This is a genomic window from Halorussus salinus (assembly GCF_004765815.2).
GTDB classification, from domain to species: domain Archaea; phylum Halobacteriota; class Halobacteria; order Halobacteriales; family Haladaptataceae; genus Halorussus; species Halorussus salinus.
Genome location: NZ_SBIS02000008.1, coordinates 1 through 54,135 on the forward strand (window position 1 = coordinate 1; position 54,135 = coordinate 54,135).

The 54,135-nt window shown below is 67.7% G+C and carries 58 protein-coding genes and 1 pseudogene (1 of these 59 only partly in view); 21 read left to right on the plus strand and 38 right to left on the minus strand.

Translation table 11 applies throughout. The features are described 5' to 3' along the window. The 4 genes and pseudogenes from EPL00_RS17035 to EPL00_RS17050 all read right to left on the minus strand — a co-directional run. Nucleotides 1-4,174, minus strand: a pseudogene (locus EPL00_RS17035) (FG-GAP repeat protein); the annotation flags it as partial. A gap of 159 nt (nt 4,175-4,333) precedes the next feature. Next, nucleotides 4,334-5,839 carry a hypothetical protein gene (locus EPL00_RS17040; RefSeq protein WP_135854342.1) on the minus strand — a complete coding sequence of 502 codons (1,506 nt, stop codon included), beginning with the start codon at nt 5,837-5,839 and terminating at the stop codon, nt 4,334-4,336. Between the two features lie 95 nt (nt 5,840-5,934). After that, nucleotides 5,935-6,165: a hypothetical protein gene (locus tag EPL00_RS17045; RefSeq protein WP_135854341.1), complete on the minus strand. Its 231-nt coding sequence runs from the start codon at nt 6,163-6,165 to the stop codon at nt 5,935-5,937. A 69-nt stretch (nt 6,166-6,234) separates the two neighbouring features. Beyond that, entirely contained in the window at nt 6,235-6,435 is a 201-nt protein-coding gene (locus EPL00_RS17050; protein WP_135854340.1) for a hypothetical protein, read from the minus strand. A 115-nt stretch (nt 6,436-6,550) separates the two neighbouring features. Between EPL00_RS17050 and EPL00_RS17055 the strand changes: the two genes are divergently transcribed. From EPL00_RS17055 to EPL00_RS17065, 3 genes are read left to right on the plus strand one after another with little or no spacing between them, the layout of a single operon-like run. Continuing rightward, a complete protein-coding gene (locus EPL00_RS17055; RefSeq protein ID WP_135854339.1) occupies nt 6,551-7,306 on the plus strand; it encodes a hypothetical protein in 756 nt (251 codons plus the stop codon). Next, nucleotides 7,303-8,715 carry a hypothetical protein gene (locus EPL00_RS17060; RefSeq protein ID WP_135854338.1) on the plus strand — a complete coding sequence of 471 codons (1,413 nt, stop codon included), beginning with the start codon at nt 7,303-7,305 and terminating at the stop codon, nt 8,713-8,715. The genes EPL00_RS17055 and EPL00_RS17060 overlap by 4 nt, the downstream gene beginning before the upstream one ends. After that, a complete protein-coding gene (locus tag EPL00_RS17065; protein ID WP_135854337.1) occupies nt 8,712-8,942 on the plus strand; it encodes a hypothetical protein in 231 nt (76 codons plus the stop codon). Before EPL00_RS17060 ends, EPL00_RS17065 begins: the two co-directional genes overlap by 4 nt. A gap of 60 nt (nt 8,943-9,002) precedes the next feature. Here the strand turns inward: EPL00_RS17065 and EPL00_RS17070 are convergent, their stop codons facing one another. From EPL00_RS17070 to EPL00_RS17095, 6 genes are all read right to left on the minus strand, one after another. Continuing rightward, nucleotides 9,003-9,254 (minus strand): hypothetical protein, encoded by a 252-nt coding sequence (locus EPL00_RS17070; protein ID WP_135854336.1) that lies wholly within the window; start codon nt 9,252-9,254, stop codon nt 9,003-9,005. A 424-nt stretch (nt 9,255-9,678) separates the two neighbouring features. Beyond that, the gene (locus EPL00_RS17075) at nt 9,679-10,386 is read right to left on the minus strand and encodes an ABC transporter ATP-binding protein (protein ID WP_135854380.1); all 708 of its coding nucleotides are present in this window, start codon (nt 10,384-10,386) and stop codon (nt 9,679-9,681) included. Between the two features lie 98 nt (nt 10,387-10,484). Further along, nucleotides 10,485-11,363, minus strand: coding sequence for an ABC transporter ATP-binding protein (locus EPL00_RS17080; protein ID WP_135854335.1), 879 nt, complete (start codon nt 11,361-11,363; stop codon nt 10,485-10,487). Next, complete coding sequence (locus EPL00_RS17085; protein ID WP_135854334.1) at nt 11,360-13,366, minus strand: ABC transporter permease; 2,007 nt, start codon at nt 13,364-13,366, stop codon at nt 11,360-11,362. Before EPL00_RS17085 ends, EPL00_RS17080 begins: the two co-directional genes overlap by 4 nt. A gap of 1 nt (nt 13,367) precedes the next feature. Continuing rightward, nucleotides 13,368-14,672, minus strand: a complete 1,305-nt coding sequence (locus EPL00_RS17090; protein ID WP_135854333.1) for an ABC transporter substrate-binding protein — start codon at nt 14,670-14,672, stop codon at nt 13,368-13,370. A gap of 119 nt (nt 14,673-14,791) precedes the next feature. Beyond that, nucleotides 14,792-15,796, minus strand: a complete 1,005-nt coding sequence (locus EPL00_RS17095) for an LLM class flavin-dependent oxidoreductase (protein ID WP_135854332.1) — start codon at nt 15,794-15,796, stop codon at nt 14,792-14,794. 107 nt (nt 15,797-15,903) lie between these two features. Here EPL00_RS17095 and EPL00_RS17100 point away from each other — a divergent pair, with 107 nt between their 5' ends. The 3 genes from EPL00_RS17100 to EPL00_RS24110 all read left to right on the plus strand — a co-directional run bounded on the left by EPL00_RS17100 (nt 15,904) and on the right by EPL00_RS24110 (nt 16,879). Beyond that, nucleotides 15,904-16,068, plus strand: coding sequence for a hypothetical protein (locus EPL00_RS17100; protein ID WP_162224250.1), 165 nt, complete (start codon nt 15,904-15,906; stop codon nt 16,066-16,068). Nucleotides 16,069-16,144: 76 nt separating this feature from the next. Then, nucleotides 16,145-16,690: a hypothetical protein gene (locus tag EPL00_RS17105; protein ID WP_135854331.1), complete on the plus strand. Its 546-nt coding sequence runs from the start codon at nt 16,145-16,147 to the stop codon at nt 16,688-16,690. 63 nt (nt 16,691-16,753) lie between these two features. Further along, on the plus strand, nt 16,754-16,879 hold the full coding sequence (locus EPL00_RS24110) for a hypothetical protein (RefSeq protein WP_274381008.1): 126 nt from the start codon (nt 16,754-16,756) through the stop codon (nt 16,877-16,879). A 31-nt stretch (nt 16,880-16,910) separates the two neighbouring features. Here EPL00_RS24110 and EPL00_RS17110 read toward each other — a convergent pair whose 3' ends face one another. Together EPL00_RS17110 and sugE are read right to left on the minus strand one after the other, a co-directional pair. Then, the gene (locus EPL00_RS17110) at nt 16,911-17,627 is read right to left on the minus strand and encodes an EthD domain-containing protein (protein ID WP_135854330.1); all 717 of its coding nucleotides are present in this window, start codon (nt 17,625-17,627) and stop codon (nt 16,911-16,913) included. Nucleotides 17,628-17,772: 145 nt separating this feature from the next. Beyond that, the gene (gene sugE / locus EPL00_RS17115) at nt 17,773-18,096 is read right to left on the minus strand and encodes a quaternary ammonium compound efflux SMR transporter SugE (protein WP_135854329.1); all 324 of its coding nucleotides are present in this window, start codon (nt 18,094-18,096) and stop codon (nt 17,773-17,775) included. A gap of 105 nt (nt 18,097-18,201) precedes the next feature. Here sugE and EPL00_RS17120 point away from each other — a divergent pair, with 105 nt between their 5' ends. Continuing rightward, nucleotides 18,202-18,546 (plus strand): hypothetical protein, encoded by a 345-nt coding sequence (locus tag EPL00_RS17120; protein WP_135854328.1) that lies wholly within the window; start codon nt 18,202-18,204, stop codon nt 18,544-18,546. A 72-nt stretch (nt 18,547-18,618) separates the two neighbouring features. After that, nucleotides 18,619-19,893, plus strand: a complete 1,275-nt coding sequence (locus EPL00_RS17125) for a M24 family metallopeptidase (protein ID WP_135854327.1) — start codon at nt 18,619-18,621, stop codon at nt 19,891-19,893. A 42-nt stretch (nt 19,894-19,935) separates the two neighbouring features. Here EPL00_RS17125 and EPL00_RS24115 read toward each other — a convergent pair whose 3' ends face one another. From EPL00_RS24115 to EPL00_RS17135, 3 genes are all read right to left on the minus strand, one after another. Next, the gene (locus EPL00_RS24115; protein WP_274381009.1) at nt 19,936-20,064 is read right to left on the minus strand and encodes a hypothetical protein; all 129 of its coding nucleotides are present in this window, start codon (nt 20,062-20,064) and stop codon (nt 19,936-19,938) included. Nucleotides 20,065-20,086: 22 nt separating this feature from the next. Beyond that, on the minus strand, nt 20,087-20,308 hold the full coding sequence (locus tag EPL00_RS17130; protein WP_135854326.1) for a hypothetical protein: 222 nt from the start codon (nt 20,306-20,308) through the stop codon (nt 20,087-20,089). Between the two features lie 411 nt (nt 20,309-20,719). Then, nucleotides 20,720-21,118 carry a DUF5518 domain-containing protein gene (locus EPL00_RS17135; RefSeq protein ID WP_135854325.1) on the minus strand — a complete coding sequence of 133 codons (399 nt, stop codon included), beginning with the start codon at nt 21,116-21,118 and terminating at the stop codon, nt 20,720-20,722. A gap of 230 nt (nt 21,119-21,348) precedes the next feature. On the opposite strand from EPL00_RS17135, the gene EPL00_RS17140 reads away from it, so the two are divergent. Further along, nucleotides 21,349-21,771 carry a hypothetical protein gene (locus EPL00_RS17140; protein ID WP_135854324.1) on the plus strand — a complete coding sequence of 141 codons (423 nt, stop codon included), beginning with the start codon at nt 21,349-21,351 and terminating at the stop codon, nt 21,769-21,771. An 18-nt stretch (nt 21,772-21,789) separates the two neighbouring features. On the opposite strand, the gene EPL00_RS17145 is transcribed toward EPL00_RS17140, so the two are convergent. From EPL00_RS17145 to EPL00_RS17155, 3 genes are all read right to left on the minus strand, one after another. Then, on the minus strand, nt 21,790-22,167 hold the full coding sequence (locus EPL00_RS17145; protein WP_135854323.1) for a cupin domain-containing protein: 378 nt from the start codon (nt 22,165-22,167) through the stop codon (nt 21,790-21,792). A 65-nt stretch (nt 22,168-22,232) separates the two neighbouring features. Further along, entirely contained in the window at nt 22,233-22,670 is a 438-nt protein-coding gene (locus EPL00_RS17150) for a dCTP deaminase/dUTPase family protein (RefSeq protein WP_135854322.1), read from the minus strand. Between the two features lie 40 nt (nt 22,671-22,710). Continuing rightward, nucleotides 22,711-23,310 carry an HD domain-containing protein gene (locus EPL00_RS17155; protein ID WP_135854321.1) on the minus strand — a complete coding sequence of 200 codons (600 nt, stop codon included), beginning with the start codon at nt 23,308-23,310 and terminating at the stop codon, nt 22,711-22,713. A gap of 453 nt (nt 23,311-23,763) precedes the next feature. Between EPL00_RS17155 and EPL00_RS17160 the strand changes: the two genes are divergently transcribed. Continuing rightward, entirely contained in the window at nt 23,764-24,102 is a 339-nt protein-coding gene (locus EPL00_RS17160; protein ID WP_135854320.1) for a DsrE family protein, read from the plus strand. Nucleotides 24,103-24,187: 85 nt separating this feature from the next. Here the strand turns inward: EPL00_RS17160 and EPL00_RS17165 are convergent, their stop codons facing one another. Beyond that, nucleotides 24,188-24,664, minus strand: coding sequence for a cupin domain-containing protein (locus tag EPL00_RS17165; RefSeq protein ID WP_135854319.1), 477 nt, complete (start codon nt 24,662-24,664; stop codon nt 24,188-24,190). 323 nt (nt 24,665-24,987) lie between these two features. On the opposite strand from EPL00_RS17165, the gene EPL00_RS17170 reads away from it, so the two are divergent. Then, entirely contained in the window at nt 24,988-25,659 is a 672-nt protein-coding gene (locus tag EPL00_RS17170) for a CPBP family intramembrane glutamic endopeptidase (protein ID WP_135854318.1), read from the plus strand. A gap of 56 nt (nt 25,660-25,715) precedes the next feature. Here the strand turns inward: EPL00_RS17170 and EPL00_RS17175 are convergent, their stop codons facing one another. The 3 genes from EPL00_RS17175 to EPL00_RS17185 form a co-directional block, all read right to left on the minus strand. Further along, nucleotides 25,716-26,684: an NAD-dependent epimerase/dehydratase family protein gene (locus tag EPL00_RS17175; RefSeq protein WP_135854317.1), complete on the minus strand. Its 969-nt coding sequence runs from the start codon at nt 26,682-26,684 to the stop codon at nt 25,716-25,718. 45 nt (nt 26,685-26,729) lie between these two features. Further along, nucleotides 26,730-26,927, minus strand: a complete 198-nt coding sequence (locus EPL00_RS17180) for a hypothetical protein (protein ID WP_135854316.1) — start codon at nt 26,925-26,927, stop codon at nt 26,730-26,732. 599 nt (nt 26,928-27,526) lie between these two features. Further along, on the minus strand, nt 27,527-29,233 hold the full coding sequence (locus EPL00_RS17185; protein WP_135854315.1) for a thiamine pyrophosphate-binding protein: 1,707 nt from the start codon (nt 29,231-29,233) through the stop codon (nt 27,527-27,529). Nucleotides 29,234-29,624: 391 nt separating this feature from the next. On the opposite strand from EPL00_RS17185, the gene EPL00_RS17190 reads away from it, so the two are divergent. Further along, a complete protein-coding gene (locus EPL00_RS17190; protein ID WP_135854314.1) occupies nt 29,625-30,020 on the plus strand; it encodes a CopG family ribbon-helix-helix protein in 396 nt (131 codons plus the stop codon). Nucleotides 30,021-30,057: 37 nt separating this feature from the next. On the opposite strand, the gene EPL00_RS17195 is transcribed toward EPL00_RS17190, so the two are convergent. From EPL00_RS17195 to EPL00_RS17210, 4 genes are read right to left on the minus strand one after another with little or no spacing between them, the layout of a single operon-like run. Continuing rightward, the gene (locus EPL00_RS17195) at nt 30,058-31,665 is read right to left on the minus strand and encodes a DUF7519 family protein (RefSeq protein ID WP_135854313.1); all 1,608 of its coding nucleotides are present in this window, start codon (nt 31,663-31,665) and stop codon (nt 30,058-30,060) included. Then, nucleotides 31,662-33,287, minus strand: a complete 1,626-nt coding sequence (locus EPL00_RS17200) for a DUF58 domain-containing protein (RefSeq protein WP_238398234.1) — start codon at nt 33,285-33,287, stop codon at nt 31,662-31,664. The genes EPL00_RS17195 and EPL00_RS17200 overlap by 4 nt, the downstream gene beginning before the upstream one ends. Then, nucleotides 33,284-34,144: a DUF7269 family protein gene (locus EPL00_RS17205; RefSeq protein WP_135854312.1), complete on the minus strand. Its 861-nt coding sequence runs from the start codon at nt 34,142-34,144 to the stop codon at nt 33,284-33,286. Before EPL00_RS17205 ends, EPL00_RS17200 begins: the two co-directional genes overlap by 4 nt. Further along, nucleotides 34,141-35,205 carry a DUF4129 domain-containing protein gene (locus tag EPL00_RS17210; RefSeq protein ID WP_135854311.1) on the minus strand — a complete coding sequence of 355 codons (1,065 nt, stop codon included), beginning with the start codon at nt 35,203-35,205 and terminating at the stop codon, nt 34,141-34,143. The genes EPL00_RS17205 and EPL00_RS17210 overlap by 4 nt, the downstream gene beginning before the upstream one ends. 69 nt (nt 35,206-35,274) lie before the next feature. On the opposite strand from EPL00_RS17210, the gene EPL00_RS17215 reads away from it, so the two are divergent. Further along, on the plus strand, nt 35,275-36,519 hold the full coding sequence (locus tag EPL00_RS17215; protein WP_135854310.1) for a M48 family metallopeptidase: 1,245 nt from the start codon (nt 35,275-35,277) through the stop codon (nt 36,517-36,519). An 80-nt stretch (nt 36,520-36,599) separates the two neighbouring features. Continuing rightward, the gene (locus EPL00_RS17220) at nt 36,600-36,836 is read left to right on the plus strand and encodes a hypothetical protein (protein ID WP_135854309.1); all 237 of its coding nucleotides are present in this window, start codon (nt 36,600-36,602) and stop codon (nt 36,834-36,836) included. Nucleotides 36,837-36,994: 158 nt separating this feature from the next. Here EPL00_RS17220 and EPL00_RS17225 read toward each other — a convergent pair whose 3' ends face one another. From EPL00_RS17225 to EPL00_RS17240, 4 genes are all read right to left on the minus strand, one after another. Beyond that, nucleotides 36,995-37,180, minus strand: coding sequence for a hypothetical protein (locus tag EPL00_RS17225; protein WP_135854308.1), 186 nt, complete (start codon nt 37,178-37,180; stop codon nt 36,995-36,997). Nucleotides 37,181-37,242: 62 nt separating this feature from the next. Next, complete coding sequence (locus EPL00_RS17230) at nt 37,243-37,608, minus strand: DUF7344 domain-containing protein (protein ID WP_135854307.1); 366 nt, start codon at nt 37,606-37,608, stop codon at nt 37,243-37,245. 103 nt (nt 37,609-37,711) lie between these two features. After that, the gene (gene sufB / locus EPL00_RS17235; protein ID WP_135854306.1) at nt 37,712-39,136 is read right to left on the minus strand and encodes a Fe-S cluster assembly protein SufB; all 1,425 of its coding nucleotides are present in this window, start codon (nt 39,134-39,136) and stop codon (nt 37,712-37,714) included. A gap of 101 nt (nt 39,137-39,237) precedes the next feature. After that, nucleotides 39,238-39,501 carry a Sec-independent protein translocase subunit TatA/TatB gene (locus EPL00_RS17240; RefSeq protein WP_238398235.1) on the minus strand — a complete coding sequence of 88 codons (264 nt, stop codon included), beginning with the start codon at nt 39,499-39,501 and terminating at the stop codon, nt 39,238-39,240. Between the two features lie 90 nt (nt 39,502-39,591). On the opposite strand from EPL00_RS17240, the gene EPL00_RS17245 reads away from it, so the two are divergent. Both EPL00_RS17245 and EPL00_RS17250 read left to right on the plus strand, forming a co-directional pair. Beyond that, on the plus strand, nt 39,592-40,068 hold the full coding sequence (locus tag EPL00_RS17245) for a hypothetical protein (protein ID WP_238398236.1): 477 nt from the start codon (nt 39,592-39,594) through the stop codon (nt 40,066-40,068). 73 nt (nt 40,069-40,141) lie between these two features. Beyond that, complete coding sequence (locus tag EPL00_RS17250; protein ID WP_135854305.1) at nt 40,142-40,900, plus strand: CPBP family intramembrane glutamic endopeptidase; 759 nt, start codon at nt 40,142-40,144, stop codon at nt 40,898-40,900. On the opposite strand, the gene EPL00_RS17255 is transcribed toward EPL00_RS17250, so the two are convergent. Together EPL00_RS17255 and EPL00_RS17260 are read right to left on the minus strand one after the other, a co-directional pair. Further along, nucleotides 40,897-41,199 carry a hypothetical protein gene (locus tag EPL00_RS17255; protein ID WP_394352082.1) on the minus strand — a complete coding sequence of 101 codons (303 nt, stop codon included), beginning with the start codon at nt 41,197-41,199 and terminating at the stop codon, nt 40,897-40,899. The genes EPL00_RS17250 and EPL00_RS17255 overlap by 4 nt on opposite strands. A 69-nt stretch (nt 41,200-41,268) precedes the next feature. Further along, on the minus strand, nt 41,269-42,234 hold the full coding sequence (locus EPL00_RS17260) for a transcription initiation factor IIB (protein ID WP_135854304.1): 966 nt from the start codon (nt 42,232-42,234) through the stop codon (nt 41,269-41,271). 124 nt (nt 42,235-42,358) lie between these two features. On the opposite strand from EPL00_RS17260, the gene EPL00_RS17265 reads away from it, so the two are divergent. Further along, nucleotides 42,359-42,646, plus strand: coding sequence for a hypothetical protein (locus EPL00_RS17265; RefSeq protein ID WP_135854303.1), 288 nt, complete (start codon nt 42,359-42,361; stop codon nt 42,644-42,646). A 205-nt stretch (nt 42,647-42,851) separates the two neighbouring features. On the opposite strand, the gene EPL00_RS17270 is transcribed toward EPL00_RS17265, so the two are convergent. The 4 genes from EPL00_RS17270 to EPL00_RS17280 all read right to left on the minus strand — a co-directional run bounded on the left by EPL00_RS17270 (nt 42,852) and on the right by EPL00_RS17280 (nt 47,475). Next, nucleotides 42,852-43,901, minus strand: coding sequence for an NAD(P)-dependent alcohol dehydrogenase (locus EPL00_RS17270; RefSeq protein WP_135854302.1), 1,050 nt, complete (start codon nt 43,899-43,901; stop codon nt 42,852-42,854). Nucleotides 43,902-43,964: 63 nt separating this feature from the next. Beyond that, complete coding sequence (locus EPL00_RS23630) at nt 43,965-44,933, minus strand: alpha-ketoacid dehydrogenase subunit beta (RefSeq protein ID WP_202932683.1); 969 nt, start codon at nt 44,931-44,933, stop codon at nt 43,965-43,967. Then, the gene (gene pdhA, locus EPL00_RS23635; protein ID WP_202932684.1) at nt 44,923-46,065 is read right to left on the minus strand and encodes a pyruvate dehydrogenase (acetyl-transferring) E1 component subunit alpha; all 1,143 of its coding nucleotides are present in this window, start codon (nt 46,063-46,065) and stop codon (nt 44,923-44,925) included. Before pdhA ends, EPL00_RS23630 begins: the two co-directional genes overlap by 11 nt. 126 nt (nt 46,066-46,191) lie before the next feature. Continuing rightward, a complete protein-coding gene (locus tag EPL00_RS17280) occupies nt 46,192-47,475 on the minus strand; it encodes an MFS transporter (RefSeq protein ID WP_135854301.1) in 1,284 nt (427 codons plus the stop codon). Nucleotides 47,476-47,600: 125 nt separating this feature from the next. Here EPL00_RS17280 and EPL00_RS17285 point away from each other — a divergent pair, with 125 nt between their 5' ends. Beyond that, the gene (locus EPL00_RS17285) at nt 47,601-48,710 is read left to right on the plus strand and encodes a M24 family metallopeptidase (RefSeq protein WP_135854300.1); all 1,110 of its coding nucleotides are present in this window, start codon (nt 47,601-47,603) and stop codon (nt 48,708-48,710) included. Nucleotides 48,711-48,801: 91 nt separating this feature from the next. Here the strand turns inward: EPL00_RS17285 and EPL00_RS17290 are convergent, their stop codons facing one another. Continuing rightward, a complete protein-coding gene (locus EPL00_RS17290; RefSeq protein WP_135854299.1) occupies nt 48,802-49,635 on the minus strand; it encodes an aldo/keto reductase in 834 nt (277 codons plus the stop codon). 90 nt (nt 49,636-49,725) lie between these two features. On the opposite strand from EPL00_RS17290, the gene EPL00_RS17295 reads away from it, so the two are divergent. From EPL00_RS17295 to EPL00_RS17305, 3 genes are all read left to right on the plus strand, one after another. After that, a complete protein-coding gene (locus EPL00_RS17295) occupies nt 49,726-49,998 on the plus strand; it encodes a hypothetical protein (RefSeq protein WP_135854298.1) in 273 nt (90 codons plus the stop codon). 141 nt (nt 49,999-50,139) lie between these two features. Continuing rightward, a complete protein-coding gene (locus EPL00_RS17300; protein ID WP_135854297.1) occupies nt 50,140-51,330 on the plus strand; it encodes a hypothetical protein in 1,191 nt (396 codons plus the stop codon). 150 nt (nt 51,331-51,480) lie between these two features. Next, nucleotides 51,481-52,134, plus strand: coding sequence for a bactofilin family protein (locus tag EPL00_RS17305; RefSeq protein WP_135854296.1), 654 nt, complete (start codon nt 51,481-51,483; stop codon nt 52,132-52,134). An 18-nt stretch (nt 52,135-52,152) separates the two neighbouring features. On the opposite strand, the gene EPL00_RS17310 is transcribed toward EPL00_RS17305, so the two are convergent. Further along, a protein-coding gene (locus EPL00_RS17310; RefSeq protein WP_135854295.1) for a GAF domain-containing protein crosses the window boundary here: on the minus strand, nt 52,153-54,135 show its end. Its footprint extends 2,550 nt past the window's final position; the window shows 1,983 of its 4,533 coding nt (coding positions 2,551-4,533); its start codon lies off the right edge, out of view; the stop codon is at nt 52,153-52,155.

Sequence of the window (54,135 nt, forward strand, 5' to 3'; positions counted from 1 at the left end):
TCGTCGTAGTCGCCGTCGTGGTCGTTTCAGTTGTCGTAGTCTCCGTCGTGGTCGTTTCTGTCGTCGTAGTCGCCGTCGTGGTCGTTTCAGTTGTCGTAGTCTCCGTCGTGGTCGTTTCTGTCGTCGTGGTTTCGGCCGTAGTCGTTTCAGTTGTTGTGGTAGCTGTCGTCGTGGTTTCTGTCGTAGTCGTCTCGGTCGTCGTCGGCTCCGCCGTGGTCGTCTCGGTTGTGGTGGTCTCGGTCGTCGTCGGCTCCGCCGTGGTCGTCTCGGTTGTGGTGGTCTCGGTCGTCGTGGTTTCGGTCGTCGTGGTTTCGGTCGTCGGCTCCGTCGTGGTCGGTTCGATAGTCGTCTCTGTCGTGGCGGTCGGCGTCTCGGTCGTGGTGGTCGTGGTTTCGGTCGCGGTCGGCTCAGTAGTCGTCTCGGTGGTCGTCGTCGGCTCCTCCGCGACCGCCGGACACGCCGCGACTTCGACCGTGGCGCTCTCGCCGTCGTTTATCGTCACGCCATCGCCGGTCGGCCGAACCTCGTACTCGCCGGGCGCGAGGGTCGTGGACCGTCGCGCCTCGCCCGGCGGCACCGTCACCTCGACCTCCTCGGGACCGACGACAGCGACCGTGACCGCGCGCTCGCCCTCGTTGACGAGCGTCAGCGACTCGCACTCCTCGCTGGCCGCCGCGACGTTCACCGCGGGCGGTTCCGCCTCCTCCGCGGTCGTCGTTTCGGTAGTAGCGGTCTCGGTGGTGGTAGTCTCGGTAGTAGTGATTCTGGTAGTAGTGGTCTCGATAGTAGTCGTCGCTGTCGTCGTGATTTCCGTCGGCGTCTCGGTCGTTGGTACCGTCGTGGCGGTCGTCGGCCTCTCGGTATCGGTGGTCGTTTCGGTCGGCGTTCCGGTGGTCGCTGTTCCGGTAGTCGTCTCGGCCGTCGCGGTCGTCGTGGTTTCGGTCGCGGTCGTGGTAGTCGTCGGCGTTTCCGCGGTCGTCTCAGTCGTGGTGGTTTCGGTGGTCGTAGTCGTCGTCGGCGTCTCGGCTGTGGTGGTCGTCTCTGTAGTCGTTGGCGTCTCGGCTGTGGTGGTCGTCTCTGTAGTCGTCGGCGTCGGACACGCCTCGACGCGGACGTTCGCTATCTCGACGCCGTTGACCGTCGCTGGCCGGGTCGGCTCGACCAGTCCGCCCGCCTTCGCCTCCACCCGGTAGGTGCCGGGCGTGATGGCGAACGTCTCGGTCTGGCCCGGATTCAGTATCACGACGCGGGTCAGGCCCGACTCGGCCGTCACCGAGAACGTCAGGCGCTCGTCGGTCGGGTTCGCCAGTCGCAGGCGCTCGCAGGCCGGACTCGCGGCGCGGCCGTTCGGCGGCGGTCCCGGTTCCGCTGTCGTGGTGGACGTGGTGGTCGTCTCGGTCGTCGTCGTGGTCGGCAGTTGGAGCGTGGTCGTGGTGGTCGTGGTCGGCGTCTCGCGCTCGACGCACTCCTCGAAGTCGGGGTTGCGCCGAGAGTCGGTCCGGTCGCCGCGGCGTACCACGACGCGCTCTACGACTTCGCCGCGGTCCTCGCCGGTCCCGAAGAAGACGTTCCGACCGCCGAACCGCCCGCGGAAGGTCTGGCGGTCGCCGTCCTCGAAGACGAGCGCCACCGAGTCGTAGCGGTGGGCGTCCACCGCGACCTTCCGACAGGCGAAGTCGTAGGTCGGTTCGAGCGGTATCGGCGTCTCAGTCATCGTAGTGGTCGTGGTCGGCGTTTCGGTGGTCGTCGTGGTCGTGTCCGGTTCGGCGCAGGCCTCGAAACTCGGGTTCCGGCGCGTCACCGACTCGCCGTCCGGCCCTCTCACGACGACGAACTTCAGGACCTCCCCCTGATCGTCTCCGGTTCCGACGAACGTCGCGCGCTCCCGGAAGTTCCCGCGGAAGGTCTGGCGGTCGCCGTCCGCGAAGACGAGCGTCACCGACCGGAACTGGTCGGCCTGCACGACCGCCCGCTCGCAACTCGTGAAGAATATCTTCGGGACGAACGGCTCGTCGGGCTCCTCGGTCGCGGGTTCACAGCCGCCGGTGTCGTTGCGCCGGACCTCGAAGCGGTCCGGTCCGTTGAATACCCGGACCTGCTCGACGACCTTTCCGGCGTTCGACCCGGTGCCCGCGAAAGTGTTGGTCCCGCTGTAGATGCTGGTGAACGTCTGTTTACTCCCATCGGCGAACGTCAGCACGACGCGGGTGTACTGCTCGGCCGCGACCGCGACCTGCCGACAGTCGAACGAGACCCTGACGCGGAACGGTTCGGGCGTCTCGGTCGTCGTGGTGGTCGTGGTCGTCGTTTCCGTCGTCGTGGTCTCGGTCTCCGTCGCCGTCTCGGTCTCGGTTTCCGTTTCGGTCTCCGGTTTCTGCGGGCAGTCGCCCGCGAGGAGGTACGCGGACCCGACGTTCGGGCTTCCGTCCGCGAAGGGTGCGCCGACCAGCAGGTCGGCCGCGGCGTCGCCGTTCACGTCGCCGCCCGAGAGCGCGTAGCCCGCGTGGTCGCCCGCCGACTCGCCCGCGAACTCGGCGTGAGCGCCAGCCAGCGAGTGGCGCTCGGCGATTCGAGAGCCGTAGAGGAGGTACGCGGCCCCCGCGTTCTCTCGCGTCGCGTTCTCGGCGCTGGCGTTCTCGCTCTCGGCGGAATCGCTCTCGGCGGTGGCGTTCGCCCGAGTCACGTCGCGGAAGGGCGCGCCGACCAGCAGGTCGCCGAAGCCGTCCTCGTTTACGTCGCCCGCACCCGCGACCGACCACCCGGCGTAGTCGTTTTGCGACTCGCCGAGGAGGGCGGCGTCGGCCGCCGTCGAGAGGTTCACCGTTCGCTCGAAGTCGCCGCCGTAGGCGACGTACGCCGCCCCGGCGTCCGTCGCCACGCCGTCCGCCGCTGGCGCGTCGTGGAAGGGCGCGCCGACCGCGACCTCCTCGCGTCCGTCGCCGTTCAGGTCGCCCGCGTCGGCGACCGAGAACCCGGCTTGGTCGCCCTCGCCCGACCCGCGGAACGTGACCGGCGCGTTGACCAGCAGGGAGGTGCCCTCGAACTGCGGGCCGTACTGGAGGTAGGCCGCGCCAGCGTCTACGGCTTGCGAGTCGTTGCCGCGCGCGCCGATCAGCACGTCGCTCACGTTGTCGGCGTCCGCGTCGAGCGCCGCGACCGACGAGCCAGCGAGGTCGTTTCTCGCCACGCCGAGATACGTCGCGTTCGCGTTCGAGAGGTCGAACGTGCCGACCCGCGGCATGGACGAGAGGAACGCCGCGCCCGAGTCTTTCGCCGTGCCGTCGTGTTGGGGCGCGCCGACCAGCAGGCCCGCGCTCCCGTTGCTCGCGTTCGCCACCGTCGCCAGCGACCACCCGGCCCGGTCGCCCTCCTCGGCACCGACGAACGTCGCCGAGGCGTACTTCAGATTCACCGTCTCGGGTAGCTCCTCGTCGCCGTAGACGACGTACGCCGCGCCCGAGTCCCGGCCGTTCTCGTCGGCGAGGGGTGCCCCGATTACGATGTCCGAGAAGTTGTCGTCGTTGAGGTCGCCCACCTCGACGGCGAACCCGGCGCGCTCGCCGCCCGCCGCGCCGCGGAAGGTGACGTTCGCCTCCGAGACCTCGACTTCGCTCCGATTGACCGGACCGTAGAAGAGGTACGCCGCCCCGGAGTCGGTGCCCGCCGAGTCGTTGGTCGGCGCGCCCACGAGGAGGTCGGCGTGGCCGTCGCCGTTCACGTCGCCCACGTCGGCGGCCCACCCCGCCCGGTCGTTGCTCGCCGCGCCGGTCAACTCGCCGTCGGCGTCCGAGAGGTTCGCGGCACCGACCGGGCCGCGGGGGATGGCTCCCCGACCGCATCTGGTCGCGCTCGATTCGGTCGCGGTCCCGCTCTCACTCGCGCTCACGCCCGGTGCGCCCTCGCCTGCCCTCGCGCCAGCGTCTCCCCTCGCTCCCGCGTCTGCACTCGCGCCTGCGCTCGCAGAACTACCCGCCCGTGCGTCGGGCACCGCCTGTGCGTCGGGTACAGACGCGCTCGCGTCCGCGCTCGACGGCAGTTCGTTCGCGCTCCGAGTCGCCCCGCCCGCCGCGAGCGAGAGGCCGCTCGCGCCGACGACGCTACTGGCCACGAGCAACCATGCGAGAACCAACGCGTCGATTTTCCGTCTCTCCTCCCCGGCCTCCGCCCGTGTCATTTTCACTCACCCGGCCACTACCGTATCTCCGCTCTTTGTTATCCGGAGCGCAAGGTGAGCGTAACGTCGCGTTGCCCGCGATTGAGCGAGCGATAGGGTCCGCTTACTCACGCCGAGCGAGAAGAGACGGCGCGTCGGTCGTACTCGACGCGGAGGTCGTCACCGACGGGCGGCGAGCAGGAGCGCCGCGAGCGCGACCAGCGCCGCGCCGACGCCGAAACCGGGGACGCCGCCCTCGGGTTCCGCGGTGGCCGTCGCAGTCTCTCCTCGCATCGCCTCGTCAGTCGTCCCGGCAGTGTCGGCCGTCTCGTCGCCGTCGGCCGTCTCGCCGCCGTCGGTCGCCTCGCTGGTCGCCGTGGTACCACTGCTACTCGACGCGCCGACTTTCACGAGCCAGCCGTCCTTGCCTTCCGAATCGCCGCCGGAGGTCTGGCCCGCGAGGAGGTAGCCGCCGTCGTGGGCGCGGATGGCGGGCCACGGCTTGTCCCAGCCGTCGGTGCCGTAGTAGGTCTCCCAGCGCGTCTCGCCCGCGGCGTCGGTCGCCAGCACGTAGCCGTCCACCCCGCCCACGGGTCCGGCGTCAGAGCCGCCCGTGAAGAGGTAGCCGTCGTCGGTTCGCATCGCCGAGTCGAGCCACTGGAGACCCTCGCCGCCGGGCTTTTGCTCCCACTGGACTTCGCCCTCGGAGCCGAACTTCACGAGCCAGCCGTCCCGCGGGCCGGTGCTGTCGCTCTCGGTCTCCCCGGCGAGGACGAACCCGGCCGCGGCGTCGGCCGAGGAGTCGCCCGAATCGGGTCCGGCGGCCGACGCGGCGGCCCACACGTCGTCCCTGCTCGGGCCGCCCGCGGTGGCCTGCCACGCGACTTCACCGCCGTCATCGATTCGGAGCGCCCACGCGTCGTCGCTGTCGCCCTCGACTTTCCCGGCGAGGTAGTAGCCCGCGTCGGTCGGCACGACCGCCCGGAGGTAGCCGTCTCCGTAGCCCTCCGGCGTCTGGTAGCTCTCCTGCCATGCGGTCGCGCGGTCGGCGTCGAGACCGACCGCCCAGCCGTCGCGGCCGCTCTCGCCGCGCGTCCAGCCGGACGCGAGGAACTGCGTCGCGTCGCCACCGTCGTCCGCCTCGCCAGCGTCGCGGCGTTCGAGCGCGTAGAAGGCCCCCTCGCCGACGGTCCGGTTCTCGCGGACCGCGCCGTCGGGGCCGACCTCGACCAGCCAGCCCTGCGGGCCGTTCTGGGTCGTAGTCCGCCCGCCGAGGAGATACCCATCGCTCGTCTCGGTGAGCGCCCAGAACCGGTCGGTGTCCGGGCCGCCGAGGGTCTTCTCCCACTGGGTTTCGCCCTCGCCGTCTACCTTGACGAGCCAGCCGTCCCGGTCCTCCTCGCCGCTCCATCCGACCAGCAGGTAGCCGCCGTCGTCCGTTTTGGTCACGTCGGCGAAGATGTCGTCGCCGCCGGAGCCGTAGGTCTCCTGCCACTGCTCGGGGAGGTCCGGCGGCGCGCGCGCGTCGGTCTGGTTCGGTGCGTCTCGGTTCGCGGGGTCTCGGTCCCTGAGGTCTCGGTCCGTCACCTCTCCGTCGGCGAAGCCGCCGGTCGCGGTGGCGGGCAACGCCGCCGCCACGCTCGCGCCGACGAGGAGGACTGTGAGTACCGCTGTGTACTTCCGCATGCGCGTCTGTCAGTCTCCGAACTGTTTTGTTATGCGTCGGCTGTGGGTCGCGTAGGCGGTGCCTGTTGGGAGCGTTCGACGGGACGAGGGGCGTGTCACTCGACTTTCCGGTCGGCGTGCGCTGGCGCGGTTGACGTGAGCGGACGCGAACGCAGGCACGGAAGTCGCGGCCCGCGTAGCGAAGCGAGCAGGAACGTCTTCCGGTGTGAGGACCGCAGGCGGTTGGGGAGGTGTGAGGCCGTCGCGGTGCGGGGCGGTGACTCCTCGTCGTCGGCAGTAGCTAGCTTGACCTCGCGGAAACCAGTCATCTCGCGGAAATCGGCCATCTCACGCATCGACCGCCTGACGCACGACTCCGGCTACTACTAACTGCCTCTCGGAGACGACTGGCCGACTCAGGACTGGCGCTCCCACGAGGGCGGCGCGCGACCCATCCGCCGGAGGAGTGCGGGGTAGCCGAACGCGACGACGAGCGCGACCACGATTCGCGGGACGAACCCGTCGATGCCCACCGCGGCCAGCACCGCGACGAAGACGAAGTACAGCAACAGCATCGCCAAAAACTGCGGGAGCAACTGTCGCCACGTCGAAGCCATACCGAACGTGACGGCCTCCGACGAGTTAAGTGTGTGGTGACAACTACCAAATTCGGCCGCCCGAGCGCCGAAAGCCGCAACGTTGATGCTCCGCCGCTGTCCGATTCGACACGTCATGCCCTCCCTCCACCGCAGACGCGTCCTCCACGGCGCGGTGGCACTCCTCGGCGCGCTCGCGGGGTGTAGCGACGCGACGACCGACCGCGGTTCGTCCTCCGGTGCCAGCCGCCCCGAGAACGTGCTGTACGACCCCGAGGCGGTCTGGCTCCGGAGTTCGGACCGGCCGCGCCCGCTGGTGTGGCTCCCCCGCGAGGAGGCCCGAGTCGGGGACTCGTCGGGCGACGATTCGGGGTCCTCCTCGCCGCCCGAGGACGCTCGCCAGAGCGCCTTCGTCGCCAGTCGGGCGGACGCCGACCGGCTCGGGGTCGCGGACGAGGAGGGTGCCGACGCGGTGCGACGGTTCGTCGCCGAGACCGACTTCGAGCGCCAGACCCTCTACGTCGAGAACAGGGAGGTCGGCGCGTGTAGAGCGCCGGAACTCTGCTCGGTCGCGTGGTCCGCGAGCGACATCCACACGGAGTACGCCCGAACCTTCCGGGACGCCGACGTGGCCTGTCGGGCCGACGAGCGCGACGCGACGGCGGTGGTGATTCGCATCCCCGACGCGATAGACCCCGAGGAGGTGAACAGTCACGGCTCCGGGTGGGGCCGTGGCTGTCGCTCCGTGCCGCCGCTCCGCCGGACGGCGAACGGGACCGCCGACGCTCGGACGACGGCAAAAAATTCTAAAGAAATGACGAAGAAGTCTCAAACAGTTACTGACACGTCTCAAACAACGTCGAAGATATCTTGGCTCGGAGTGGAACGATGACCGAGGAGCGCCCGCTCGACCCGCGGTCGGCCGGGTCACGCCGGACCGGCGCGTCCGCCACCCGCCGAGGGGTCCTCGCGCTCGCGGCCACCACCGCGCTCGCGGGGTGCAACGCGGTCGATAGCGACCTGCTGGACGGCGACATCCGGAGTAGCGACCCGCCGACGCTCGACTCCGCGGCGCTCCGGGACCTCGCGGCGGCCGACCCGCCGTCGGTCCCCCGAACCGCGCCCGTCGAGATTCCCGACTCGTACGTCGAGAAGGGCGTCGCTCGCGCGCGGGACCTCCTCGGGTCGGTCCCCGCGCCGTTCGACGCCGACGAGATTCCCAACGGGGCGATTCGCCGCCGACTCGGCGACCGGTACGACCGCGCCGACGAGTCGGTCGCGGCGGTCGGCGACGCGGAGTCGCTCCTCGAAACCACCGCCGACCTGCGCCACGCCCGCGAGGAGGCCCGCGCCGTCGCCGCGGCGTGGCGGGCCATCGACGGCGACCTCACGCTCGATGCGGTCCGGGCGTCCGGCGAGGAGCTATGGGCCGCGCTGAATCGCTTCCGCTACCGGTGGGACTACCTCGGCACCGACCCGGTGGCCGCGCTGGTGGTCCACGCGGTCGTCGAGAAGCGCCTCCGGACGGCCACGCTGTACGTCGAGCGCGCGGTCGGCCGCAGGCAGACGACCCGCGACGACGCGCTCGCGGTCGGCGAACGCGCGGGCCACCTCGAATCCGCCCGCGCCGCGCTGGCGGACGCCGCGCTCGTCTACGAACCGTTTCAGAAGTCCCGCGACTCCCGGAGCGTTCGCTCGGGGTTCGTCCGCGCGGTGGAGGCGCTCGCATCGTTCGTCGGCGACCGCCGACGCCGCCTCCCCGACGGCGACCCGCAGACGCCCTCGTCGTACGTGACCGGCGACGTGAACGAGACGCCCGTCGGCTACGCCATCGGCGAACTCGCCAGAGAACTGTCGTTCTCGTCCGAACTCCGCGAACGCGACCCCGACCGATACGCCACGTCCCTCCTCGCGGGGTACGGCAGACTGACGCGACTCCGAGCCTTCGAATCGCTCCGCGAGCGCGTCGCCGCCGACGAACACGTCACCGTCGAGTCGGCCGCCGACGCGCGGGCGCTCCGACAGCGCGCGGTCGAAGCTATCTCCTCGGGCCGCGAGCGCGCGACTCACCCGCACCTGAACCGGTGGGAACTCTCTACCGCGGCGAGCGTCGTCCGCTACGCCGACGACCGACTCGGCCGACTCCGCGACGACGAGTCCGTCGACGCCGACTCGGTAGCCCGCGAGTTGGGCGAGTACGTCCGGGCGGCCGCCGTCGCTCGGGCCGTTCCCGAGACGAGCGAGGACGTGGCGTCGCTCGTCCGTCGGTCGGTCGGAGCGGGTTCCGGGACGGACCCGTGACCGGGGACCGCTGGCGGCGGGTAGCGAGCGGCCTCCTCGCGCTCGGCGTCACGGCGCTCTACTTTCGACTCGACCCCTTCGCACTCCTCCCGGACGCTCTCGCCACGTTCGCCGTCTTCGTTCCGCTCTCGTTCGGGCTGTACGCCGTCAAAGGACCGCCGTGGCGGTCTCGGCTCGGCAGTAGCGTCGCCATCGCGGTCGGATTGACCGTCGCCGAGTTTGTCTGAGCGTCGAAGTCTGGCCGAGTCGGTCTGAGGGTCGAACCGCGGCCGAAAACAGGTCTGGCGCTACTCGAAAATCTTCTCTCGCTCGCGCGACTTCGATTGGGACCGGGACCGCGAGTTGCCGCCGCTCCCGCCCACGAACCGCGAGACGAGGGCGTACGCGAGGTACAGCAGGACCGCCGCCACCAGAACCGTGACGAGGATACTGACGAGCCACGAGACGAGGCCGAGGAGGAAGGTCACGACTTCGGCGACGACCCACAGCGCGACCAGTCCGAGGAGCGTCCACAGGCCGTACTTGAGGAGCTTGCTCATATCAGTGTCCTTTGGTGTCCGCCGTAATGAGTCTATGCCCTCTCGGTACGAATCGGACTTCCTGTTCGAGAACTCGGCGGATTCGATTGTGACAACATCGGCAGAGTCGTCGCAGAGAACGTCTCGAAAGCCCCCGCCCGCTCGCGGTCGCTGAGCAGGATATTCTCGCGCCTCACTTGCTCGCGGTTTTACCGCTCGCAGTTCGCGGCGCAGAGCGCCGCGCAACCGTTCGGCGCGTCGAATAGTAGCCTGCTCAGACGACCACGGGCCTTCGGCCGCGAGCGGGCGGCCCCTTTCAGTCCACCCAAACGGTCAGATGTGTCGCCGAGCGTTCGCTGGTGGTCGGCGTCACCGAGCGCACCCCGCGAGGAGAACGCGCCCGTCTCGACCGACTCGCGGCGACTCGGTTCGGACTCGTCGCGGCTCAGTTCGTCACGCCGAGGTGGCGGTCCATCACTTCGCGGTTCTCGCGCAACTGGTCGCTCGTGCCGTGATAGACGATTTCCCCGCGGTCCAGCACGTAGTGGCGGTCGGCCAGTTCCAGCGCGACGCCGACGTTCTGTTCGACCAGCAGGACCGCGATGCCGTCGTCGTTCAGGCTCGTCACGAGGTCTTCGACCTGCCGGACGACGAAGGGTGCCAGCCCCTCGGTCGGTTCGTCGAGCAGGAGGAGGTCGGCCCCCGCGACCAGCGCGCGGGCGATGGCGAGCATCTGCTGTTCGCCGCCAGAGAGCGCCGCGCCCTCGCGGTCGGGATGCTCGCGCAGGTTCTCGAACTCCTGCAAGACCGCCTCGGGGTCGCGCGACTCGGCGGTGTCGCCCCCGCCGAGGTGGCCGACCTGTAGGTTCTCCGCGACCGTCAGGCCGGGGAAGATGCGGCGCTCCTCCGGGACGAACGCGACGTTCCGCCGGACGGTCTCCTCGGGCGAGCGGTCGGTCACGTCCTCGCCGCGGAAGGTGACGGTGCCCGCGGTCGGGACCACGTTCCCGACGATGGAGCGCAGGGTGGTCGTCTTGCCCGCGCCGTTGCGCCCGACCAGCGAGACGACCTCGCCCTCCTCGACGCAGAGCGAGACGCCGTGCAGTACCTCGGTCGCGCCGTACCCGGCGACGACCTCCGACACGTCCAGCAGGGGGTCCTCGCAGGCTCCGGCGTCGAGTCGGTCTCCGGCGTCGCGTCGCTCCTCCGCGTCGCTTCGCCGCCCGCCGTCCGCGACGAGTTCGTCGGCGGTCACTCCCGGACACCTCCGAGGTACGCCTGCTGGACCGCCTCATCGTCGGCGATGCGGTCGGGCGCGTCGGTCGCCAGCACCTGCCCGCGGTTCAGCACGGTCACGGTGTCCGAGACGTTCATCACGAGGTCGATGTCGTGTTCGATGAGTAGCATGGTTCTGTCGGCCAGCACCTCCTCGATGAGGGTTATCGTCCGCGTGGTCTCCTCGGCCCCCATCCCCGCGGTCGGTTCGTCCAACAGGACGAGTTCGGGGTCGGTCGCCAGCACGAGACCGAGTTCGAGTCGCCGCCGGTCGCCGTGGGCCAGATTCCGGGCGTACTCGTCCCCGCGGTCTTCCAGTCCGATTTCGGCCAGCACCTCGTCGGTCCGGCGCTCGACGGCCTCGAACCGGTCGGTCGGACTGAACAGTTTCCTCGGGAGCGAGATTCGGCCTTGCCCCTCGGCGACCGACTGGGCCGAGAGCCTGACGTTCTCCCGGACCGAGAGACCGCCGAAGACGGTCGAAATCTGGAACGAGCGACCCATCCCGCGCCGGACGCGCTCGTGCGGAGCCAACCGGGTGACCTCCTCGCCGCGGAAGTAGACCGACCCGGAGGTCGGCGTTAGCGCCCCGGTGATGCAGTTGAACAGCGTCGTCTTCCCCGCGCCGTTCGGGCCGATGACGCTCCGGAACTCGCCCTCGGCGACCGCGAGGTTTACGCCATCGACCGCCGTGAAGTCGCCGAACTGCTTGGTCAACTCCTCGGTCAGGAGGACCGCTTCGGTCTCGTCCGCGGCGTCCGGGGCGTCGCCCGCGGCCTCCGTCCGCCGGGAGTCGTCGCCTGCGGAGTCGCCGCTCGCGGACTCTCCGCCCGCTGACTCGTCGCTCACGCTCATTCGTTCACCTCCCGGTCGGCTCGCTCGGCGAGCGGTTCGTCGTCGTCGCGCGCGCTCGGTCCCGCGCCAGCGTCAGCGCCAGCACCGGGGCGACCCCCGAGGCCCGCGAGCTTTTCGGGGAGCGAGACCAGCCCCCTCGGGAGCGCGATGACGAAAATCACGAACACGAGACCGAGGAAGAACTGCCACTGGTCGGTGTACGACGACAGGACCTCCTCGAACCCGATGTAGACGCCCGCGCCGACCATCGGGCCGTAGAGGGTGCCCATCCCGCCGAGGACGGTCATCACGACGACCTCGCCCGAGTTGAGCCAGAACAACAGCGAGGGCGCGACGAACCCGTCCTTGACCGCGAACAGGCCGCCAGCCAGCCCCGCCATCGCGCCCGAGACGACGAACGCCCGGCGCTTGTAGGCGGTCACGTCGTAGCCGACGAACTCGGTCCGGCGCTCGCTCTCGCGGATGGACTGGAGGACGCTCCCGAACGGCGCGCGCATCATCCGGCGCGCGACGAGGTACGACCCGACCACGGTGGCGAGCAGGAAGTAGTAGAACAGGGCCTCCTCGCTGACGGCCGGGACCATCTCCGCGATGTCGTCCAGTTCCATCGCGAAGCCGCCGATGCCGTACAGCACGTCCGCGCCGAACAGGCCGTCGCTCCCGCCGGTCCACTCGAACTTGAAGACGGCCCGGTAGAACAACTGGGCGAACGCCAGCGTAATCATCGAGAAGTAGACGCCCGAGACCCGAATCGAGAGGTGGCCGATGGCCCACGCGATAGCGCCGCAGACGACGATAGCGACCGCGAGCGCGACGAACGCCGATGGCGTGAAGTGGAGCAAAACGAGGAGCGAGGCGTAGGCTCCGGTCCCGTAGAACAGCGCGTGGCCCAGCGAGACCAGTCCGGCGTAGCCCATCACGAAGTCGAGGCTCAGCGCGAACAGCGCCCAGATGAGTACGTCCGATAGGAGCGTCAGCACGTACTCGGAGTAGAACACCTCGACGCCGAAGGGGACGACCGCGAGGAGGATCACGGCGATGGTCCCGAGACTGAACCGCTGGCTGTCGGTCAGGACGCCGCCGCCGTGGCCCGCCAGCAGTTCGCCCTCCGCCTCGGCGGTGGTCTGCCACTCGGGGTTGCCGAACAGGCCCTCGGGCTTGACCAGCAGGACGGCTATCATCAGCACGAAGACGATGAGACCCTCCAGTACGGGCACGTAGGTCCGGGCGAGGGTCTGGATGACCCCGACCGTCAGACCGCCGACGACCGCTCCTCGGAAACTCCCCAGTCCGCCCAGCACGACGATGACGAACGCGGGGATGATGACCGCATTACCCATGCCGGGGCTGACGTTCTGGTAGGCTCCCAAGACGACGCCAGCGACCGCCGCCAGCGCCGCGCCCGCGCCGAAGACCAGCGTGTAGTAGCGGTCGATGTCGATGCCGAGGTTCCGGACCATCTCGCGGTCCTGCGACCCGGCGCGCACGACCAGTCCGAATCGCGTGTTGTTCAGCGCCCACCACGTCGCCAGCGAGAGGAGCGCGCCGAACGCGACGATGAAGTAGCTGTACAGCGAGTTGCTCACGCCCAGAATCGTCACCGGGCCGTCCAGCACCGGCGGCGGCGCGAACGCCTTGGCCTGCTTGCCCCAGAAGAAGGTGATGACATCGTTGAGCATCAACACCAACCCGAAGGTCAGCAGGATGTGGTAGAGCGGATTCCGGTCGTAGAGCGGTCGGAGGGTCAGTCGCTCGATGCCAGCGCCGACGACCCCGACCAGCAGGGGCGCGACCACGAGCGCGACCCAGAACCCCGCGCCGCCCAGCGGCGAGACGATGGCGAACGCGAAGTACGCGCCCAAGGCGAACAGTTCGCCGTGCGCGAAGTTTATCACGTCCATCACGCCGAAGATGACCGACAGTCCCGCGGCTATCAGGACGTACACCATCCCGATGGTCAGGCCGTTGACCAACTGCTCCGCGACTCCCGTGACGCCGACCATGTTAGAGGTCGCAGTTGGTCTCGTCGCAGGGCGGGATGGCGTTCGGTCCCTCGACCTTCTGTCGGAGCGCGACGTTCGCCGGGCCGCCGCCGTTCGGTTCGACGTTCTCGCCCGCCCAGACCGGGTTCATGGCTTGGTGGTCGCACTCCCGGAATCGGTTCGGCCCGAAGGTGCTTGGCACTTCTAACCCCGGCAAGGTGTCTTTGACCTCCTCGGGGTCGCTACTCCCGGCTTCCGCGATGCCGTGGGCGGTCATCCGGATGGAGTCGTAGGCGACTCTGGCGAAACTGTCGGGCACCGTATCGTAGGCGTCCTGATACGCCGACACGAACTCTTGGTTGTCGCCGGTTTCGAGTTTGGGCACGTACCGGACCCCGCCGTAAGTGCCGTAGGCCGCCGGGCCGAGGGCGTTCCGGACGACTTGGAACGTCATCGTGGGACTGACCAACTGCACGTCGTCTTTCAGTCCCTGATTCGCGGCCTGCTTGGTGAAGTTGATGAGGTCGCCGCCGGTCATGCCCAGCACGGCAACGTCGGCGTCGGAGTTGCTAATCTGGCTGATGTACGACCCGTAGTTGGTCGCGCCGAGTTGCGACCGGGAGACGCCGACCTCCGTGAAGTCGTCGCTGGTCGCCTGCATCCGGGAACTCCACTCCCGCCGGACCGACTGGCCGTAGGCGTAGTCGGCGATGTGGAACCAGACGTTCGTGCCGACGTTGTTCGCGGTCCACGGCGCGACCGCCTCCGCGATTTGGGCGGTGTGGGTCTCGGCCCGGAATACGTACTCGTTGCACTCCGCGCCCGTGATGTTCATCGCGGCCGCGCCGGGGTTGTAGATGACCTCCTCGTTTTCGGCGAAAGAGTTGAGCGCCAGCGCGGTCGAACTCGAAATCGCGCCCATCAGGAACCCCGCGCCGTCCTGCTGGACGACCTTCTGAGCGACCTGTCGGCCGGTCGCGGTGTCGGCCTCGGTGTCCTCGTAGACGGCGTCCATCTCGAAGCCGAACTCGTCGCTCTCGTTGACGTGCTGGACCGCCAGTTTCGCGCCGTTGCGCTGGCCCTCCGCGAGACCGCCGTACGGCCCGGTCATCGGACTCAACACGCCGTAGGTCACCGAATCGACGCCCTGATTGCCGAGGCCCGCGCCGCCGACGCACCCCGCGAGCGCGCCGACGCCCGCGACCCCGGAGAGTCGGAGGATGGTCCGCCGCGACGCGAGTCCGCCGTCTCGCCGCCCCCGACCGGCGTCCTCGGTCGTTCCGCCCGTCGCACTGTCGCCACCTTGTGGGTTGGTTTCGCGTCCCATACCAGCTATGCGGAACCTTCGTTAATAAACTATTGTGTGTGATGAGGCGGCGACGACGGCGAAATAACCGGCAAAATTGTGGGAACAACGACAGAAACGGCGGAGACGACCCGCGCCGCCTACTCGAAGTGGGGCACGACTTCCTCGCCCAATCGCTCGACGCACTCGACCATCCGGTCGGTACCGATTCCGGGGTGATAGGTCCGGAAGACGAAGTGTACGTCGTCGCCCAGCGCCTCGCGGTACTCCTCTAACTGGTCGATTACCTGCTCGGGCGTGCCGAAGATGGCCTGTTCTTTCAGTTCTCGCTTGCGCTCGTCGTCCAACTCTTCGACCTCCTCGCCCGAGAAAATCTCGGCGTAGCGACGCTGGATGTAGAAGTAGCCCTCCTTCATCTTCTCCCACGCGTCTTCCTTCGAGTCGCCGACGAAGCCGTGCTGGAGGACGTACACGTCGAACTCTCCGCCGATATCTTCGTCGGCGCGCACGCTCCGGATGTCCTCGACACGCTTGCGGACGCCCTCCACGGAGAGCGCCGAGGGCGCACACCACGCGTCGGCGACCCGCGCCGCGCGCCGGACCGCTGGTTTCGCGGACCCGCCGTACATCACCGGAATCTCGCCGTCGGGCTTGGGCGTCACGCTCACGTCGGGAGACACGTCGTGGAACTCGGCGTCGTAGTCGAGGGGGCCGTCGGACCACGCCGCCCGGAGGAGGTCCGTGGTGTCGGCCATTCGCTCGACGCGCTCCTCGCGGGGGACGCCGAACTCCTCGAACTCGGTCGGGTTCGACCCGATGGCGAGGCCGAGGGTGAGTCGCCCCTCCGACAGCAGGTCCACCGTCGCGGCGTCCTCGGCGAGTCGAACCCCGTCGTACAGCGGGGCCAACGCGATGCAGGTGCCGAGTTCTATCTCGTCGGTCTCGGCCGCGAGCGCCCCGAGGGTCGGCATCGTCGCCGAGAGGTAGCCGTCCTCCGCGAAGTGATGCTCCGAGACCCACGCGCTGGCGAGGCCAGAGTCATCGATGGCCCGCCCGAGGGTCAGCATCTCGTCGTAGACCTCCTCCATCGAGCGGTCGTCGTCGGGTCGCCGCTGACAGGTGAACAGTCCGGTCCCGATTTCCATACCCCGACGGTCGGCCGGGAGCGTCTTAGTGTTTTACAACCGAGCAGTCCTCGCATCGTCGGCCTCCTCGCCACGAGGTTTATGACCGACGGGCAACGGGAACCGACATGGTCGTCTTCGGCGCGGGCGGCGGCGGCAACAGCATGAGCGTCTCCCAGCAGTCCAACGAGGGCATCGGTAGCGACGGCCCCGACGACGACGGAATCACGGGAATCGTCGTGTTGGCCACCCTGCTGGTGGCGCTGTTCCTGTTCTTCTTCCTGTTCGGGTAGCGGGTCGGTCGCTTCTCGGACATAAACCTGCGCGCGAAGTTTTTCGTACGATGCCGCGACGAACTGTCGGCACGTCATGGATACGGAGTCGCAAGCCTCGTCGGCAAGCGGCCGTAGCGATTCGAGGCGCAGGTCGAGCGAATCGGGTTCCGAACGGGAACTGCTGTTGAACGAAGCCCGGACGACGACGAACCAGCAACTCGGGCAAATAAACAAGGTAGACGACCAAGCAGTGCGGACGGTGCGGATAGGATTCGTCCTACTTGGGGTTTTGGCTGGCGGAGCGCAGTTTCAGTTACTCCCGCCGTTCGGACTCCTCGCAATCGTCGGGACGGTTTCTCTCGTCGGGTCGCTCGTCGTCGCGCTGTTCGTCTACGGCACGTCGAGACTCTTTATCGGCCCGCAGTTGGACCGGATTGCCGACGACAATTCCGAAAAGCGAGATGTCGGAGATTCATCCACCGAGACGCACGCCGAAGCCGTCGATCAGTACGAGAGTGGAATTACGTGGAATCGGCGCGTCCTCTACTCGAACGCATCGATTCTGGGTTTCGCTCGTTTCTTGCTCGCTCTCGCTGTCGTGGATTTCGTGCTGGTGGTCCTGTTCCATGAGACGACCTGACTGACACACCGAATTCGCCGCACGAACCTTTCTTAACTATTCTGCGTCAATACTGACGTAGCTATGACCAAAACAGACGAAGACGACGTGCGCCACGCTAGCGGTGAATACGTCTACACCGGCCCGAAGTGGCTGGCGGACCTGAAATTCCGCCTCGGCCGCTGGCTCGAAGAGGAGCGCGGTTGGTAGCGACGGACGCTCCGACGATTGTCACTCGCCCCTACGTCTCGTCTTTCTGGACGGTCTCCCGGCCGATGAACCGCGGGCGCTCCTCGACGGCGAGGAAGTTGTCCACGTCCTCGCGGGCCTCCTTGGCCTTGCCCTTCTCGGGGTCGTAGTCCCGGCTTCCTTCCGCCCCGAGGGCGTCGTAGAGTTTGTCCAAGTCCTCGAAGTAGAGTTCCGCGATACCGTCGAACTCGGCGTTCTCGGGGTCGGTGGGCAGGACCGTCGCGTACCGAACTACCCCTTCTATCTCGCGGGCGATTGGCGTGTGGTTGTTCTGCCAGTACTCCACGAACTCGTCGTGGGTCATGTCGTCTTGGCGGACGAGGAACGCCGAGTGCTTGTAGAGGCCGTCGGTGTCGCCGTCCACCTCGTCTTTCTGGACGATCTCCTCGCCGATGAAGCGGGGTCGCCGGTCGATGTCGAGGAAGTTGTCCACGTCCTCGCGGGCCTCCTTGGCCTTGCCTTGCTCGGGGTCGTAGTCGCGCGACCCCTCGCTCCCCAAGGCGTCGTGGAGCGCGTCTAACTCCTCGAAGTAGAGTTCGGCGAGTCCGTCGAACTCGGCGTTCTCGGGGTCGGTCGGCAGGACGGTCTGGTAGCGCGTGACGCCCTCGATTTCGCGAGCGATGGGCGTGTGATTGTTCTGCCAGTAGTCCACGAACTCGTCGTGGGTCATCCCTTCCTGTCGAACCAACAGGGCGACGTGCTTGTACATCGTAATTGTAGCCACATCCGGAGCGTTCATAAAACCATCCGGAAACGCCGCGGAGCGGTTCGTCGGGGCGGTCAGAGCCGAGGCGGGGGCCGCGGCCCGCGGACCGAAGCGAGGAGTGCCCGGAGACGAGAGGAGTGCCCGAAAACTAGTGCCCACCCGACGAGACGTGCAGTCCGACGATGCCGACGACGATGACGCCGATGAACGCGATTCGCGCGAGGTCGGCGGGTTCGTCGAACAGGAAGATACCCAGCGTCGCCGTACCGACCGCGCCGATGCCGGTCCAGACCGCGTAGGCGGTCCCGACGGGGAGGTTCTCGACCGCTCTCGCCAGCAACACCATGCTGACGACGAGGGCGAGGACGGTCGCGGCGGTCGGCATCGGTTTCGAGAGACCGTCGGAGTACTCCAACCCGACCGCCCACGCGATTTCGAACAGGCCCGCGACGACGAGGAGGTACCACGACATGCACGACGATAGCCGACCTCCGGGGCTACGTCTTTCGTTCGACGGCGGACGGATTCGCCCGCTTCGACCCAAAGCTTATTCTGCGTCACTTCGCAGGTTGCCACGATGCCCTCCAACTACGACAGTCGCTCGCGCGGTAGACCGCTCGGTATCACGATACTCTGCCTCCTCGGGTTCCTCGGCGTCTTCTTCTCGTTCTTCGGGATGCTCGGCGTCGTCGGTCGCGGCGGTCCCTACACCGTCGTCGGACTCGTGGGACTCGCGCTCGTCGTCGGGAAAGGCGTCGTCCTCGTCGGCCTCTGGTCGCTCCAAGAGTGGGGCTACAAGTGGGGCATTCGGCTCTACGCCCTCGCGGCGGTCCTCGACCTCGTGACCCTCAGCATCCTCTCGCTGATAATCGACGTACTCATCGTCGCGTACATCGCCAGCAAGGCCGACCACTTCCGGTAACGCTCCCGCGGTCTCCTCGGTCCGCATCGTCGTTCACCTACTTTCATTACAGCCCTCGGCGTAATCGCGTGCATGGGATTCTATCAGCGCGATTTCATGGAAGGCACGCGGGGCACGATGGGCGTCGATTGGGAGGAGCGCATCGACTTCCAGCGCATGCGCCGCGAGCGCAAGGAGCGCGCGCTCGAACGCTTGCAGGAGACCGAGATGGGGAGCATGCTCCTCATCAACGACCCGAACGTCCGGTACGTCACCGGACTCGCCATGACCGGCGGGAGCGGGGCCGACCACTACACGCTCCTCACCGAAGACGGCGACGTGGTTCACTGGGACACGGCCGACCACGCGAGCAATCAGCGGTTCAACTGCCCGTGGATTAGCGACATCCGGTACGCGGTCCCCGGCCTCGGCAACGTCCCGCGGGCTTCTGGCCGCGACTCGGCGCGCAACTGGCTGAAGGGTAAGATGGCCGACCTCGTGACCGAGGCGATGGAGGAGTACGGCGTCCACAAGGAACCGATGGGCATCGACGTGGGCAATCGGGCACTCGTCTCGGAGTTCGAGGAGCGCGGCGTGGACGTGCGACCCGGCGAGTGTGCGCAGGTCATGGAGGACGCCCGGAAGGTCAAGACCCGCGACGAAATCGAGTGCCTGCGACAGGTCGCGGCCATCTGCGAGGCCGGATTCCAGCGCATCAAAGAGACCGCCAAGCCCGGCATGCGCGAGTCCGAAATCTGGGGCGAGGCAACGAAGGAACTCTGGCGACTCGGCGCGATGGTCCAAGGCGGCTACGTCACCTCGGGGCCGAACACGTGGCCCAAGCATCAGGCCAACACGACCGACCGCGTCGTCCGGCCGGGCGACTTGGTGTACGCCGACTTCTACAACATCGGGTTCATGGGCTATCGCTCCTGTTACTACCGCACCTTCAGCGTGGGCGAACCCACGCAGGCCCAAAAGGACGCCTACGAGAAGGCCCGCGACGACCTCTACGACGTGCTGGAGCGCATCGAACCGGGAGCCACGACCGACGAAATCTGTCAGGGGTTCCCGGACGAGGAGGGCGAACACATGGACTGGTACGACGCCGACGAGTTCTGGCAGATGACGACGAACCACTGGGCGCACGGTCTCGGCCTCCAACTCTACGAGGTGCCGCTCATCTGGCGCGGCCTCTCGCCCGACCACCCCATCGAAATCGAGGAGGGGATGACGATGGCCGTCGAGACGATGCAACCCGCGGAGAATCAGGGCGTCCGCGTCGAGGAGATGGTGGTCGTCCGCGAGAACGGCGTCGAGATTCTGAGCCAGTGGCCCGTCGAGGAGATAACGACCATCGACCACTGAGCGGTCGCGCCTCCGCTCTCGGTCGTCGGTGAGTCCGGTAGACTACCATCCGCGGCGTTCGAGCCACTCGGCGAGGCGCATCTTGAGGCGAGCAATCGTTTTCGGCCCTGTGTAGACGTACGTCGGTTCGACCGACTTCCGCGTCTCGTCGCGTTCGGACGTTTTCTCCATCGTTACGATACGTTAGACTATCTCAACTGATAAACGTTCGTACGGACGAAGCGACACTGGCTGTCTCGACCGGGTGACGAACGAACCCGAGGACGACCACCGTAACCGAAAGCGCCAGCAGCCCCCGACCTACGGCGAGGCCGAATCCGTTCAGATAGAGTACCTTCCGGTTCGTTCCCATTCCCTCTTCGTACTCGGCGACGAGTTCGAGATGGGCCATCTCCGAATCCTCGGCGTAGTCCACCGGAAGTTCCTTCAGCGACGACCCGACGAACAGATGAGTCGTTCCGTAGACGAAGAGACACGAAACGAGCGAACCGAGCAACGACCACGTTCCGACGACGCCATACACGCCGAGATTCGGAAATGGTGGCAGTCGGCTCCCGCCCGCGAGGAGACCCAACAGTACGAATGCGATTCGCGCAGACCGCACCGCTGCGTTGTCGAGCTTATTCACCTGTCGAAGTTGTTGGTTCGTCGTCGTCCGGGCTTCTGCTAAGAGGACTTGGAGCGCGGTCGCGTCACTCGACGCGTCCTTCGGTCGGTTTCTCTCGTTGGTCGGTGTCGATGAGGGCTTCGTCTGCTCGTCCATGTCGTATCGGTCCGGGGATATTTCCCTGCGGTATCGGTGATAAACCCTCGTGGCGGTCGTCGCCTACGCCACCGGCTCTTCGGTCCCGCTCGTCTGGCGACTCTTGAGGGCGCTCCCGATGGCACCGCCGACGGCACCGGGAATCGCGTAGATGGCCACGACGAGGAGGTAGACGAGCGCGGCCCCGAGGCCGAAGATGCCCGCGAATATCGTGCCGAATATCAGGAAGACGACGCCGAGGACGAGCGCCCCGAGCGTCGTCGCCACGGCTCCGTTGAGCGCGCCGTTTCCGTAGTCGCCGCCAGCGACGTAGCCCGCCGCGAGACCCGCGAGGAGTCCGGCCAGTCCCTGCCCGACGACCGGAAGCGACTCCGACGTGAACGGAATCGCGACGCCGCCGAGTAGTCCGATGACGAAGCTCGTGACGATGCCGACCGCGACCGCGCGCCAGTCGATGTTCATGTCTCTGCGGTGGACGAGCAACTACGTAGTTATTTTTCCATTCCGACACGCTTATCGGATATTTCACCGCGAACGTTACGGAAATACCACCCGTACCTTTCAACTCTCTCTTCGGACACGTCCGGACCGGGCGGCAAAGAACCGACGGGCGGGACGGACCGATTCGACCGCTCGCCGCGAGGCGACGCACAACGAAGCATTAATAGTCGAAAAATTGGAAGCGGTCACCGATGGCATCGAACCGCGGTCGTCGGACGGCGGCCGTCCTCCTGTCGCTCCTCTACCCCGGTCTCGGCCACCTCTACGTTCGGTCGTGGCATCGGGCGCTGGGTTGGTATCTCGGCGGACTCGCCGGACTCGGTCTCCTCGTCGCGGCCACGCCGGGCGTCACCGCGGCGCTGATGGCCTCTCAGAGCATCGACGCAGCCGTGCGCGCGACCCGACACCTGCCGGTCGATGCTCTCGTCGGCGTCCTCGTCGGTTTGCGCCTCCTCGGGACGGCGGACGTGTGGTGGCTCCTCCGGCGGCGAGCGCGCGGGGCGGCCCCGATTCGCTGTGTCTCCTGTGCGCGAACGCGAGACTCCGCTCTCGACTTCTGTCCGTGGTGTCTGGACGCGACGGACCGAGACGCCACGACCTCGCGTTCGTCGTAGCCCGCCCCTCGACTCCCGCTACGCCGACTCGTCCTCGGTAATCCCGTCGTCTTTCACGCTCGGCGCGCCGACGACCAGCATCCGACCGTCTTCCAGCGCCTCGAACTGCCGCCACGTCGCGGCCGGAATCACGACCACCTCGTCCGCGCCGAGTTCGAAGGTCTCGCGCTCCTCGTCCTCGCTCTCGACGGTCACGACGAACTCTCCCGAGAGGACGTAGTAGAGTTCCTCTTGGGCCTCGTGGCGGTGCCAGTTGTTCGTCTCGCCCTCCTCGAACTCCCACACGCTCGGGCGCATCTCGTCGGGACGGAGTTGGTATCCGACCGCCTTCAGGTCGGGTTCGATGTCCTCCACGTCGCGGGTTTCGAGGTCGGCGAGGCTCGTCTTCTCGTACATACGTCGGGGTTCGACGCGCGGCGGCAAAAGGGAGGTGGCGGCGACTCGGCCGTCGAGACGAGGAGCTACTCCGACTCCGCCTCGGGCGGCAGGACGGTCGAAATCCGGGCGTTCTCCTTCAGTCGAAGCCCGCCGGGTGCGACCGACAGCGGCACGCGGCCCAGTTCCGTCAGTTCCAGCGTGGGATGGAACGCCCCCAACTCGCGCACCGCGTCGCGGGTCTGGACCCTGAGCGGCCGGTCGGTCGAGAACGATTCGTTGTACTCCACGAGATACTGGCCGCCGTCCAAGTGCCACCACTGGTAATCGTCCTCGTCGTCGCGCCAGACCTTCTCGTGGGCCGCGCAGTTCGCGTGCCGGAGTTCGTCGCCGCCGAAGTCCACGCTTCCGGGCGTCTCGACGGTCAGGACTTCGCCGATGGTCAGGTCGAGGCCGCGGTCGGTGACTTGGGTCTCCTCGTGGAGGAGTCCCGAGACCAGCGTCGTGAGTTCGCTCGGTCGCATACTCGCGGTGACGGTGCCCAGCCCCAAAAGCGTGCGCCGGTCAGTCGCTGGTCTGGGAGTACTCCTCGACCCACTCCTGTAGCGTGATTCCCATCGCGGACTGCGTGATGGCGTTGGAACTCGCGGAGTTGGCGCTCTTGACCAGTTCGGCTTCGAGGGTGCGCTTGGGGACCTCGCCGAGGAAGTGAGGAATCGCGCGCTGGACCGCCAGCGGACAGCCGACCTCGTGGGCCAGCGCGTACCCGGACAGCGAGTGAGGAATCTCGTCGCTGGCGTACCGCGGGTCGGGGTCCAGCAGTTTCTCGTCGTCCACGTACTCGACGTACTCGTAGCACTTGCCCACGTCGTGGAGGAGACACGCGGCCCGAATCACGTCGAGTTGGGGGTCCGCGCCGTGGAAGTCGCGCTGTTGCTCGGCGGAATCGACGGCGATGCGCGTGACTCCGCGGACGTGTTCGACGTTCGTGACCTCGTGGATGTTCCACGCGTAGGGGATGTCGGAGATATCCCGCCACCCGCCGCGTTCGAGGCCGAGAACCCACGCTTCGACCACCTGCTCGCGTAGCTCTGCGGAGTCGATGTCCTGTATCTCGGGGAACGCCTCGCGGACCTGTTCGCCGTAGTCGGGACGGTCTGTCATACGTCTGTAATCCCTCGGCCGAACCGTAAGGCTTCGCGTCTCGGAAGCGGAGGCTCCTCGGTGGCCCGACGACTGACTCCGCTACGCGGTGACGCGATAGTTGACCTCGCCACCGCGGCGCGTGCGGGCGCGGCGGCTCGTTCGCCGCGTCCACCCGCGCGAGGGACGCGGCCGCGGATGCGGCCGCGAGGCTGGGGAGGCGTGAGGCTCGCGGCACGGACGCGGTGTGCTGTGCAGTGCGGTGCGGTCTGATTGGCATTGGCGATAGACTGCGCTACGTCTGCTGTGCTGTCACGGTTCGGTGCGGTCCCAGTTCGGTGGTGTGCTGTCGCGATACGATGCTGTGCCGCCGCGGTAGTTGCGCAGTGTCGGCAGTCGCTAACTTCGCTCGACTCACCGTCTCTCCGTCGCGGCCAGCAACCACTTCCCCGTCAGTCCCTACCTCCACACGCTATGCAAACTGCATTCCACCTCACGAGCGGCGACGAGGAGCATCAAGACACCGTCCTCACCATCGCGGAAAATCTCTCGAACGACGAAACCATCGAGATGGACGACATCGCGGTCGTCGCGCAGGCGGAGGGCATCGACCCGCTCACGGTCGGCGGTGCCCACAGCGGCACGGTCGAGTCACTCCTCGCCGACGGCATCGCGTTCAAGGCGTGTAGCAACACCCTCGACATGCTGGACCTCGCCGAGGGCGACCTCGTGGAGGGCGTCGAGACCGTCTCCTCGGGCGCGAGCGAGTTGACTCGGTTGCAGGACGACGGCTACGCCTACCTGCGTCCCTAACTGTCTCTTTCTTTTGGCACTCTATAGCTATTCTTCGAGTGACTATACATTTCTCTTGCGCGTCGGTAATCACTTCTCGGGTGGGCTACCCCTGCGTCGTCCCGCACTCGGTGCAGGTCAACTCGAAGCCGCCCTCAACGAACGCCATGTCGTGGGTCCGCTCGTCTTCGCACTCCGGGCAGTAGGCCCGCGACTGGAGTTCGTCCCAGTCGTGCATCGCGCCGGGCGCGCCGAGCGCCCAGCCTTCGACGGTCTCGTCGTCGTCGTTGTACCCTTTCTGGAACTCGCCGGGCGGGAACCGAATCAACTCGCCCGACTCGACGACCACCTCGTCGCGGTCCAGTCCGACCTCGAACGTCGCGGTCCCCGACTCGACGTAGAAGACCTCCTCTTGGTCGTTGTGGCGGTGGAGGCCGCCGGAGAACGACTCGCCGCTCTCCAACTCGAAGTAGTTCATCGCGAAGTGGTCGGTGCCGAGGACGCGCGAGACCGGCTTGCGAACGCTGTGGACTTTCATCGGATTTCGTTCGTTGTCCACCGCGTCGATGGCGACTTTCTCCATGTTCGCAACTGGGCCGACGCTCGGAAAAGGGTGTTCGAACCGGGCGTCAGTTTCCGAAGATTCCGGCCAGTAGGACGAGGAGAACGAGGGCGACGAACAGCACGACGCCAGCGAGGAAGACCAGTCTGACGATTCGGGGGAACACGTCGAGGTCGGCGACCATGGGGTGGCTGTTCTGGTCCAGACGTAGACATGAAGCCTCCGGAACGAAAACGGTCGGATGCTCACATCGCGCGGTCGGGAACGCTTAAAGCCACGCCACGCTCGCAGAGCCAGCGACCGACGACTTCGTTTTAGGTGGGTTCCCCGACACCTCGAACTCGATGCCATCCACACGAACGTCGCTCTCGAAGGCCGCGGAGATACCGCCGCCGACCGCGCTCGGACTCGTCGTCTCGCTCCTCGCGCTGCCGGGATTCGCGTGGGCGACGACCGCGTTCGACCTCGCTCTCTCGCCGGTCGTCTTCGTCGCCGTCCAGTGGGCCGTCGCGCTCGTCGTCGTCGCGCTCGCGGTCGGCGTCGAGAACCGGTCGCTCGCCTCGGTCGGGTTCCGGCGGCCGGAACGAACGGACGCGCTCGCGTTCGCCGGTACGGTGGTCGCCGCGATGGTCGTGTTCGCGGCGACCGACCCGCTCGTCGGGGCGCTCGGTCTCCCGATTCGGGACGACGCGGGGACGCTCTCGGCGGGGATCGGTCTCTCGGTCGCACTCGCTCGCGCTGTCACGACCGGCGTCGTCGAAGAAATCCTCTTCCGGGGCTACCCCGTCGAGCGACTGCTCGATTTCACCGACAGTCCGCTCCTCGCGGGCGGTACGACGTGGGGCGTCTTCACCACCGCCCACGCCGTCGTCTGGCCGCTCGGAAACCTCGTCCAGATTTCGGCCGTCGCGGCGGTGTTCACCGCGGTCTACCTCCGCCGTCGGACGCTGGTGCCCGTGGTCGGCGCGCACGTCGCGGTCTGGACGCTCTCGGTCCTCGGGCAGTTCTACGGGTGAGTGGCACGAACGGGTGCAAGCAGGCGCGAACGAGCGACCGCGATTCGGGTCCCGCGCTACTCCAGCGGCTCCAGTCCCTCCTCGGCGCGGAGGGCGTCGATGTACTCCCGGAAGCCCGTTTCGAGGTCGTACTCCGGGTCGTAGCCCAAATCTTCCTGCGCGTCGGTCATGTCGAGTTTCTGGGTCCACGGGAGTTCGCCCTCGTCGCTGACCTCGATTTCGGCGTCTGGCATAATCGAGCGCACCGCCTCGGCGGCCTCCCGAATCGTGGCGACCTCGCCACGGACGTTGTAGATGCGCTGGCTCAGGTCCTCCTCGGGTGCGAACGCCGCCTTCCGGAAGGCTTGGGCGATGTCCTTGACGTACTGCCAGTCGATAACTTGGTCGCCGTACTCGACGGAGAACGGTTCGCCGACCGCTGGCTTCTCCACGATGTCCGCGAGGAACGCCGACCCGCCGGTCTCGCGGTAGGGGCCGTAGGCGACTGTCGGGCGCAGACCGACGTGAGAGATGTCGTGGTCCTCGAAGTAGACTTTCGCCTGATGCTCGTTGTACTCCTTGGTCGCGCCGTAGAGCGTGTCGGGGTAGACGAGGTCCTCCTCGTCCACCCACTCGTCGTCGTAGTTCGCGGGCGGGGCGTAGACCGCCGCCGAGGAGGCCCACGCCACGCGCTCGACTTGCTCGTCTAACGTCCGGGCGGCCTCGAAGACGTTGTTCGTGCCCATGACGTTGACCTCCGCGGCCCCGCGGGGGTTGTCCCGCGCGAGGTTCGTCAGGAGCGCGGCGAGGTGGACGATGCGGGTCGCGCCCGACTCCTTCACGGCCCGAATCACGCTCGTCGGGTCGGTGATGTCGCCGCGCGTGACTTCCACGTCGTCGGCGACGCCCAGTTTCTCCAGAATCCGGGTGTCGGTCGAGAGGTCGTAGGCCACTACGTCGTGGCCCGCTTCCGCGAGGTCCTGTGCGACGTACGAGCCGATGAAGCCGGTGCCGCCCGTGACGAGTACCGTCTCTGAGTCTGCCATCGCTCGCAAATCTGTCGGGGACCGTAAAAAAAGTGCAGTACGTTCTCACGACTTCCTCGGCGTCCCCGGCCCTCGGAGCGTTATCCCGGACCCGTCGCCCCATCCGATCTGCTTTCGTCGTTCCCTCACCGTCGTCTGTTCTCCGCCTTCCTGCCGTGTCTCCTCGCTTCCTTCTCCGTCGTCTACGCTCGACGCCACGAGCCATTCGCTGGCCGCCTGCGCGAGGGTCGATTCGCTCCTCAACTACCTTATCTATCTTACTAAATATAAATATTTAAATATAGATACCGATAAATGTGATATGGGTGTAGTTCACACTACTCCCGAGTGATTCACAATGTTCACGAATCCGCTTTCCATTTGCATCATCGACATGCTCGGAGCGTCGGGCGTCTGCGTGGTGGCGTAGGCGAACCGACGACGCATCACCTCGAACTCGCCGCGAGTTCCGAACCAACCGCCGTTTCCGTGGCGAATCCGACCTCTACCGTCGAGTAGTTCTGCAAATCCGATTTTCGTCTCCGGTCGTGCGAAAGATACGCTCTTATCGGCTACTCGTCATTTGCACCAACATCTTCTCGGCATAAATTCTATCATAGAATATAAATATTTATATGTTATCGTGTAGCGTGTTATCGTGTGTGTCGTTCACGCGGCACATCAAGTGATTCATCATGTTCGAAATCCCATTCACGACCTGTATCGTCACCGGCATCTCGCAACCCGGTCTGCCCGTCTGCGTGTAGTCCGAACCGCACCGTCCGGGACTCGCCGCGAGTTCCGAACCGACCGTAGTCTCGTCTTTCGCTTTTCTTCGGCCGGAGAACCGTCCGACCGACGGGCTATTCGTGCAGTCCGCCGACTTCCGCGTAGAACGACGACTGCAACTGCTCGGCCATGTCCTCCTCGCGGTCGATGCGAGCGTCGATGACGGTCGGAACGTCGTTGTCTTTCCCATCGCGGAGCGCCGCGGCCAACTCGTCGGGCGTCGTCGCTCGAACGCCTTCCGCACCGAAGCCTTCGGCGACTTTCACGAAGTCGGTGTCGTGGAACTCCACGCCCGCGATGTCGCCCTCGGCGTCCTGCATCTGGCGGACCATCCCGAGGCTGGTGTCGTTCAGCACGACGAAGGTCGGCGCGACGCCCTGCTCGACCGCGATTTCGACGCTCGTCATCGTCATCGTGAACCCGCCGTCGCCCGCGACGCCGATTACGTCTCTGTCCGTCGTGATGGCCGCCGAGACCGCGGCCGGGGTCGCCCACCCCATCCCGCCGACGCCGCCCGACCCGAAGTAGGTCCGGATACCCGGCGTCTGGAGGTAGTTCAACAGCCAGAACCGGTTGTTCCCCGAGTCGGCGGTCACGACGGTCTCGTCGTCCACGACCGCCTCGATTTCCTTGACCGCGCGCTGGGGTTTGATAGGTGCGCCGTCCTCGTCGCACTCCGGGGCCGAGAATGACTCGCGGGCAGTCGCGGCGCGCTCGCGCGCCCAGTCGTTTCCGCCCGCATTCACCTCGCCAGCGTCCGCGAGCGCCCGCAGGCTCTCTTTGGCGTCCCCTATCAACCCAACGTCTGCGGGGTACACCCACCCCGCATTCCGGGTGTCGATATCTGCGTGGATTATCGTCTGCTCGTCGGGCCGGATGAAACTCGGAGCCTGCCAGTTGGTGTCCATCGGGTTCATCCGGCATCCCGCGACGAGGAGGGCGTCGGCTTCGCTCACTACCTGATTCGCGCCCTCGTGGCCGAACGAGCCGATGACCCCGCCCGCCAACTCGTGGGTCTCGGGAATCGTGGACTTGCCGAGATACGAGGTCACGACCACCGCGTCGTAGGTCTCGGCCACGCGCTCCAGTTCGTCGTAGGCCTGCGCGGCGTGGACGCCGTTCCCGGCGATGATTACCGGCCGGTCGGCCTCGGCGAACGCCTCGGCCGCGCGCTCCACGTCGCCGTCGGTCGGCGCGCTGTCCCAGTTGCGGACCTGCTCGTCGGCGTCCCAGACGGGCGGAATCGGGTCCTCGGGGACCTCCTCGGTGATGGCGTCGCCGTCGAGGATGACCGCCGTGGGGCCGGGTCGCCCGGCGGTCGCGTGCTTGAACGCCAACTGGACGCTCCGCAACGTCTCGGTCGGCGAGCGCGGGAACCAGTGTTCCTTCGTCACGCCGTCCAGAATCTTGGGGAGGTCGAGACCGCCGTAGTCGCCACGGGACTGCTGGTAGGGCGCGAGCGTGGAGTAGTCGCCGCGCTCGCTGGCCTCGGTCAGCACGACCATCGGCGACGACGAGAGGCGCGCCTCCATCTGGCCGATGGTGCCCAAACTGCCTATCCACGGTCCCTGTCCCGCGAGGACGCCCGGCGTCTGGGTCAGGCGGCCGTACATCTCGGCCATGACGCTCCCCTCGCGCTCGTCGCGCGGCCGAACGACCTCGATGTCCGACTCGGGGAGTTCGTCCAGTAGCTCGATGACCCGGCCGCCGGGGTAGCCGAAGACGTACTCGACGCCGAGGGATTCGAGTTGGCCGACTAGCTCCTCGTTGGTTTCGGTCATGCCAAGAGGTGACTCTTGCCGGTGCCTTTGGTCTGTCGCTTCTCGAAGGTGAGTTCGCTTGTGTTTCGTTCCCTCGCTCGATGGTCACTCCGTCCCGGCGCGCGCTGGCGTCTGCACGAACGGACGTGAGTGCAGGCTCGGAAGACGCGGGTTGTCTTCCGGTGGACGAGGACCGCAGCGAAGTGAGGACCGCAGGAGGCTGGGGAGGTGTGAGGTGCCGTGCTGTGCTGTCGCGGTGCGGTTGCTGTGCGGTAGACTCCGTGGAGTCGGCAGTAGGTAGCTCCTCCTTGCTTTCACCTTCCGTTCCTGACCAGCAACTGTCCTGCAAAACCGCTACGACCGAATCACGCGAACGAAATACCCAACCTTACCGAATCGAAACAATTGGAACATGCGAACCAGCCTCAACGTTCCCGACGACGTGCTGGCGGCCTTCGACGAGACGTGGCAGGCCGAAGGACTCGACTCTCGGTCGCGCGCGATTCGAGAAGCGATGCGCGAGTACGTCGAGGCTCACGCCGAACTCGAAGCCGCCGAGGGCGAGGTCATGGCGGTGCTGGCCTACGACTACGAACACGACGAGGTAGTCCACGACCTCCACGCCGTCCAACACGAGTTCGGCGATGCCATCACCGCGACGAACCACGTCCATCGGGGCGAGTGGTGCATGGAGACCGCCTTCTGCGAGGGTCCGGCCGAGGAGGTCCGTCAACTGGTCTACCGGCTCCGGGACTTCGATTCGGTGGCGCGCGTGAAGGTGATGGTCCTGAGCGCGGACCGGGAGTAACCCCCTCTCGCGCTCTCCCCCTCTTCTCCCCCTCTGGTTACCCCCGCTCGAACAGCACCGCGAAACACAGCACCGCGACCAGCAGGAGCGCCACCGCCAGTCGCGCGCGCCACGCTGGCGGCGAGAACGACAGCGACCCCATGACGAACGCGGTCAGGGTCGCCACCGCGACCCCGCCAGCCGCGACGAGCAGGCCGCCGACCGCGTGGGCCGCCTCGCCAGCGCGCGTCTCGGCGTCGCGGCCGATTTGCGCGCCGAGTTCGACCGCGTTGCTTCCCACGTCGTGGACCGCGAGCGCGGCCGCGACGCCGACGAAGGCCGCGAGCGCCGACCCGCCGCCCGACGCGACGACCAGCGAGGAGACCAGCAGTGACCCGCCAGCGACCGCGAACCCGCTCGCGGAGTCGGTCTGGACCCACGGGCCGACGGCCACCGCCAGCACGCGCTGGGCGAACGCGACGGCGAACAGCGTGGCCGCGACCCCGCCAGCGAGCGCCGCCGTCGGGCCGACCGACGCCACGGTGTCGCCCCAATCGACTCCGGCGACCTCCGCGAGCGCGCTTGCGGGCGCGAGCGCCAGCAGGGACGCCAGCGCGAGCGCGACGAATCCGCCGGCGGCGTGGGCTATCGACCGGGGCGGGTCGCTCCCGGCCCAGCCGACGAACAGGAACTGGAGGCCGCGAGCGAGCAGAATCGCGACGAGACCGCCCAGAAGCGCGGTCAGCGGGAAGTGGACGACGCCCGAGACCAACAGCAGTTCGAGGCCGTCGCCCAGCACCGACAGCGCGTCGAGGAACCCGCGGAACCACGCCGGTCCCCACGTCGAGAGCGCGAGGAGAACCTGTAGACCGAGTACCCCCCAGTAGGCCCGCGGGACCTCCCAGAGCCGCAGGTCGAACCGGTCGAGGACGGCGGCCCGGAGGTCCCGGTCTTCGGGGAGCCAGTCGTCCAGCACCGGCACCGCCCAGTGAATCAGTTCGGAAATCGCCAGCAGTTCCAACTGGACGACGACCAGAAGCGAGAGCGCGCTCGATGCGGCGACCCCGACGACCATTCCGCCGACCGCGCCGAACGTCTTCCCGAACACGTCGGCGTGGAGACAGACCGCGAGGACGGCCCCGACCGACAGGACCGTCGCCGACCGCCAGACCGCCTTGACCGTCGGCCGCTCGACCTCCTCGTCGAACGAGACGACGGCGTTGGCCGCGGCCGCCCCGACGCCAGCGCCGACCAACAGGGGGACCGCGCCGCCGCCGAGGCTCGCGACGACTGCGAAGACGGACACGCCCGCGACGACTGCGACGCTCCCGACCGCTCGGCGAGCGTTGGTCTTCGACTGGATTGCGCGTGCCCCGAGCGCGGCCACCACGCCGCCCGCCGTCGTCGCGGTGACGTGCCAGAGCTGCCCGCCCGCGGCCCCCAGCGCGAGACCCGCGAGCGCGGCGACCAGCACCGCGACGGTCCCGCTGAACGGCGTCGCCCGGCGCTCGGATGCGGGTCCGGTCCCGGTTCCGGACTCCTCGTCCGATTCCGCTTCGGAGTCGATTTCGTTCGCGTCGTCACCGGTTCGACTCCCACCGCCGACTTCACTCGTATCGTCGCCGATTCCGTTCGCGTCGTCCGAATTCCCGGTGTCGAAACTCATCCTGACCACCTCGCTGTCGCCTTCGAGACCGCACTGCGAATCGGTTCGTCGGGCGACCAGTCCACGACCCGGACCGGGCCGCGCAACTCGGCGAGTCGCCGGTCGCGCTCGATGCGCTCGACCGTCCCGCCGGGGGTCCCCGAGTCCGCCACGTCCGGACTCACGACCGTCACGGCGTGGCCGTACGCCGCGAACCGCTTCGCGACCTCGGCGGCGTAGTTGTCGGCCATCGGCGAGACGAACAGCACCTGCGCGCCGTCGGGCAGTCGCTTCCGGAGCGTCTCGAATCTGGACTCGTTGGCCCGCTCGCGGCGGTTCGTGTCGAACAGGCCGATGCCGTGGTCGCTCAGGTCCGACGCCCCGTCGAGGTCCGCGCGGACGCGGGCCAACTGCTCGTCGCCGCCGCCCGGCGCGAGATACGTTTCGTCCGGTCCGAACAGCGCCAGTCCCACCCGGTCGTTGCGCCGGACGAACGACTCGGCGAGTCGCTCGGCGGCGTACCGACCCAACTCCACCGCGTCGGGTTCGCCCGACCGACGCGAGATGTGGGCGGGCGCTCGGGTGTCCACGACGAGGAGAACCGTCGCGGCCCGCGTCTCCCGGAACTCGACGGTGGTCAACTCGCGGCTCTTCGCGTAGCGTTTCCAGTCGATGCGGCTCATCGGGTCGGCGGGCTGGTACTCGCGGGTCGCGTAGAACTCCACGCCCTCGCCGCCCGAGTCGGTCGTAATCTGGCCGGGGTGGGCGGCGGTGTCGGCCGGGAGCGGCACGTCCTCGGCTTGGGTCTGACACGTTATCGTCGCCGTCTCCGAGTCGGGCGCGTCGGCCAGTCTGGCCTCTTGGGCCCACTTGCGCTGTGCGCTCGCGCTGACGTTCCGGGCGACCAGCCGCGTCTCGCCGAACTCGTGGCTCCCCCGGTTGGCCCGGACTTCGTAGGAGAAGGCGGTCTCCTCGCCGGGTTGGAGGCCGGTGCAGAACCGCGGCGACCCGGAGACGACTTCCAACTGGTCGGGCACGCCGTCCACGACCCGGAGGTCCGGAATCGGCTCGTCGCCCTCGTTTTCGAGCGTCAGCGTGACTTCCACCTCGTCGCTCGGGAGGGGCGACCGGTCGGCAATCGTGCGCTCGACCGCCACCGAGACCGCGGGCGCGCTGGTGCCGTATCGGTAGGCCGCGTAGGCGAACCCGACCGCGCCCGCGAGGAACATCGTCGTGTTCTTCGTCAGGATGCCGCCAGCGCCCGCCAACAGCGCGACGGTCGTGCCGGGGTCCCAGTCAGGGCCGACTCTGGTCGCGGGCGGTTGGTCGCTCTCGGACGACTCGTCGGCGTCCGCGGCGGACTCGCCGGTATCGACCGCCGAGTCGTCACTGCCTTCGCCGTCGCCGCTATCGTCACCACCTCCGCCGTCGGAACTCCCGTCGCCGCCGTCTCCGGCCGACTCCTCGGAGGACCCGTCGGTCCCGTCGGCGTCCTTGAAGTACTGGGGATACATGCCGTGTTCGGGACTCGCGGCCCAGAACGACGCGAAGTAGATGCCGAACAGGAGGACGAGCGTGGCGACTGGCAGGACGACGCTGGGCGGTCCGACGAACCCGAGGAGCGCGACCCCGACGAGGCTCATCGCGCCACCTCCTCGGGGCCGGTCTCGGCGTCTCGCTCGCCGTCAGTTCCGGGTTCGCCCGACTCGCGCAGTTCGGCGTCGAGCGCCTCCAACTCGTCCAGTTCGGTGTCGAAGTCGCCCGAGTCGGCGTCGAACGCGTCCGACTCGGTCTCGAACCAGTTCGCTCCGGCGTCTTCCCCGCCGGACGCTGGCTCCCGAGCGACCTGCAACCGCTCGTCGCGGTCGATGGCCGCTATCTCCTCGACGGCGTGAGTCGCCCACCGCTCGAACCGCTCGCCGCTGGCCCAATCGCGGATGCGGACCCGGAGCGGCGCGAGGCGACGCCCGCCGAGGAAGGCGGCCGCGCGGGGGTCGTCGGTCCACGTCCCCGCCGCGATTCGCTCGGCGGCCTCCTCGTCGCCGATGCGCTCGACCTCGGCGAGGACTCTCACCGCGGTCCGGCGGATGCGACCCTCGGCTTTCCGGCGGCGAGAGGCGAACTCCCGCGTCTCGTCGGGGTCCGCGTCGAACACCGAGTCTATCTCGTGGCCGGTCGTCCGGTACTCGTCGTAGTGGGCGCGCTCGGGTTCCTTCGGGAACGTCAGGTGAGTCGTTCTCTCCTCGCCTTCGCCGTCGGCCGAGGAGGTCGCGCTCTTGCGGAACGCCTGCACGCCCAGCAGGCCGACCGCTCCGGCCACGACCAGAATCGAGGTCGGCGAGGCGACCAGCGCCGAGAGGGGCCGGAAAATCGCGGCGGGAAACAGCCACGGCACGAACGCGACGCCGACCGCGAGGAGTAGCGACGCGCCGCCGATGTACGCGAGACTCCGGGGCCGTTGGAGCTTCGCGCTCGCTCGCCCGAGGAGGCGGGGTATCATTTCTCGCCCCTCCAGTAGTCGCGGAGTCGGTCGAGCGCCGAGCGCGCGTCGTCGGTTCGGGCGTCGCGGGGCAGGTCGCCGTACCGGACTTCCCGGAACGCCTCGGTGAGTCGCCGCACCGCGTCTGCGGGGTAGCCCCGCCGGGCCGCGGCGCGCGCGACCTCTCCGGGGGTCCGAGCGCGCCGGTTCCGGACCGGCACGCGCTCGCGCATCGCTTCCCACGCCTCCTCGACGGTGGGCGGGGCCGGGTCGGCCTGCTCGTCCGCAGCGGCGGGCGTTCGACCGCCCGCGGCGTCGCTCGCGTCGCTCCCGCCGCGGCCGAGGCTCGGCATCGAGACGTTGCCGACGCTGGAGAAGATGCCGACTCCTCCGGCCAGTCCGGCGAACGCGCGCGGAATCGCGGTGACGGTCAGTGCGAGGCCCTGCGCGCCGACGCGGAGGGCTTCGACGCCTCCCCGCCCGACGCCCCCGAGGAGGCTCCCGAGGCTCCGGCCGACCGCTCCGGCGAGGCCCGCGGCGTCGTCCAGCAGTCGGGGGACCGACGACGAGAGCGCGACCACGGTCGCCATCGTCCGGGTCGGCACGCGCCCGACGAGTTCGCCGACGGGCGTGCCGCCGACGGTGAGCGTGAACGGGATGGCTCCGGCCGCGCGACCGGTCACGGCGAGCGTGCCGGTCCAGAACCCGACGATGGCGACGGCACCGAGGAGTCCGAAGATGCCGGTGGCGAGTCCGGCGAGGAGGTCGCCCCCGCCGCCGCCGTCGTAGTCGGGGGACGCGGCGGTCGTCGTGGTCGCGGTGGTGGTCGTCGTTTCGGTTTCTTCCGTCGTCTCGGACCCGTCGTCTTGGGTCGTCGTGGCGGTCGGCGCGGTCGCTTCGGGGGACTGTTCGACGGTATCGGTGCCACCTCCGCCGGAGGGGACGCTCGGGTCGCCGCCGTCACCCACGCCGACGCCAGCGGGTTGGGTTCCGAATCCGCTGGCGGGCAGTAGGGTGGCGGCGAGCGCGACCGCGAGGACACAGAGGGCGGCGAGGGCGGCGCGGCGGCGTTCGCGGGACACGACTGACAGGATTACTTTCAGTCAAATATATCTTCCCTCTCCAACATAGATGTACCCACGTCGCCCTCCATGTCACGAGACACCGCCTCGAACTCGCGGGACGGCTCCTCGGACTCCCGAGACGCCGGTTCGACCCCGCGGGACTCGACCTCGAACTCCGGCCCGCCGGACGACCCGCTCCGCGCGGGCGATTCGGCGAACCGCTCGGGCCACACGCTCGGCCTATCCTCTCGCATCGCCCTGACGCTCGCGCTCGTCCTCGCGGCGGACGCCGCCTTCGTCGCGGTCCTCGCCTACCTCTTCCGGCCGTGGCTGGCCGCGCTCGCAGGCGATTTCGCCTCGGCGGGCGGCGCCGGGGCCGGGTCGGGGGTCGGGTGGTTCGCGCTCGCGGCGCTCGTCGCGCCCGCCACGCTCGCGCTCGCGTGGGCACAACTCACGTACACGCGCCGGGAGGCGCTCGCGGCCGCCGACGCACGCCCGGTTTCGGAGTCCGAGCGCCCGGACCTCCACGCTCGGGTGCGCCGCCTCGCCCAGACCGCGGGCGTCTCTCCGCCGCGGGTCGCCCTCGCGGAGACCGACGTGGCCAACAGTTTCACGGTGGGGGACCTGCGGGGCGGGACCGTCGTCGTCTCGACGGGCCTGCTCGACCGTCTCTCCGACGAGGAGGTAGACGCGGTGCTGGCCCACGAACTCGCGCACCTCCAGAACCGCGACGCCGCGGTGATGACGCTGGCGACGTTCCTGCCCGCGCTGGCCAACGACGACTACTCGCTGTTCTCCGAGGTGGCCGGTCCCCTGAAGTCGCTCGCGCTCGGGGTCGCGGCCCTGTTCGGCTACGCCGCCAGCACCGCGCTGGTCGGCGCGCCCGTCTTCAGTTTGGAGTCGCTCCTCGCGTTCGGCGGGTTCGTCGTCTTCACGGCGCTGTTCGGCGGGGTCGCGCTCGGCCTGCTGGCGCTCCCAGTCGCGGTCCTGAGCGGCCGCCTCTCGCGCTACCGGGAGTTCGCCGCCGACCGCGCCGGGGCGCTGACCGCGGGCGACCCCGCGGCGATGGCTAGCGCGCTGGCGACGCTGGACGCCGACGCGCCCGCGACCCCGACCGAGGACGTGCGCGCCCACAGCGTTCGGGAACTCTGCTTCCTACCTCACGGCATCGTCGCGCGCGGCGAGTCGGCGGACGGGACGACCGGTCGGTCCTCGTCGGCCGACGACCCGCTCGCGGGTCTCCCCGTCGAGGTGCCGACCCATCCGCCGACCGCCGAGCGAATCGCGCGACTGCGGGACCTCGCGGCCGAGGAGCGCGGCGGCTATCGGTAGGATGGACCGTCTCGCGCCGTTGCTCTCCGTCCCGTCGGGGATACGCTTTTCCGGAACGGGACCGTTCGTCGGCGGCGAGGATGGCCCCGCTCGACTGGCTCACGCCCGACCGACTGGCGTCGTTTCTCGACCGCTTCGTCGCGCTCGTCTTCGTCGCCCTCGGAATCGCGGCGCTCGCGCTCGGCCTGACTGTCGGCGGCGGCTTCGCGGTCTTCGGCGTTGACGGGTTCGTCCTGCTCGGCGTCTGCTGGGTTCTGTTCGGCGCGTTCACGTGGGGCTCGCACCGTCTCACGTCGAAGCCCTCGGAGCGCGTTTGACTGGCTATCATGCGGAACCGGTCCGGTCGCGAGCCGCTACACATCACTACAGGTTGCCCTCAGAAATCAAAAATACGGCTACCAGACGGGAATTTATTTTCTAAGCCTATCTCCACGTTACCGAACGCCCCGATCGAATGCGTTTCACCGCTTCGGACTCACTCCTCGGTCTCGTCGTCGCCGTCGATGGTTATCTCGGTGGGTTCGCTGGCTACGTCGGTCCACTCGTCGGTCTCGTCGCCGCTCTGTGACCCGAGGAGATACCCGACCGCGAAGGTGAGCGCGAGGAGGACCAGCGTTCCGAGTCGGGACCGACCGCCGTCAGTCTGTGTTTCTGTCGCCATACTCTACCTCACGGGCGAGGCGACTTTGTGGTTGCGGCGTGGTCCGGGTCCGCCGACGCGCCCTACCCTTCGTGACGCCGAATCTTGTCGAGGAAGCCCGTCAGCGGCGGTTCGATGGAGATATCGGTCACTTTCCCCTCGTCGGTGTCGTAGACGATGATGCCCGACTCCTCCAGTTTCGGCAGGTGGGTGTGGTGGAGCGCCGTCGCGATTTGGGTCCGCTTTATCATCGACACCTTGTCGGGCGGTTGTTGGAACTCCCGCCCGGCCACTTGGTCGGTCAGTCCCTCCAGCGTCACCGGCGCGGGGAGTCCGTCGAGACAGGCGAGGCAGTGGCGACGATAGCGGTCGCTGAGAAGCGTGAGTACCTCGTCGAGTTCCAGAGGCCCGCCGCTTCGGTCCTCGCCAGCGGCGGGGTCGCCGGTCATACCCGACAATTTTCTTTCTCCCTTAAACGGCTATCGCATTCGGACGGCGGCGACTGAAACCCGAAAAACAGCGGCACGACGGACCGGCGACCGCGTTCGGAGTTTATCCTAAACTGCCTTCCATCTCCAACTCGATAAGTCGGTTCAGCTCCACCGCGTACTCGATGGGCAACTCCTCGGTGAGCGGTTCGATGAAGCCCGAGACGATCATCTGCTTGGCGTCGTCGTCGTCCAAGCCCCGACTCTGGAGGTAGAACACGTCTTCGTCGCCGATTTTGCCGACGGTCGCCTCGTGGGCCACGTCCACCTTCGACTCGTCGATCTCCATGTACGGCATCGTGTCGGAGGTCGATTCGTTGTCGAACATCAGCGCGTCGCACTCGACGGCGGTCGAGGAGTGTTCCGCGCCCTCCGAAATCTGGACCAGTCCGCGGTAGTTGGTCCGGCCGCCGTCCTTCGAGATGGACTTCGATTCGATGGTGGACTTGGTGTGGGGCGCGTTGTGGTAGACCTTCGCGCCGGTGTCGATGTCTTGGCCCTCACCCGCGAACGCGATGGAGATGTGGTTCGCGGAGGCTCCTCGGCCCTTCAGAATCGAGCAGGGGTAGAGCATCGTCGCCTTCGACCCCATCGACCCCGACACCCACTCCATCCGGCCGCCCTTCTCCACGAGCGCACGCTTGGTGTTGAGGTTGAACGTGTTCTTCGACCAGTTTTGCACTGTCGAGTACTGGACGTGGGCGTCCTCGCCGACGAACACCTCGACGCCGCCCGAGTGGAGGTTGTGGGTGCCGTACTTCGGTGCCGAACAGCCCTCGATGTAGTGGACTTCCGAACCCTCCTCGGCGATGATGAGGGTGTGTTCGAACTGGCCCATCCCCTCGGAGTTCATCCGGAAGTACGCCTGTACCGGCATCTCGACGGTCACGTCCTCGGGGACGTAGACGAACGACCCGCCGGACCAGACCGCGCCGTGGAGCGCGGCGAACTTGTTGTCGCTCGGCGGGACGCAACTGGTCATGAAGTACTCCTTCACGATGTCCTCGTGTTCCTTCACCGCCTCGTCCATGTTACAGAACACGACGCCCTTCTCCTCCCACTGCTCCTGCATGTTCTGGTAGACGACTTCGGACTCGTACTGGGCACCGACGCCGGAGAGGGCTTTGCGCTCCGCCTCCGGAATCCCCAACTTTTCGAAGGTGTCTTGGATGTCCTCGGGCAGGTCGTCCCAACTGTCCGCGCCCTCGCGCTTGTCCACGTCGGGGCGGATGTACGGCACGATTTCCTCCACGTCGAGTTTCGTGAGGTCCGGCTGGCCGGGCCAGTCGGTCGGCATCGGCATGTTCTGCCAGTGTTCCAGCGCCCGGAGCCGCCGGTCTAACATCCAGTCGGGTTCGTCCTTGTCCTCGCTGATGAGGCGGACGACCTCCTCGGTCAGCCCCTTGTCGGACCTGAGCGCCGCGCTCTCGTCTTTCTTGAACTCGAAGCGCTCCTCGGTGTTGGTTTCTTGAAGCTCTTCACTACTCATGTACTACAGTTCGGGACCGAAGCCTCTTAACCTCGGCGTCGATTCGGACCGCGAAGAAACTGAAAGTGGTTACGAGAGCGTCGAAAAATCGGCCGTCGTCGTTACACTTCGGAGGTGTCGGTGTCGGTATCGCGGGCGCGGTCCGTCTCGCTGACGGTGTCCGTGTCGGTCGTCGGGTCAACTTCGCTCTGTGCTTCCTGAAGCTCTTCCTCGATCTCTTGGCGTCCCTTCTTGAACTCGCCCATCGCCTCGCCGGTCGAACGAGCCAGCTTGGGAATCTTGTTCGCGCCGAACAGCAGGACGGCGATGAGGAGGATGACCATCATCTCCATCCCGCCGGGCACGGGTCCGAACAGTGGAATCATTGTGTGTCTGTATCCTCACGGATTGGCCCCTCACTTGTAGGCTTTTCCCCCGAGGTTTTGTCTCCCGACCCCGAACGCGCACGTAGACTCGTGACTGACCCCGACGACTCGGCTAATTTCGACACATCGGACGATTCACTAAAACCCGCGGAACTGGCCCGTGAGTGCCTCGTTTCGGACTATCGTGAGGAGGTCCGGACCGTCCTCGACTGCGCGGACGCGGTGGCGGAGTCGTGGGGTAGCGAGGCGACGACCGACCCCGCCGCCGTCGCGGACCCGCTCAGGGCCGCCCTCGACGCCGCGGGCGTGTGGTCGCGCCTCCCCGACCTCCTCGTGAGTGCCGTGGACGCGACCGGTCGCTCGCTGTCGGCGACGCCGGTCGCGGCCCCGCCCTACGTGACGGCGACGAGTCGCGGGCCGATGCTCCGGGCGACGCTCCCGGACGGCCGACTCGTCGTCTCGCTCCGGGTCTTCGAAATCGACCGCACGAGCGCCAGCGACGGCTCCGTCCGATACGTCCGCGGGGCGACGACGCCCGAGGAGGCCGTCCGCGTCGAGTTCGTCTGAGCGTCGCCGTGGACGTGCGAACTGCCGCTGGCCGGGGAGACGACTTATCTTCCGTCGGACCGAAGACGGACGTATGGAAACGTCTACCGTAGACCGAACCCGCGAGGAGTCCTCGAAGTCCCGGTCGTTGCTCGTCGCGGCCGCGCTCGGGGTCGGCGGCTACGCCGTCGCCATCGTCGTCGTCGGTCTCGCCGCGCTCGCAGTGACGCTGGCGGGCGTCCCGCTGATGGAGCGGCCCGCGCTCTTGCTCGCGCTCTCGGTCGTGATGGGCCAAGGCGTCGCGTTCGGTACCTTCGCGCTCGGCTACCTCGCGTACACCGACCGCGGATTCGGCTTCGTGAAAGCTCGGATTCCGACGGTCAGGGACATCGCGTGGGCGGTCGGCGGGACGATAGCCCTCTTCGCCGGTCTCGTGGCGGTCTCGGCGCTGTTCACCGTCCTCGGCGTTCAGTCGGCGTCGAACACCGTCACGGACTTCGGCGAGCAGGACCCCCGAATCTTCCTCCTGCTCGTGCCCCTATCTTTCCTGTTCATCGGGCCGGGCGAGGAGTTACTGTATCGGGGCGTCGTGCAGGGTCGCCTCCGCGAGGCGTTCGGGCCGTGGGTCGCCATCGGCGTGGCGAGTTTCGTCTTCGCGGTCATCCACGTCTTCTCGCTCCAAGGGGCCGGAAAACTCGCGTATCTCGCCATCCTGTTCGTCCTCTCGCCGATTCTGGGCGCGGCCTACGAGTGGACCGACAACATCGTGGTCCCGTCGCTGATTCACGGCGCGTTCAACGCGATTCAGTTCTACGTCGCGTATCTCGGCGCGACCGGGGGACTCCCCGCCTAGGGAGACTCGCCCGAACTCCCGCTCCACCGGACGACGCGAAACCGGTCGTACCCACCGTAGGCGAGTTCGAGCGCGCCCATCCACCAGTTCCACTTCTCGGGGAGCGCGAGTCCCTCGGGGGCGTCCCGTAAGTTCTCGACGACGACCGCGGTCGTCAGTTCGCTGTCCATGTGAGACTCGAACTGGCCCGAGTCCGCCAAGTCGCGGGCCTGTCTGGCGACGACGCGTCTGGTCCCGGCGTCGCCGCCGAACTCCTCGCCGAGTCGCTTCTCGAATCGCTGACCGATTCCCATTTCCATTGTCTCGAAGTCCGCCACTGTACTACTGAGGCCGCACTGTTCGGCTCCGCCTACCCTCCTTACGTCTCCTCAGTTGTAAAGTCCGATGGCCTTGATCTGCTCTTGGTACCGATTCCGGATGGTGACTTCCGTCACCTGCGCCACGTCCGCGACCTCTCGCTGGGTCTTCTTCTCGTTGCACAGCAGGGAGGCGGCGTAGATGGCCGCGGCGGCGTACCCCGTCGGCGACTTGCCCGACAGCAGGCCCTTCTCTGCGGTCACGTCGATTATCTCGTTGGCCTTGCTCTCTACCTCCTCGGTCAAATCGAGTTCCGAGCAGAACCGCGGCACGTACTTCTTCGGGTCCACCGGCTCCATCCCGAGCGAGAGTTCCTGAGAAATGTAGCGATACGTCCGACCGATTTCCTTGCGTTCGACCCGCGAGACCTCCGAGACTTCTTCGAGGCTTCGCGGAATTCCCTCCTTCCGGCAGGCCGCGTACAGCGCGGCGGTGGCGACGCCCTCGATTGACCGCCCCCGAATCAGGTCTTCCTTGAGCGCGCGCCGGTAGATGACCGACGAGACCTCCTGTACCGACCTCGGTACCCCGAGCGCCGAGGACATCCGGTTGAGTTCGCTCAACGCGAACTGGAGGTTTCGCTCGCCCGCGTCCTTGGTCCGGATGCGCTCCTGCCACTTGCGCAGGCGGTGCATCTGACTGCGCTTCTCCGACGAGAGCGACCGGCCGTAGGCGTCCTTGTTCTTCCAGTCGATGGTGGTCGTCAGGCCTTTGTCGTGCATCGTGTTCGTCGTCGGTGCCCCCACGCGACTCTTCGACTGGCGCTCTTGGTGGTTGAACGCGCGCCACTCCGGCCCCCGATCGACGTTTCGCTCCTCGACCACGAGTCCGCAGTCCTCGCAGACTAACTCGCCTCCGCCAGCGTCCGCGACCAGACTTCCGGCCTCGCACTCCGGACACGTCTGGGTATTCTCGGAGTCCCCCTTCTCGGTCTCGACCTCTTGCTCCCGCTCTCGCTGGCGGATTGGCCCGGTCATGAGTCTGTTAGTAAGTTGGTGTGGTAGATAAACCCTACGCGGCCACGTACCGGACCGTCGTCCGGTAGCGACGCGGCGACTCTTCGCCACCGGCTTTTATTACTTCGTCGCGCCTCCTCCCGGTATGGCACCCTCTCGCCCGACGGTCTTCACCGTAGACGAGTACGACGCACTGGAGTTCGACGCGGTTCTCGTCCGCGAGCGCACGGTCGTCTGTCTCGACGGCGACGAGACGGCCCGCGTCGTCCCGCTGAACAAACTCAACCACGTGGACGCCGACCCCGAGACGATGCTGGTCGAGCGCGAACTCCCCGAGAGCTTCTACGGCGGCGGGGAGTACGGCTTCGTCCGCGTCGAGGAGTACCCCGAACTCGAAGACCACCTCGACCAACTCGACGCCGAGGAGTACTGAGACGCCACCGGACCTCGGCGCAGAGCAACGACTCGTCGGTCGCGTCTCCGAAAGGCAAAAGAGCAGAAGGACGCCCGAGTGAACCGGCTCGGGTCCTTCCGCCGATACCCTCAGCCGTGAGGCCTCATCGGGCGTTCCAGAAGTTATCGACTCCTCGGAACGCCCCGAATAAGTATCTTGCTGTCTTCGGACCCGGCGAGTCCGCTCAGAACCGCACCAGCGGTTTGACCACGCCGTCCTCTTTGGAGGCCATCAACTCGAAAGCCTCGCCGATGTTCTCGAAGTCGAACTCGTGAGTCGTCATGTGCGTCGGGTCCACGCGCCCGGCGTCGATGAGTCGAAGCAGTCGGCCCAGTCGGACGTTCCCGCCGGGACAGAGGTCGGTCACGATGTCCTTCTCGGCCATCCCGACGCCCCACGCCTCGCGCGGGATGTCCACGGTTTCGCCCTCGCCGTAGTAGCCGACGTTCGAGATAGTGCCGCCGGGCTTGGTGACCGCCACGCAGTCGGCCAGCGTCTCCTCGCTCCCGAGCGCCTCTATCGCGGCGTCCACTCCCTCGCCGTCGGTCAGTTCGTGAATTCGCTCCACCGGGTCCACCTCCTCGAAATCGACTATCTCGTCCGCGCCGTACTCGCGGGCCAACTCCTGTCGCTCGGGGACGCTCTCGACGGCGATGACCCGTCCGGCCCCCTGCAACCGCGCGCCCTTCGTCGCCATCAGGCCGACCGGCCCCTGCGCGAAGACGGCCACCGTCCCGCCCATCGGTATCTCGGCGTTCTCGGCCCCCGCGAAGCCGGTACTCAGCATGTCGCAGACGTAGGCGGCCTCCTCGTCGGTCACGCCGTCGGGAACGTGGGCCAGATTCGCGTCGGCCTCGTTGACGTGGGCGTACTCGGCGAACACGCCGTCTTTCTCGTTGGCGAACTTCCAGCCGCCGAGCGCGCCGCCCGACTGGGAGGAGTGGCCGTCTTGGGCGGCGGCCGACCCCCACTCGGGCGTGATGGCTCCCACGACCACCCGGTCGCCCTCGCTGAATCGCTCGACTTCCGACCCCACCTCGTCTACGATTCCCACGGCCTCGTGGCCGAGCGTCAGGTTCTCACGCTCGCCGATGGCTCCGTGGACGGTGTGAACGTCCGACGTGCAGATGAGTGCGACTGTCGGTTTCAGGATAGCGTCGTTCGGTCCCGGTTCTGGTCTGTCCTTCTCGGCGACTCCCGTCTCGCCGATGCCGTTCATGACGAATGCCTGCATGGTTTTCCCCGACGCAAGCACCACGCGAGAGCTAATCAACCTAGGGCGAGCGGTCCGGCCGACTCATGCCGAGAGCGCCCGCTCGATTCCCCGCCGGATGCGCTCGGCGTCGGGTCGGTAGGCCTCCTCGCGGGCGAACATCGGGAAGGGAACGTCGTAGCCCGTCACGCGCTCGACCGGCGCTTCGAGGTGGTAGAGCGCGTCGTCGTTGATACGGGCGATTATCTCGGCCGCGAGGCCACCGGTCCGAGGAGCCTCGTGGACGACGACGCACCGTCCGGTCTTCCGGACCGATTCGAGAATCGTCTCGGAGTCCAGCGGAGAGACCGTCCGCAGGTCGATGACCTCGGCGTCCGCGTCGCCGTCATCCACCGCCTCGCGGGTCTCGGCGAGCATCGCGCCCCACGCCACGACGGTCACGTCCGACCCCTCTCGCACCACTTCGGCCTCGCCGAGCGGAACCGTGTGTTCGCCCTCCGGAACCGCCTCTCGGGAGGCCCGGTACCGCTTGGTCGGTTCGAGGAAGACCACCGGGTCGGGGTCCCGAATCGCCGACGTGAGCAGGCCCTTCGCGTCGGCGGGATTCGCGGGCACGACGGTCTTCACCCCCGGAACGTGGGCGTATCCGGCCTCGTAGCTCTCGGAGTGGAGTTCGAGCGCCCGGATGCCGCCGCCGTAGGGCATCCGCACCGTCATCGGCACCGAGAGCGCGCCGCGGGTCCGACTCCGCATCCGCGAGGCGTGCTGGTGCAACTGGTGAAAGCCCTGAAACGCGAAACTGGCGAACTGAATCTCGGCGACCGGGGTGAGTCCGTACGCGCCGAGTCCGACCCCGAGGCCCAGTATCGCGGCCTCCGCGAGGGGCGTGTCGTACACCTGCTCGGGGAACTCGTCGTAGAGGTCGCGGGTCGCGCGGAACACCCCGCCGTTGACGCCCACGTCCTCGCCGTAGACGAGTACGGAGTCGTCGCGGGCCAACTCGTCGGCGAGCGCCTGCCGAATCGCCTCCACGAGTCTGAGGTCATTCGTCACGGTCCGCCACCTCCCCGCCCCCGGCTTCCGTCTCGCCGGGGAGTCCGCCCTCGGCGCTCGCGGGTTCGTCGTCCCCCGTGCGCTCGAACTCCTCCTTCTGCCGCCGGAGTTCCGGCGGGGCCTCCGCGAACACGTAGTCGAACATCTCCGCGGGCACGACCTGCTCTTGGCCCTCCTTCGCGCGGTCGATTTCGTCGGCGACCAACTCCTCTATCTCTTCGCCGATGCTCTCCTCGCGCTCGTCGTCCAGCAGACCCTCGTCCCGGAGGTACGTCTCGAAGCGCGCGATGGGGTCTCTGGCCTCCCACTCGGCCTCTTCCTCCTCGGTCCGGTAGGCCCGCGGGTCGTCGCTGGTCGTGTGCATCGACCGCCGGTAGGTCTGGGCCTCTATCAGCACGGGGTCGCCCTCGCGGGCGGACTCCAGCGCGTCGCGCGTCACCGCGAGGACGCCCAGCACGTCGTTGCCGTCCACCTGCACGCCCTCGATGCCCGCCGCGATGGCCTTCTGTGCCAGCGTCTCGGCCCTGCTCTGGCCGCTTCTTGGCACCGAAATCGCCCACTGGTTGTTCTGACAGAAGAAGACGCAGTGGGCGTCAAGCACGCCCGCGACGTTCATCGCCTCCGCCACGTCGCCCTGACTCGTCGCGCCGTCGCCGAAGTACGTCAGGGTCGCCTCGTCCGCGCCGGTTATCTCTTGGCCCCACCCGACGCCTGCGGCGTGGAGCGACTGGGACCCGACCGGGATGGACGGCGGGAAGTTCGCGCCCGAGACCTCAGCGCCCTCCTCCATCCCCATCGAGTACCACAGCAGGCGGTGAATCGGCGTCCCTCGCGTGAGAAAGGCCGCGCCCTCGCGGAACGAGGGCACCATCCACCCCTCGGGTTTCAACGCCGTCGCGGAGCCGACCTGCGCGGCCTCCTGCCCGATTCCGGGCGCGTAAGTCCCCAACTCGCCGCGACGCTGGAGCGCGACCGCTCGCTCGTCCACTCGGCGCGAGAGTCGCATCAGGCGGTAGAGTTCGAGCAGTTGCTCGTCGCTCACGTCGGGGAGTTCCGCCTCGTCGGCGTTGCCCTCCTCGTCCAGTGCTTGCACGTACTCGACCGAAAACTCGGCCACTCGCTCCCGAACCACGCGCCTCGTACCACGGCGTCCCACTTAGCTGAGGGGGCCGCGTGGCCAGTTTCACAGCGTGGGCCGCGTAGCCAGCGGGGTCGGGCGGAGTGGGGTTTCGGGGAGAGTGAGGGACCGCGGGCGACCTCAATCCGTCGCCGCCGACGCGCCGACTTCCGAGTCGCTTCCTGCGTCGTCGCTCTCGCTCGCCGGTCTGACCGGTGAAAATGCGACCCAGACGAGACCCGCACCTGCGGTCAGCACCACGGCGCTCGCGGCGAGGAGCCGAATCGGCCCGAGCGCGGCGGCCGCGTACCCGCCGCCGACCTTAGCGACCCCGGCGACCAGCGAGAAGACCATCGTCGCGCCCGAGAGGACCGTCGCGCGCCCGACGTTCTCCACGCGGTCGTTGAGGTACTGGTTCCGGAGCGGCCGGAACACGCTCCGGGCTCCTCGGGTCAGGACGACGACCGGAACCACCAGCACCGGCGCGAACGCGATTGCCGCGTAGGTCACGCCGAGGAGGGGCACCAACAGGACCAAGGCTCCGCGGACGCCGAGGGTCTCCTCTATCCAGCCCGCGCTGGCGGCCGCCGCGGCCGAGACCACCTTGAACCCGGCGTAGAGGAGACCGAGCGCGGGCACCGAGACCCCCGCGGCGGTCATCGCCGGTTGCTCGAAGGTCCGCGAGAGTTCGAAGAGCGTGTAGACGAGCGCGGCGAACGCGACGAACCACCGGATTTCGGGTCGCCGGACTTGGATGCGGAGCGTCCGGAGCGCGTCGCCGACCGTGAACGTCTCGTCTTCGACCGGTGTAGAGTCGGCGCTGTCGGCCCGTCCCTCCTCGTCGTCGCTCTCGGCGTCGCGCTCGCTCGCCACGGTCGGGAGCGTCGCCAGAATCGGAATCCCGAGCGCCGAGAGGAGGGCGTTGGCGAGGAAGGGGAGCGACCAATCGACGGTCACGAGCGCGCCCGCGGCGACTGCGGTCGCCCCCGAGGTCAGTAGGAGCGCGGTGTTGGCGCGACCGCTGACGCGGGCGAACTCGTCGGCCTCGCCGTGGGCGTCCAGAACCTCGTAGAGCCACGCCTTGCCCGTTCCCGACCGGAACGCCCACCCGAACGCCCAGACGACGTTCAGGCCGACGTAGGCGAGCGGCGAGTCGGCGACGACCCAGAGACCGAGCGCGACCGCCGACAGGAGGTTCCCGACCGCGAGGCTGGCCCGCCGACCGATGCGGTCGCCGACGTAGCCCGTGGGAATCTCGGCGGCGACCTCCGCGAAGAGGAACGCCGCGCCGGTCAGGCCCACGACTTCCATGCCGTAGCCCTTGACTTGCGTGAGGTAGACGACGCTTACCGGTAGGTAGAAGCCGTAGGCGTTGGTCATCTTGTAGGCGTAGTAGCGCCGGACGACGCCTCGAAGGTCTCCCATTGGCTAGAACGACTCGCGCCGACCTAATGGGGTTTCCCGGAAGCCGATTTATGTAGAATTTCTATCATTCAGCCGCCCGCCGACACTCACACAACTTTAAACGCTATCCCGCGCAACGCCCTCGCATGGACGCTTTCGAGGAGCGGACCCGGCGATGTCAGGACCGACTCGCCGCGGTCGGCGCGGACGCGGCCGTGTTGTTCCCGAGTACCAACCTGTTCTACGTCTCGGGGTTCCGCGAGGAGCCCGGCGAGCGCCACCTCTTTCTGGTGATTCCCCGCGAGGGCGACCCCGCCTTCGTCGCGCCGGAGATGTACGACGCTCAGATTCGGGACTCCTCGTGGGTCCAAGACCTGCGGTTGTGGGCCGACGGCGAGGACCCTACAAAACTCGTGGCCGACCTCGCCGACGAGTTTGACCTCCGGGGTGGTCACCTGCTCGTGGACGACACGATGTGGGCGCGGTTCACCCAAGACCTGCGCGAGACGTTACCCGAGGCGACGTTCGGCCTCGCCAGCGAGGTGTTCGACGACCTCCGAGTGCGCAAGGACGACACCGAGTTGGCCGCTCTTCGGACCGCAGGCGAGGTGGCGGACCGAGTGAGCGTCGAAATTCGGGAACTAGGCGAGGAGGCCGTCGGCATGACCGAGGACGAACTCGCCGACGAAATCGAGCGCCGACTCGCCGCGGCGGGCGGCGACGAAATCGCGTTCGGCACCATCGCGGGGTCGGGACCCAACGGTGCCAAGCCCCACCACCGCCACGAGGACCGCGAGATTCGGCCCGGCGACCCGGTGGTACTCGACTTCGGCGCGTACGTCGATGGCTACCCCGGCGACCAGACCCGGACGGTCGTGTTCGCTGGCGACCCGCCGGAGGGCTACGAGGAGGTCCACGAGGTCGTCCGGGAGGCCCACGAGGCCGCAGTCGAAGCGGTCGAACCCGGCGTCACGGCCGAATCCATCGACCGCGCCGCCCGCGAGGTCATCGAGGAGGCGGGCTACGGCGACGAGTTCGTCCACCGAACGGGCCACGGCGTCGGGTTGGACGTTCACGAGGACCCCTACATCGTCGCGGGCAACGAGACTGAACTCGAACCGGGGATGGTGTTCAGCGTCGAACCCGGCGTCTATCTCGACGGCGAGTTCGGCGTCCGCATCGAAGACCTCGTGGTCGTGACCGAGGAGGGGTGCGAGCGACTGAACGACTCTCCTCGGACGTGGGAACCGCTCTGAGGATGGTCTCCCGGTCGTCTTCTCGCTCCAGCGTGTCTGCTCCGCGTCCGGCCCTTTCCTGCCCTTCCGGCCCTCTCGGTAGTAGGACCGGTCAGAACGGGACGCGACGAACGAGCGCGGGGAGGTGGTTCCGGAGTCGGACTTCCAGACTCCCGGTTCGGTCGCGGACGCGCGCCATCTCGTCGTCGGTCAGCGAGAAGTCGAAGACAGCGGCGTTCTGTTCGAGGTGCGCCCGACTGCTGGCCTTCGGAATCGCGACGACGCCCTCCTGCTGGACCAGCCAGCGCACCGCCACTTGTGCGGCGGTTTTGTCGTACCGGTCGCCGATGCGTTCGAGGAGGTCGTCGGTCAGCGCGTCTCCTCTGGCCAGCGGACTGTACGCGACCAGCGCGAGACCGTTCGCCGCGCAGTACTCCCGGAGGCGCGACTGGTCCTTGTATGGATGGTAGAGGACTTGGTTCGCGACGAGCGGAATCTCGGCGGCGCTCCTCGCCTCACGGAGTTGCGTCAGCGTGTAGTTGCTGACGCCGACGTTCTTCACCACTCCCGACTCGTACAGTTCGGTCATCGCGTCGAGCGTCTCCGCGACCGGAACGCGCGGGTGGGGCCAGTGGGCCAACAGCAGGTCCACGTACTCGACGCCGAGTCTTTCGAGACTCCCGCGCACGGTGTCCAGTACGTCCTCGTAGCCGAGGCTCGACCGCCACACCTTCGTCGTCAGAAACACCTCGTCGCGGTCCACCTCCGAGCGGGCGATGCCGTCCCCGACGGCCTCCTCGTTGTCGTACGCTTGCGCGGTATCGACGTGCCGGTAGCCGAGGTCGAGCGCCGTCCGGACCGTCTCGGTACACTCCGGTCCGGTGTTCTGCCACGTTCCCAAGCCGAGTTTCGGGATGCGAGCGCCGTCGGTCTCGACGTATTCCATGTCTCGGCGTCATGTCGAAAGAGCAAAAATACCGTGCTTCCCGAGACGATTCCGAAACCTGAAATTCGTCCGCGGACGTACCCCGAGTCAGTGACCTACCTGAGCCACACCGTCCGGTCGCTCCGCGACGACCCGATTCCCGACGAGGAGGTCCGCCTCGTCCTCACGGTCGAGGACGCCCCCACGGTCGAGGATGACGCCGACGAAATCGAATCGGCGGTCGAATCGCTCGACGGCGAGGTCGTCCGCGAGTTGGCGTTCGACCGCCTGCTGGTCGAAGTCGCCCAGACCGACATCGACGCGATTTGCTCGCTCGACGGTATCTCGTCGGTCGAGACCGACGCGGTTCTCGGGCCGACCTGACCGGACTCGTCGTTCGCAGTCGGCGACCGCGACCACCGTGGGAAGTTTTCACAAACCCGACCGTCGGTTGTACCAACCGAACGGACCTCCTTCCGGGCAAGCAGTTTCAAGTGACAGTCCGATGTACGAGTGTGCGGGGAAATGGGGGACGACGACACGAGACACCGGAGTAGCGCCGTCCACGACGAACCCGTGGGGCGGATGGGGCGGCGGCGGTTCGTGAACACGCTCGCGGGCCTCGGATTCGGCGCGCTCTCCGCGAGTCTGCTGACGGCCGAGGACGTGCAAGCCGCGAGTAGCGACGAAGTACCGATAGTGTACGGGCTGACGAGAGACGGTAGCGACTCCGACGACGAGAATGCCGCGACCGTCAAACCGCGCCGGAAGACGGTCCCGGCCGACTGGTACGACGACTTCCGGGCGGCCGTCGCGGCCCACCGAAACCTCGACGTGATTCACCGCGAGGAGGTCGCCAATTCCGCGGTCTCGCCGGGCGAGTACGGCGGCGCGAACGCGACCATCCGCGTCGAGATAACCGCCGAGGAGGTCCGGGGTGCGGTGCCAGAGCGCGTCGAGGAGACGCCGGTCGAGGTCCGGCGCGTCGAGCGGACCGGCGACCGCCAGCGCGACGCCGACTCCGCGGCGCTCCGCGATAGCGGGGCACTTCGCGATAGCGACTCGCCCGGCCAGCGCGAACGGGACGGCGGCGTGCCGGGGAGCGTCGCCGTCGCCAGCGACAAGTTGTTCGGGACGCTCGCGCCAGCGATGAGCGACCCGAGGGACGGGTCGCTGTACTTCGCCACGGCGAACCACGTCTTCGGCGGCACCGGCAACGGCGGCGATTCGCTCTACCTCCTCGACGGCGGGAGGACCGAAATCGGGTCGGTCCGGTCGGGCTATCCGAAGGCCGATATGGTCTGTGCGAAACCGACCGACGGCTACCGGCCGCTCCACCGGATTCGAGACGGCAGGCCGGGCCGCGTCCTCGGGCAGTTCACGAAGGTCGGTCTCGCGGACCTCAAAGCCGCGGGCGAGAAGTTGGAGAAGATCGGAGCCAAGACCGGCCACACGAAGGGGAAGATTCAGGCGGTGGACGGCCTGACCTGCGCCTACGGGGCCATCTGCAAGCGGGGCCAACTCAAGTGGGGCGAGGAGTCCGGCTTCGGCGACGGCGACAGCGGGTCGGTGAACTTCCACCCCGACCCGGACGACCCCGACGCGGGCGTGCTGGTCGGCGGGTTCAACAACGCCCGGACGTGGTGGCCCGGCGAGAACTACGTCTGGGGGACCGCGGCCCACCACGTCACGGAGCGCCACGGGTTCACGTTTTGACCTCGCGGAAATATCTGTGATTCCTTAGAAATTGAAATTATATCTCTAAGAAACACGAATATTTTCGAGCGCCGTTTCGTTCTCTGTGAGCGGTAGTATCACGACGGCCCAGAGTAGCGTTAAGTCGGTCGCTGGCGTCGGTCGTCTCCTATGCGAGAACCGCTTTCTCGACGCCGAACGCTCGTCGTCCTCGGTACCGCGGCCGCCCTCGGCCTCGGCGGCGGAGGCGTCGTCGCCCAAGACGGCGACGCGAACGAGAACGACTACTGGACGGTCACCCGCCAAACGGCCGACCGAGTGGTCGCGTCCGACGCGGACGGAACCGTTCGCTCGGACGGCGACGTGTACGTCACCGCGGGCGTGGAAATCGACGGCAACGTCACGGCGGGCCGTCACGTCGTCTTGGAACGCGACGCCGACGTGGACGGCGACATCGACGCCGGAGGAGCGGTCGTCGTGGGGTCCGGCGTGGACCTCGACGGCGACGTGGACGCGGCCAGCGACGTTCTCCTCGGGGTCTCCCTCCCTCGAAACCGCGAGAACTACGCGGACGACCGACTCCGGGGACTCGCCGACATCGTTCGCGGGGCGGACGTGGACGTAGACGGCGACGTGACGGCCGGGCGCGACGTTCTCGTCGCCCCCGACAGCGACGTTGACGGCGACATCACCGCCGAGGGCGTCGTCACCATCGGTCGCCGCGTGGACATCGACGGCGCTATCTCCGCCGACGAGATTCGACGCGACGCCGCCGTGAGCGGTGGCGACGCCGATGACGACGATGGCGGTGACGACGACAGTTAGAACGACCGATACGTCCGTTCAGTCGTCCAAGAACGCCGACAGCAGTTTCCGCTCGCCGACGCGCAGGTGTTGGTGGAACGTCGGCGCGGAGACCCCGAGCGAGTCGCTGACCTCCTCACCGGTACTCTCGCGGGGCCACTCGAAGAACCCGGCGTAGTAGGCCGCGTCGAGGGCCGACCGCTGGCGCTCGGTCAGGTCGTCTTCGAGCGCCGACTGGAACTCTTGGACCGTCTGGTCGGGGCGCTCGCGCTCGCGCTGGGCCACGACATCGGTGCCGGGAATCGCGTCCTGAATCGACTCCACGACCGAGCGCACGTCCGCCTTCCGCGGGAGTTCTACGACGCTCCGGCCGCCGTCGGCGTCGAACTCCACGTCCACCAGCGTCCCGCCGTGTTCGCCCAGCGTCCGGAGCGGCGACGGCCCGGTGTAGACGAACTCGAAGAGGTTGCCGTCGTCGTGTTCGTTGACGAGTCTGACCTGCTCCACGTCCGGGGCCTCGGTCGCTCGCTCGCGCACGCGGTCGGGTTCCAGCCCCTCGACGGTCATGAAGTAGACGAACGACCCGTCGGTGGTCATCGTCACGCCCTCCAGCGAGAAGGTGCCGCCCTCCTCGCGGGGGACCCGCGCGAAGAAGCCGTCCCCGTCGCGAATCTCGAACTCGACTTCGACCACGCTGTCCGAGAGGAGCGCCTTCTTGTTCTCGGCGGCGTTGATGGCGTGACCGATGGTCTCGCCGAGTTCCGCCAACACCGCCTGCTCGCGGTCGTCGAAGGCGTCGGCCCGGTCGGCGTAGACGCAGAGGACGCCGTAGACCGTCTCGCGGTAGCGAAGCGGGATTGCCGCGGCCGACTGGTAGCCCCGTTCGAGCGCCATCTCTCGCCACGGCTCGAACTCCTCGTCGTCGGGGACGCTCTGGACGACCTGCACCTCGCGGGTCTCCAGCGCCCGCTGGCTCGGTCCCGTCGGCGTCTCGTCGCGCATCCCGACGACGGCGTCGAGGTAGCCCTCCTCGACGCCCGCCCACGCGGTCGGCCTCGGGTCGTTGCTCCCCGCCATCACCTCGCCGGTCCACGCGAACTGGTACTGTTCGGACTCCGCGAGGCGTTCGGTGACCGCTTCGGCTATCTCCTCGCGGGTCGCGGCCCGGACCAGCAGTTGGTCCACGTCGCGGATGACCTCGTTGATGCGGTCGAGTTCCGCGAGTTGACTCCGCTGGTCGGCCAACTCCGACTCGCGGGCCGCGCGGTTCAGCGCGACTTCGACGTTCGCCGCCAGCACGCGCACCAAGTCTATCTCGTAGTCGTCGAACGCGCCGACGGTCGGCGAGGCGACGGTCATCACGCCCCACTCGCCCAGCGGGAACGCGCCGAACGCGCGGATGCCCTCCGAGCCGTCCTCGGCCGCGCGGGGGTCCTCCCACCCGTTGTCGAAGTGTTCGGCCTCGCCGTTTTCGAAGACGCTCCCGACGATACCTTCGCCCGGCGCGAACGTCGGCGCATCGCCGACCTCTTCGATGGTGTTCTCGGGGACGATGTACGGTTCCAGCACTTCACTCTCGTCGTCCCACCGGAACACTGACGAGTGGGGGATGTCGAGGACGGTCCGGACCGTCCGGACCGCGGTCTCGCAGATGTCGCGCTGGCGTTCGGCCGCCATCAGGTCGCGGGTCGCGCCGTGGAGGTCGTCCAGCATCGCCTCGCGCTCGACGCGCTCGGTCACGTCGTAGTAGAGTTCGACCCGGCCGCCAGCGTACAGGCCCGACTCGATGGGGCGACTGAGATGCTGGAGGTACCGCTCGTCGCGCCCGCCGCCCGACGTGACGTGACAGGTGAACTCCTCGACGGAACTGTTCTCGTCGTAGGTCCGCGTCACCGTCTCGGCGAACTCCTCGCCGTCGGCCACGGCGTCCCGGACCTCGCGCTCCACCAGCGTCGGTTTGTCCGCGCCGACGATTCGCTCGCGGTCGAGACCGAAGTACTCGGCCACCGCGGAGTTGGCCCA

Excerpts from the sequence above, each read along its gene's own strand:
- EPL00_RS17055 (WP_135854339.1), top strand. The coding sequence starts at position 6,551 with ATGCCCTCCCTCCACCGCAGACGCGTCCTCCACGGCGCGGTGGCACTC.
- EPL00_RS17290 (WP_135854299.1), bottom strand. The coding sequence starts at position 49,635 with ATGGAATACGTCGAGACCGACGGCGCTCGCATCCCGAAACTCGGCTTG.
- EPL00_RS17120 (WP_135854328.1), top strand. The coding sequence starts at position 18,202 with ATGCCCTCCAACTACGACAGTCGCTCGCGCGGTAGACCGCTCGGTATC.
- EPL00_RS17185 (WP_135854315.1), bottom strand. The coding sequence starts at position 29,233 with ATGACCGAAACCAACGAGGAGCTAGTCGGCCAACTCGAATCCCTCGGC.
- EPL00_RS17160 (WP_135854320.1), top strand. The coding sequence starts at position 23,764 with ATGCAAACTGCATTCCACCTCACGAGCGGCGACGAGGAGCATCAAGAC.
- sufB (WP_135854306.1), bottom strand. The coding sequence starts at position 39,136 with ATGAGTAGTGAAGAGCTTCAAGAAACCAACACCGAGGAGCGCTTCGAG.
- EPL00_RS17060 (WP_135854338.1), top strand. The coding sequence starts at position 7,303 with ATGACCGAGGAGCGCCCGCTCGACCCGCGGTCGGCCGGGTCACGCCGG.
- EPL00_RS17125 (WP_135854327.1), top strand. The coding sequence starts at position 18,619 with ATGGGATTCTATCAGCGCGATTTCATGGAAGGCACGCGGGGCACGATG.
- EPL00_RS24115 (WP_274381009.1), bottom strand. The coding sequence starts at position 20,064 with ATGGAGAAAACGTCCGAACGCGACGAGACGCGGAAGTCGGTCGAACCG.
- EPL00_RS17170 (WP_135854318.1), top strand. The coding sequence starts at position 24,988 with ATGCCATCCACACGAACGTCGCTCTCGAAGGCCGCGGAGATACCGCCG.
- EPL00_RS17220 (WP_135854309.1), top strand. The coding sequence starts at position 36,600 with ATGGCCCCGCTCGACTGGCTCACGCCCGACCGACTGGCGTCGTTTCTC.
- EPL00_RS17100 (WP_162224250.1), top strand. The coding sequence starts at position 15,904 with ATGGTCGTCTTCGGCGCGGGCGGCGGCGGCAACAGCATGAGCGTCTCC.
- EPL00_RS17080 (WP_135854335.1), bottom strand. The coding sequence starts at position 11,363 with ATGAGCGTGAGCGACGAGTCAGCGGGCGGAGAGTCCGCGAGCGGCGAC.
- EPL00_RS17205 (WP_135854312.1), bottom strand. The coding sequence starts at position 34,144 with ATGATACCCCGCCTCCTCGGGCGAGCGAGCGCGAAGCTCCAACGGCCC.
- EPL00_RS17250 (WP_135854305.1), top strand. The coding sequence starts at position 40,142 with ATGGAAACGTCTACCGTAGACCGAACCCGCGAGGAGTCCTCGAAGTCC.
- EPL00_RS17040 (WP_135854342.1), bottom strand. The coding sequence starts at position 5,839 with ATGCGGAAGTACACAGCGGTACTCACAGTCCTCCTCGTCGGCGCGAGC.
- EPL00_RS17190 (WP_135854314.1), top strand. The coding sequence starts at position 29,625 with ATGCGAACCAGCCTCAACGTTCCCGACGACGTGCTGGCGGCCTTCGAC.
- EPL00_RS24110 (WP_274381008.1), top strand. The coding sequence starts at position 16,754 with ATGACCAAAACAGACGAAGACGACGTGCGCCACGCTAGCGGTGAATAC.
- EPL00_RS17240 (WP_238398235.1), bottom strand. The coding sequence starts at position 39,501 with ATGATTCCACTGTTCGGACCCGTGCCCGGCGGGATGGAGATGATGGTC.
- EPL00_RS17270 (WP_135854302.1), bottom strand. The coding sequence starts at position 43,901 with ATGCAGGCATTCGTCATGAACGGCATCGGCGAGACGGGAGTCGCCGAG.
- EPL00_RS17090 (WP_135854333.1), bottom strand. The coding sequence starts at position 14,672 with ATGGGACGCGAAACCAACCCACAAGGTGGCGACAGTGCGACGGGCGGA.
- EPL00_RS17135 (WP_135854325.1), bottom strand. The coding sequence starts at position 21,118 with ATGAACATCGACTGGCGCGCGGTCGCGGTCGGCATCGTCACGAGCTTC.
- EPL00_RS17305 (WP_135854296.1), top strand. The coding sequence starts at position 51,481 with ATGCGAGAACCGCTTTCTCGACGCCGAACGCTCGTCGTCCTCGGTACC.
- EPL00_RS17145 (WP_135854323.1), bottom strand. The coding sequence starts at position 22,167 with ATGTACGAGAAGACGAGCCTCGCCGACCTCGAAACCCGCGACGTGGAG.
- EPL00_RS17095 (WP_135854332.1), bottom strand. The coding sequence starts at position 15,796 with ATGGAAATCGGGACCGGACTGTTCACCTGTCAGCGGCGACCCGACGAC.
- sugE (WP_135854329.1), bottom strand. The coding sequence starts at position 18,096 with ATGTCGTGGTACCTCCTCGTCGTCGCGGGCCTGTTCGAAATCGCGTGG.
- EPL00_RS17300 (WP_135854297.1), top strand. The coding sequence starts at position 50,140 with ATGGGGGACGACGACACGAGACACCGGAGTAGCGCCGTCCACGACGAA.
- EPL00_RS17110 (WP_135854330.1), bottom strand. The coding sequence starts at position 17,627 with ATGTACAAGCACGTCGCCCTGTTGGTTCGACAGGAAGGGATGACCCAC.
- EPL00_RS17200 (WP_238398234.1), bottom strand. The coding sequence starts at position 33,287 with ATGAGCCTCGTCGGGGTCGCGCTCCTCGGGTTCGTCGGACCGCCCAGC.
- EPL00_RS17255 (WP_394352082.1), bottom strand. The coding sequence starts at position 41,199 with ATGGAAATGGGAATCGGTCAGCGATTCGAGAAGCGACTCGGCGAGGAG.
- EPL00_RS17175 (WP_135854317.1), bottom strand. The coding sequence starts at position 26,684 with ATGGCAGACTCAGAGACGGTACTCGTCACGGGCGGCACCGGCTTCATC.
- EPL00_RS17285 (WP_135854300.1), top strand. The coding sequence starts at position 47,601 with ATGGACGCTTTCGAGGAGCGGACCCGGCGATGTCAGGACCGACTCGCC.
- EPL00_RS17265 (WP_135854303.1), top strand. The coding sequence starts at position 42,359 with ATGGCACCCTCTCGCCCGACGGTCTTCACCGTAGACGAGTACGACGCA.
- EPL00_RS17260 (WP_135854304.1), bottom strand. The coding sequence starts at position 42,234 with ATGACCGGGCCAATCCGCCAGCGAGAGCGGGAGCAAGAGGTCGAGACC.
- EPL00_RS17070 (WP_135854336.1), bottom strand. The coding sequence starts at position 9,254 with ATGAGCAAGCTCCTCAAGTACGGCCTGTGGACGCTCCTCGGACTGGTC.
- EPL00_RS17280 (WP_135854301.1), bottom strand. The coding sequence starts at position 47,475 with ATGGGAGACCTTCGAGGCGTCGTCCGGCGCTACTACGCCTACAAGATG.
- EPL00_RS17155 (WP_135854321.1), bottom strand. The coding sequence starts at position 23,310 with ATGACAGACCGTCCCGACTACGGCGAACAGGTCCGCGAGGCGTTCCCC.
- EPL00_RS17045 (WP_135854341.1), bottom strand. The coding sequence starts at position 6,165 with ATGGCCGATTTCCGCGAGATGACTGGTTTCCGCGAGGTCAAGCTAGCT.
- EPL00_RS17105 (WP_135854331.1), top strand. The coding sequence starts at position 16,145 with ATGGATACGGAGTCGCAAGCCTCGTCGGCAAGCGGCCGTAGCGATTCG.
- EPL00_RS17050 (WP_135854340.1), bottom strand. The coding sequence starts at position 6,435 with ATGGCTTCGACGTGGCGACAGTTGCTCCCGCAGTTTTTGGCGATGCTG.
- EPL00_RS17230 (WP_135854307.1), bottom strand. The coding sequence starts at position 37,608 with ATGACCGGCGACCCCGCCGCTGGCGAGGACCGAAGCGGCGGGCCTCTG.
- EPL00_RS17085 (WP_135854334.1), bottom strand. The coding sequence starts at position 13,366 with ATGGTCGGCGTCACGGGAGTCGCGGAGCAGTTGGTCAACGGCCTGACC.
- EPL00_RS17165 (WP_135854319.1), bottom strand. The coding sequence starts at position 24,664 with ATGGAGAAAGTCGCCATCGACGCGGTGGACAACGAACGAAATCCGATG.
- EPL00_RS17140 (WP_135854324.1), top strand. The coding sequence starts at position 21,349 with ATGGCATCGAACCGCGGTCGTCGGACGGCGGCCGTCCTCCTGTCGCTC.
- EPL00_RS17225 (WP_135854308.1), bottom strand. The coding sequence starts at position 37,180 with ATGGCGACAGAAACACAGACTGACGGCGGTCGGTCCCGACTCGGAACG.
- EPL00_RS17215 (WP_135854310.1), top strand. The coding sequence starts at position 35,275 with ATGTCACGAGACACCGCCTCGAACTCGCGGGACGGCTCCTCGGACTCC.
- EPL00_RS17150 (WP_135854322.1), bottom strand. The coding sequence starts at position 22,670 with ATGCGACCGAGCGAACTCACGACGCTGGTCTCGGGACTCCTCCACGAG.
- EPL00_RS17195 (WP_135854313.1), bottom strand. The coding sequence starts at position 31,665 with ATGAGTTTCGACACCGGGAATTCGGACGACGCGAACGGAATCGGCGAC.